General features: G+C 57.7%; 50 protein-coding genes, 1 tRNA gene, 1 rRNA gene and 3 pseudogenes (1 of these 55 running past the window's edge). 32 read left to right on the top strand and 23 right to left on the bottom strand.

The features are described 5' to 3' along the window. From IFT47_RS13025 to IFT47_RS13010, 4 genes and pseudogenes are all read right to left on the bottom strand, one after another. On the bottom strand, positions 1–117 hold the 5' end (the start) of the coding sequence (locus IFT47_RS13025) for a MetQ/NlpA family ABC transporter substrate-binding protein (RefSeq protein WP_192173035.1). It extends 672 nt beyond the left edge of the window; the window shows 117 of its 789 coding nt (coding positions 1–117); it begins with the start codon at positions 115–117; the stop codon falls past the left edge of the window. 217 nt (positions 118–334) lie between these two features. Then, a pseudogene (locus tag IFT47_RS13020) lies at positions 335–1,150 on the bottom strand (sigma 54-interacting transcriptional regulator); the annotation flags it as partial. Between the two features lie 134 nt (positions 1,151–1,284). Next, the gene (locus IFT47_RS13015; protein ID WP_192173037.1) at positions 1,285–1,866 is read right to left on the bottom strand and encodes an alpha/beta hydrolase; all 582 of its coding nucleotides are present in this window, start codon (positions 1,864–1,866) and stop codon (positions 1,285–1,287) included. A 294-nt stretch (positions 1,867–2,160) separates the two neighbouring features. Continuing rightward, on the bottom strand, positions 2,161–3,231 hold the full coding sequence (locus IFT47_RS13010; protein ID WP_192173038.1) for a fatty acid desaturase: 1,071 nt from the start codon (positions 3,229–3,231) through the stop codon (positions 2,161–2,163). 110 nt (positions 3,232–3,341) lie between these two features. On the opposite strand from IFT47_RS13010, the gene IFT47_RS13005 reads away from it, so the two are divergent. Then, positions 3,342–4,349, top strand: a complete 1,008-nt coding sequence (locus tag IFT47_RS13005) for an AraC family transcriptional regulator (RefSeq protein WP_192173039.1) — start codon at positions 3,342–3,344, stop codon at positions 4,347–4,349. A gap of 12 nt (positions 4,350–4,361) precedes the next feature. Here the strand turns inward: IFT47_RS13005 and IFT47_RS13000 are convergent, their stop codons facing one another. Further along, positions 4,362–5,072 carry a Crp/Fnr family transcriptional regulator gene (locus tag IFT47_RS13000; protein WP_192173040.1) on the bottom strand — a complete coding sequence of 237 codons (711 nt, stop codon included), beginning with the start codon at positions 5,070–5,072 and terminating at the stop codon, positions 4,362–4,364. 106 nt (positions 5,073–5,178) lie between these two features. Here IFT47_RS13000 and IFT47_RS12995 point away from each other — a divergent pair, with 106 nt between their 5' ends. Beyond that, positions 5,179–5,715 carry an Mpo1 family 2-hydroxy fatty acid dioxygenase gene (locus tag IFT47_RS12995; protein WP_192173041.1) on the top strand — a complete coding sequence of 179 codons (537 nt, stop codon included), beginning with the start codon at positions 5,179–5,181 and terminating at the stop codon, positions 5,713–5,715. A 284-nt stretch (positions 5,716–5,999) separates the two neighbouring features. Here the strand turns inward: IFT47_RS12995 and IFT47_RS12990 are convergent, their stop codons facing one another. The 6 genes from IFT47_RS12990 to dibA form a co-directional block, all read right to left on the bottom strand. Further along, entirely contained in the window at positions 6,000–6,968 is a 969-nt protein-coding gene (locus tag IFT47_RS12990; protein WP_192173042.1) for a sulfate/molybdate ABC transporter ATP-binding protein, read from the bottom strand. Positions 6,969–6,971: 3 nt separating this feature from the next. Continuing rightward, entirely contained in the window at positions 6,972–7,844 is an 873-nt protein-coding gene (gene cysW / locus IFT47_RS12985) for a sulfate ABC transporter permease subunit CysW (protein ID WP_192173043.1), read from the bottom strand. Between the two features lie 12 nt (positions 7,845–7,856). Beyond that, positions 7,857–8,678, bottom strand: coding sequence for a sulfate ABC transporter permease subunit CysT (gene cysT / locus IFT47_RS12980; RefSeq protein ID WP_192173044.1), 822 nt, complete (start codon positions 8,676–8,678; stop codon positions 7,857–7,859). Positions 8,679–8,746: 68 nt separating this feature from the next. Next, positions 8,747–9,757, bottom strand: coding sequence for a sulfate ABC transporter substrate-binding protein (locus IFT47_RS12975; protein ID WP_192173045.1), 1,011 nt, complete (start codon positions 9,755–9,757; stop codon positions 8,747–8,749). Positions 9,758–9,838: 81 nt separating this feature from the next. Next, positions 9,839–10,021 (bottom strand): sulfur starvation response protein OscA, encoded by a 183-nt coding sequence (gene oscA / locus IFT47_RS12970; RefSeq protein ID WP_065990977.1) that lies wholly within the window; start codon positions 10,019–10,021, stop codon positions 9,839–9,841. Between the two features lie 199 nt (positions 10,022–10,220). Then, positions 10,221–12,143 (bottom strand): phosphodiesterase DibA, encoded by a 1,923-nt coding sequence (gene dibA / locus IFT47_RS12965; protein WP_192173046.1) that lies wholly within the window; start codon positions 12,141–12,143, stop codon positions 10,221–10,223. 177 nt (positions 12,144–12,320) lie between these two features. On the opposite strand from dibA, the gene desA reads away from it, so the two are divergent. Beyond that, positions 12,321–13,505, top strand: a complete 1,185-nt coding sequence (gene desA / locus IFT47_RS12960; RefSeq protein WP_133775675.1) for a delta-9 fatty acid desaturase DesA — start codon at positions 12,321–12,323, stop codon at positions 13,503–13,505. Between the two features lie 139 nt (positions 13,506–13,644). Then, the gene (locus IFT47_RS12955; RefSeq protein ID WP_065990974.1) at positions 13,645–14,622 is read left to right on the top strand and encodes a GGDEF domain-containing protein; all 978 of its coding nucleotides are present in this window, start codon (positions 13,645–13,647) and stop codon (positions 14,620–14,622) included. A 27-nt stretch (positions 14,623–14,649) separates the two neighbouring features. Here the strand turns inward: IFT47_RS12955 and IFT47_RS12950 are convergent. From IFT47_RS12950 to gabD, 3 genes and pseudogenes are all read right to left on the bottom strand, one after another. Further along, a pseudogene (locus IFT47_RS12950) lies at positions 14,650–15,872 on the bottom strand (HDOD domain-containing protein). A 162-nt stretch (positions 15,873–16,034) separates the two neighbouring features. After that, positions 16,035–17,315: a 4-aminobutyrate--2-oxoglutarate transaminase gene (gabT, locus tag IFT47_RS12945; protein WP_192135860.1), complete on the bottom strand. Its 1,281-nt coding sequence runs from the start codon at positions 17,313–17,315 to the stop codon at positions 16,035–16,037. A gap of 193 nt (positions 17,316–17,508) precedes the next feature. Continuing rightward, complete coding sequence (gene gabD / locus IFT47_RS12940) at positions 17,509–18,951, bottom strand: NADP-dependent succinate-semialdehyde dehydrogenase (protein WP_192173047.1); 1,443 nt, start codon at positions 18,949–18,951, stop codon at positions 17,509–17,511. A 365-nt stretch (positions 18,952–19,316) separates the two neighbouring features. Between gabD and IFT47_RS12935 the strand changes: the two genes are divergently transcribed. Further along, positions 19,317–19,393: transfer RNA gene (locus IFT47_RS12935), tRNA-Arg, on the top strand. Positions 19,394–19,498: 105 nt separating this feature from the next. After that, positions 19,499–20,581 (top strand): site-specific integrase, encoded by a 1,083-nt coding sequence (locus IFT47_RS12930; protein WP_244655952.1) that lies wholly within the window; start codon positions 19,499–19,501, stop codon positions 20,579–20,581. Between the two features lie 64 nt (positions 20,582–20,645). Here IFT47_RS12930 and IFT47_RS12925 read toward each other — a convergent pair whose 3' ends face one another. After that, positions 20,646–21,617 carry an SIR2 family protein gene (locus IFT47_RS12925; protein ID WP_192173048.1) on the bottom strand — a complete coding sequence of 324 codons (972 nt, stop codon included), beginning with the start codon at positions 21,615–21,617 and terminating at the stop codon, positions 20,646–20,648. A gap of 195 nt (positions 21,618–21,812) precedes the next feature. Next, a complete protein-coding gene (locus IFT47_RS12920) occupies positions 21,813–22,397 on the bottom strand; it encodes a hypothetical protein (RefSeq protein ID WP_192173049.1) in 585 nt (194 codons plus the stop codon). A gap of 109 nt (positions 22,398–22,506) precedes the next feature. On the opposite strand from IFT47_RS12920, the gene IFT47_RS12915 reads away from it, so the two are divergent. The 3 genes from IFT47_RS12915 to IFT47_RS12905 all read left to right on the top strand — a co-directional run bounded on the left by IFT47_RS12915 (position 22,507) and on the right by IFT47_RS12905 (position 23,910). Continuing rightward, on the top strand, positions 22,507–22,806 hold the full coding sequence (locus IFT47_RS12915) for a helix-turn-helix transcriptional regulator (protein ID WP_192173050.1): 300 nt from the start codon (positions 22,507–22,509) through the stop codon (positions 22,804–22,806). Next, positions 22,803–23,423 (top strand): helix-turn-helix domain-containing protein, encoded by a 621-nt coding sequence (locus IFT47_RS12910; RefSeq protein WP_192173051.1) that lies wholly within the window; start codon positions 22,803–22,805, stop codon positions 23,421–23,423. The genes IFT47_RS12915 and IFT47_RS12910 overlap by 4 nt, the downstream gene beginning before the upstream one ends. A 214-nt stretch (positions 23,424–23,637) precedes the next feature. Beyond that, a complete protein-coding gene (locus IFT47_RS12905) occupies positions 23,638–23,910 on the top strand; it encodes a hypothetical protein (protein ID WP_192173052.1) in 273 nt (90 codons plus the stop codon). A gap of 886 nt (positions 23,911–24,796) precedes the next feature. On the opposite strand, the gene IFT47_RS12900 is transcribed toward IFT47_RS12905, so the two are convergent. Next, on the bottom strand, positions 24,797–25,105 hold the full coding sequence (locus IFT47_RS12900) for a hypothetical protein (RefSeq protein WP_192173053.1): 309 nt from the start codon (positions 25,103–25,105) through the stop codon (positions 24,797–24,799). A 279-nt stretch (positions 25,106–25,384) separates the two neighbouring features. After that, entirely contained in the window at positions 25,385–25,924 is a 540-nt protein-coding gene (locus IFT47_RS12895) for a hypothetical protein (protein WP_192173054.1), read from the bottom strand. 100 nt (positions 25,925–26,024) lie between these two features. Between IFT47_RS12895 and IFT47_RS12890 the strand changes: the two genes are divergently transcribed. The 6 genes from IFT47_RS12890 to IFT47_RS12865 all read left to right on the top strand — a co-directional run bounded on the left by IFT47_RS12890 (position 26,025) and on the right by IFT47_RS12865 (position 33,952). Beyond that, positions 26,025–26,285, top strand: coding sequence for a helix-turn-helix domain-containing protein (locus IFT47_RS12890; protein WP_192173055.1), 261 nt, complete (start codon positions 26,025–26,027; stop codon positions 26,283–26,285). Between the two features lie 220 nt (positions 26,286–26,505). Further along, on the top strand, positions 26,506–28,050 hold the full coding sequence (locus IFT47_RS12885; RefSeq protein WP_192173056.1) for a type I restriction-modification system subunit M: 1,545 nt from the start codon (positions 26,506–26,508) through the stop codon (positions 28,048–28,050). Beyond that, positions 28,047–29,252: a restriction endonuclease subunit S gene (locus IFT47_RS12880; RefSeq protein WP_192173057.1), complete on the top strand. Its 1,206-nt coding sequence runs from the start codon at positions 28,047–28,049 to the stop codon at positions 29,250–29,252. The genes IFT47_RS12885 and IFT47_RS12880 overlap by 4 nt, the downstream gene beginning before the upstream one ends. Beyond that, a complete protein-coding gene (locus IFT47_RS12875) occupies positions 29,252–29,929 on the top strand; it encodes an abortive infection family protein (protein WP_192173058.1) in 678 nt (225 codons plus the stop codon). The genes IFT47_RS12880 and IFT47_RS12875 overlap by 1 nt, the downstream gene beginning before the upstream one ends. Before the next feature lie 148 nt (positions 29,930–30,077). Next, a complete protein-coding gene (locus IFT47_RS12870; RefSeq protein WP_192173059.1) occupies positions 30,078–33,290 on the top strand; it encodes a type I restriction endonuclease subunit R in 3,213 nt (1,070 codons plus the stop codon). A gap of 422 nt (positions 33,291–33,712) precedes the next feature. Then, positions 33,713–33,952 (top strand): type II toxin-antitoxin system RelB/DinJ family antitoxin, encoded by a 240-nt coding sequence (locus IFT47_RS12865; RefSeq protein WP_074890195.1) that lies wholly within the window; start codon positions 33,713–33,715, stop codon positions 33,950–33,952. 57 nt (positions 33,953–34,009) lie between these two features. Here IFT47_RS12865 and IFT47_RS28145 read toward each other — a convergent pair whose 3' ends face one another. Beyond that, the gene (locus IFT47_RS28145) at positions 34,010–34,723 is read right to left on the bottom strand and encodes a methyl-accepting chemotaxis protein (RefSeq protein ID WP_446731160.1); all 714 of its coding nucleotides are present in this window, start codon (positions 34,721–34,723) and stop codon (positions 34,010–34,012) included. Positions 34,724–34,864: 141 nt separating this feature from the next. Continuing rightward, positions 34,865–35,890 (bottom strand): annotated as a pseudogene (locus tag IFT47_RS28140) (methyl-accepting chemotaxis protein); the annotation flags it as partial. Positions 35,891–36,620: 730 nt separating this feature from the next. On the opposite strand from IFT47_RS28140, the gene IFT47_RS12855 reads away from it, so the two are divergent. From IFT47_RS12855 to IFT47_RS12845, 3 genes are all read left to right on the top strand, one after another. After that, positions 36,621–36,845, top strand: coding sequence for a hypothetical protein (locus tag IFT47_RS12855; protein ID WP_244655953.1), 225 nt, complete (start codon positions 36,621–36,623; stop codon positions 36,843–36,845). Positions 36,846–37,109: 264 nt separating this feature from the next. Then, positions 37,110–37,529 carry a DUF2628 domain-containing protein gene (locus IFT47_RS12850; RefSeq protein ID WP_192173061.1) on the top strand — a complete coding sequence of 140 codons (420 nt, stop codon included), beginning with the start codon at positions 37,110–37,112 and terminating at the stop codon, positions 37,527–37,529. Positions 37,530–37,833: 304 nt separating this feature from the next. After that, entirely contained in the window at positions 37,834–38,964 is a 1,131-nt protein-coding gene (locus IFT47_RS12845; RefSeq protein ID WP_192173062.1) for a mechanosensitive ion channel family protein, read from the top strand. Positions 38,965–39,013: 49 nt separating this feature from the next. On the opposite strand, the gene IFT47_RS12840 is transcribed toward IFT47_RS12845, so the two are convergent. Next, entirely contained in the window at positions 39,014–40,501 is a 1,488-nt protein-coding gene (locus tag IFT47_RS12840) for a YdgA family protein (RefSeq protein ID WP_192173063.1), read from the bottom strand. 215 nt (positions 40,502–40,716) lie between these two features. Here IFT47_RS12840 and IFT47_RS12835 point away from each other — a divergent pair, with 215 nt between their 5' ends. The 3 genes from IFT47_RS12835 to IFT47_RS12825 all read left to right on the top strand — a co-directional run bounded on the left by IFT47_RS12835 (position 40,717) and on the right by IFT47_RS12825 (position 42,175). After that, on the top strand, positions 40,717–41,409 hold the full coding sequence (locus IFT47_RS12835) for an HAD-IA family hydrolase (protein WP_192173064.1): 693 nt from the start codon (positions 40,717–40,719) through the stop codon (positions 41,407–41,409). A gap of 143 nt (positions 41,410–41,552) precedes the next feature. Continuing rightward, entirely contained in the window at positions 41,553–41,876 is a 324-nt protein-coding gene (locus IFT47_RS12830) for a type II toxin-antitoxin system RelE/ParE family toxin (protein ID WP_192173065.1), read from the top strand. Beyond that, positions 41,873–42,175: a helix-turn-helix domain-containing transcriptional regulator gene (locus tag IFT47_RS12825; protein WP_065990926.1), complete on the top strand. Its 303-nt coding sequence runs from the start codon at positions 41,873–41,875 to the stop codon at positions 42,173–42,175. Before IFT47_RS12830 ends, IFT47_RS12825 begins: the two co-directional genes overlap by 4 nt. An 8-nt stretch (positions 42,176–42,183) precedes the next feature. On the opposite strand, the gene IFT47_RS12820 is transcribed toward IFT47_RS12825, so the two are convergent. Then, on the bottom strand, positions 42,184–43,149 hold the full coding sequence (locus IFT47_RS12820) for a LysR family transcriptional regulator (RefSeq protein ID WP_192173066.1): 966 nt from the start codon (positions 43,147–43,149) through the stop codon (positions 42,184–42,186). A gap of 304 nt (positions 43,150–43,453) precedes the next feature. On the opposite strand from IFT47_RS12820, the gene IFT47_RS12815 reads away from it, so the two are divergent. From IFT47_RS12815 to IFT47_RS12765, 11 genes are all read left to right on the top strand, one after another. Beyond that, positions 43,454–44,332 carry an amino acid ABC transporter permease gene (locus IFT47_RS12815; protein ID WP_192173067.1) on the top strand — a complete coding sequence of 293 codons (879 nt, stop codon included), beginning with the start codon at positions 43,454–43,456 and terminating at the stop codon, positions 44,330–44,332. A 21-nt stretch (positions 44,333–44,353) separates the two neighbouring features. Beyond that, complete coding sequence (locus IFT47_RS12810; RefSeq protein WP_192173068.1) at positions 44,354–45,118, top strand: amino acid ABC transporter ATP-binding protein; 765 nt, start codon at positions 44,354–44,356, stop codon at positions 45,116–45,118. A 60-nt stretch (positions 45,119–45,178) separates the two neighbouring features. Further along, entirely contained in the window at positions 45,179–45,961 is a 783-nt protein-coding gene (locus IFT47_RS12805; protein WP_192173069.1) for an ABC transporter substrate-binding protein, read from the top strand. 99 nt (positions 45,962–46,060) lie between these two features. Beyond that, positions 46,061–47,245 (top strand): MFS transporter, encoded by a 1,185-nt coding sequence (locus IFT47_RS12800; RefSeq protein ID WP_192173070.1) that lies wholly within the window; start codon positions 46,061–46,063, stop codon positions 47,243–47,245. Positions 47,246–47,417: 172 nt separating this feature from the next. Further along, positions 47,418–48,422, top strand: a complete 1,005-nt coding sequence (locus IFT47_RS12795; protein WP_192173071.1) for an aldo/keto reductase — start codon at positions 47,418–47,420, stop codon at positions 48,420–48,422. Positions 48,423–48,649: 227 nt separating this feature from the next. Continuing rightward, the gene (locus tag IFT47_RS12790) at positions 48,650–49,393 is read left to right on the top strand and encodes a GntR family transcriptional regulator (protein WP_192173072.1); all 744 of its coding nucleotides are present in this window, start codon (positions 48,650–48,652) and stop codon (positions 49,391–49,393) included. 152 nt (positions 49,394–49,545) lie between these two features. Next, entirely contained in the window at positions 49,546–50,301 is a 756-nt protein-coding gene (locus IFT47_RS12785; RefSeq protein ID WP_192173073.1) for an alpha/beta fold hydrolase, read from the top strand. Between the two features lie 741 nt (positions 50,302–51,042). Further along, positions 51,043–51,822 carry a DUF3050 domain-containing protein gene (locus IFT47_RS12780; protein WP_192173074.1) on the top strand — a complete coding sequence of 260 codons (780 nt, stop codon included), beginning with the start codon at positions 51,043–51,045 and terminating at the stop codon, positions 51,820–51,822. A gap of 49 nt (positions 51,823–51,871) precedes the next feature. Then, positions 51,872–52,816: a diiron oxygenase gene (locus tag IFT47_RS12775; protein WP_192173075.1), complete on the top strand. Its 945-nt coding sequence runs from the start codon at positions 51,872–51,874 to the stop codon at positions 52,814–52,816. Further along, the gene (locus IFT47_RS12770; RefSeq protein WP_192173076.1) at positions 52,813–56,271 is read left to right on the top strand and encodes a non-ribosomal peptide synthetase; all 3,459 of its coding nucleotides are present in this window, start codon (positions 52,813–52,815) and stop codon (positions 56,269–56,271) included. Before IFT47_RS12775 ends, IFT47_RS12770 begins: the two co-directional genes overlap by 4 nt. Positions 56,272–56,312: 41 nt before the next feature. Continuing rightward, positions 56,313–56,816, top strand: coding sequence for an SRPBCC family protein (locus IFT47_RS12765; RefSeq protein ID WP_244655954.1), 504 nt, complete (start codon positions 56,313–56,315; stop codon positions 56,814–56,816). 83 nt (positions 56,817–56,899) lie between these two features. Here the strand turns inward: IFT47_RS12765 and rrf are convergent. Next, positions 56,900–57,015: ribosomal RNA gene (gene rrf / locus IFT47_RS12760) — 5S ribosomal RNA — on the bottom strand. Positions 57,016–57,158 lie beyond the last annotated feature (143 nt).

Below are 57,158 nucleotides of genomic sequence, written 5' to 3'. Positions count from 1 at the left end.
GATCTCGGCGTGCGGAACAGCGGTGGCGCCCACGACGAGCTTCTCGGCAGCTTGTGCAGCGCTGATGCCCAGAGAGAGAGCAGCCGCCAGTGCGGTGAACAAAAACGTCTTCTTCATGCGATGTCCTTAATAGAAATCGGGTCGCCTCGTGGGCGACTTTGTTTTCGGTCTGCCGCGGGATCGACCCTTGGCAGGGGAGCGGCTGATGCGGACAGTACCGAGATTTTTTATTCCGAGACAATACTTTTTAGTCGGATGGTTATGCCTTTTCGCTATCAGCGGGCATTTTGCCACCCGGCTACCTGCTCAGTGAGCTCAAGAGCCATTACCGGACCGGCAGATTCAGGTGCTCAGGCAGGATCTCCGCGCCGCTGCTCACCAGCAACGCGAAGTGAATGACATTCTCCAGCTCCCGTGTGTTGCCCGGCCAGTAATGGGCTTCGAGCACTCGTTGCGCGTCTTCGCTGATCAGCGGCATCTCAAAATCGAAGCGCTGGCTGTAAATCCCCAGGAAGTACTCGGCCAACGGCAGGATGTTGCCGGGCTGTTCGCGCAACGCCGGCAGGTCGAGGCGCCCTTCGTTCAGGTAGCGATAAAGCCGCTCGTGGAATTTGCCAGCGGCGACTGACAGGCGCAGATCGATGCTGGTCGCGGCGACCAGTCTGACGTCGACCTGGCTGGGTTGCGTAGCACCGACGCGGGTGACTTCGTGGTTTTCCAGCGCTGCCAGCAACTTGATCTGGATCGCCATCGGCAGGTCGGCGATCTCATCCAGGTACAACGTGCCGCCCGTTGCCGAGCCGAACCAGCCTGCCCGACTGCTGGCGGACCCGCTGTAGGCGCCGGCGGCGTAACCGAACAGCTCGGCGTCGGCGTAGGTCGAGCTGATGGCGCCGCAGTTGACCGACACGAATAACCCGGCCCGGTCGCTACCTCGATGAATATGACGCGCCAGCAATTCCTTTCCCGTGCCGGATTCGCCGCGGATCAACACGGGCAAGTCCAGCGGCGCCAGCAGTTCCATCTCTTCGCGCAATTGCCGCGATCGTGGATCGATGAACACCAAGGCCTTGGCGCGGATGCTCAGCGGGCTTTTTTCAGCATCAGGGAAGGTCAACAGCGGGTTGCTCGATAGGTCGGAAAGGCTCATGGCAGGCTCCCGCCCCGGCCACCCATTGACCGAAGCGTTTTAAAAAAAAGGCCGCAGCGCCTGTCGGTTCACTGCGGCGAAAGTGATCGTGAGAAAAGAGGTCTCAGGCGCAACGACCGTTGCAAACGCGATGGTCATGCGCGGCGGCGGTTGAAATGCTCGATGCGCCCTTGCAGCCGATACAGATAAGCGAAACCCTGTTCCCAGCGCTGATGCCCGGACTTCACGTTGATATGACCCGCGCCGCTGAGAATGCCGATTTCGGCGCCCCAGTTGCGGGCCATTTCCATCGCACGCAATGCGCTGACGGCTGAATCGTTATCGGAGCTGACCACTTGGGTCGGGAACGGCAGCAGGTGCTCGGGAATCGGCGCGAAATTGCGGATCGCCGGCGGGCAATTGGGGCGCTCGACGTCAGCGGGCGCCACCAGCAGGGCCCCGCGCACCTGACGCAAACTCGCCAGTGGCGCCAGCTGCGCCCAATGGGCGACGGTCACGCACCCCAGGCTGTGAGCGATGAGAATCACCGGGGTGCTGGCAGAGGCGATAGCGCGTTGCAGCTCGCCCACCCAATCTTCTCGGCGCGGCTTGAGCCAGTCGGCCTGCTCCACACGCACGCTATTGGGCAGACTGTTCTGCCAATGGGTTTGCCAATGGTCGTCGGCAGATCCTTGCCAGCCTGGCACGATCAGGTAACGGATCGATTCGTTATGCATGGCCTTCGCCTCCTGCATGTTGCGTTCATGGGGGCGAGTATAGGGATCGGACATATATTCGAAAAAGAATAAGAAGCTATTTATTAATAGCTCGAAAATATATGCCGCAGCTTCAGGGAAAGGCGCAAAAAAAAGAGGGCCACCCCCTGCCTTAAAGGGGTGACCCTGAGAATCACGCTGTCTGCCCCCAGCTCGCCGGGGATGAGCAGAGATTAAGGGGCGGTTGTTACAGAAATTTTTATCCGGAGAAATTTCCCACAAGCCGGCGAGACTGGCGCAATGGGCCGCCAGGTATCAACCGCGTGCAGGCTTGAGGACCGCGTCGTTTTCAGTCGTTCGTTCAAAGCGGTTGGCCCGCCCGAAGGTGCCGAAATCATTGAACCGCACCCCCATTTCAGCCATCACTTTGTGCGCAACGGGTGCCGTCATCTGGCGGATATAGAACGGCTCCTTCACCACGAAGTGATGAATGCCATGGGTGCTGCCGAAGTTGAAGCAGAACGCCTGCATCGGCCACATCCACCACGGATTGAGCACTTGGGTCTGCTGCATGACATTGCCCAGTTCGACGTCGCCGTAGTAATGCATGTTGGAACTGACGAAATGCAGACAGAAGGTACGCAGCACGTTCGGACCGACCAGGACCACGACAGCGACGTCGATGACGTGCATGACCGCCAGCGTGTTCGCCGACCAGTCAATCGAGCTGCCCATCAGACCGGCAATGCCATTGGCGGCATGGAAGCCAAGAAACACGTACCACGCACCCCAATTCAGCAGCGCCAGCGGCGCATAAACACGCAGGGTGCGCTTGAGAATGCTGAATTTGTGCGCCCATGTTTTCGCCCGCAGCATGCGGATCAGCGACGACATCACGTTATCGCCGACCATCAGCAACCGCGCTAGGCCCCACGGCTCGCCATTGGTAATGGCGCGCTCTTCCATATCTGCCTCGGTGCCGGAGACCTTGTGATGATTGAGGTGCAAGTGCCGACGAATCCAGGGATTGATCGTGCTCGGCCGCGCCATCCAGACCAATGCAAGCATCAGATTGTGGGGCACCCGCTGCTTGCGGAAATACATGCTGTGGATCAGGTCGTGTTCAAGCTCATGGGTCAGCGACGCAAAGAACGCATTCAGCAGCAGGCACGCCCACCAGGCCAGGTAACCCCCGATATAGAGCGTCGCGCTGCCAATCATGCCGGCGAGTGCGAAGCACAGGATGCCGGCGCCGATGGCATCCTGGTGCCGCAGCAGCGGATAGCGCTCTCGCAGCGCGGCGCCATGGGCGGAAACCACCGCACGAATATGCGCTGATCGTTGTTGTGCATTCAGTCCGGCAGCACTTGCAGAAGTGTCGTGCATGCTTCCATTCTCCGGTTTCAGGATAGAAAAACGTGGCACCACTGTGCCGCTTCAAGCCGGAAGCTGCCTGACCGTGAACGCCAATCTGTAGACCGGAAGCGCCAACTTGTATGTCTGAGCCGAGCATCCTCGCCAGCTGGACCCGCGCCCTGCGCAAGCAACTCGATGCCCTCGGCCTCGACAGCCTCGCACTGAGCCGGGCTGCGGGCCTGGATCCGCAGCTGATGGATGATCCCAACGCGCGATACCCGGTGACGGTCACCACCCGTTTTTGGGAACTGGCCGTGCAGGCCAGCGGCGATCCGGCGCTGGGCTTGCGAGTGTCACGGTTCGTCAGCCCGACGACCTTTCATGCGCTCGGTTATGCGCTGGTTGCCAGCGGGTCGTTGCGTGAGGTGTTCGAGCGCATCGTGCGTTATCACCCGGTGGTGAGCGACGCGCTGGTCATGAGTTTTGAACGCGTGAACGACCGTTACGAATTTCGTTTCCGCGTGCCCGACGGCAGCCCGATGCCGGCCAATGAGGCGATGGACGCCTTCGCCGCAATCTACGTGCGCACCTGCCGCAACCGCCTGGGCCGTCATTACGCGCCGCTGGCCGTTCACCTGATGCGGCCGCAACCGGAAGATCCGCAGCCCTGGCATGCCGTCTTCCGTGCGCCGCTGTTCTTCGGTGCGGCGGAGAATCTGCTGATCTTCTCCTGTGAGGATTTCGACAGCCATCTGGACGACGCCAATCCCGAGCTGGCCGAGCACAACGAGGCCGTGCTCAACCGCACCCTCGAGCAACTCAGCGCGCTGACTTGGGAGCGCAAGGTGCGCGGCGCCATCGAAACTCAATTGCCGGAAGGCGAGCCGTCCGCCGAGCACATCGCCCACACTCTGCACCTGAGCCTGCGCAGTCTTCAGCGCCATTTGGCCGACGAGGGTTGTCGCTACGATCTGCTGCTCAATCAGTGCCGGCAGAATCTGGCGCTGCAACACATGCGCGACCCCGGCTGCTCGCTCAGTGAAGTGGCCTACCTGCTCGGCTTCGCTGACACCAGCAGTTTCAGCCGCGCGTTCAAGCGCTGGACCGGCATGACGCCCAGCCAGTACCGCGAAGGGATGAATCGCTGACCGGTGACGCCATCACGCGCCTGCGCCGGTCAGGCGATGAAGCGCCGTCTCGCGCAGCCATTCGGTGTCCAGCACATGGATCAGGTCGTGATCGCGGCGCACGATTTGCCGTTCGGCGAACTCCCCAAGTACCCGTTCGACCACCTCAGCGCTCAGCCCGAGGCAGCGATTGGAGGCCATGTCGGACAGAGGCACGCTGCGCACCGAACGATCCATCTCGCCGTAGGCTTCGGCCAGCATCAGCAGCCGAAACGCCACGCGTTCCTCGGTGGGCATCAGGGTGATGTCTTCAAGGGCGGGGACGGCGAGCCCGAGCTTGCGCCCCAGCAAATCACGGAAATGCCGCCACAAGGCCGGGTGTTCAGCCAGCAGTTGCTTGAGTGGCGCATGGGGCATGCGCAGGAGAATGACCGCGCCTTGAGCGAAGACATCGTGGGTCGCGGGCAAGTCGTCGAACAACGAGGCTTCGCCGAACCAGAACGGTCGATAGCCTTCTGCCGGGGGCATGTCCGCTTGCTGCGGTTTAAGGGGATTGATGCGTAACGAGCCGGTGAGCAACGCATACAGGCCGGGCGAGGGATCGCCGCGCTGGAAGATCGATTTGCCGGGCGTCACCCGGCGCTGTCGCATGCCGATCAGCAAGCTATCCTGCAACAACGCAGGCAGATCGCGGAACCATCGGTCGTTGATAAACCATGAGCGCCATTGGGTTCCATTCGTCATGTGAATCTCCTTTTGATAGCCGGCGTTTTGTTGCAGGCTGAGCCGTGCAGCGGCCTCAGCCAAAAAAAATCAGCGGCATGATCCATGTATCCAGAGAGGAATAACAATGAAAAACCTCGTCGATCACCTCAGCCAGTACGCGGCCTACCACCGCGACACCCGTAATATCGTTACCCACTTCGTCGGCATTCCCCTGATCGTGATCGCCGTGGCCGTACTGTTGTCACGCCCCGGCTGGACCAGTTGGTCCCTCGGCGGGCTTTGGGTGTCGCCGGCCTTGCTGGTGAGTCTGGCGGCGACGTTTTTCTACCTGCGGCTGGATGCCTTCTTCGGCGTGCTGATGGGCGCTCTGCTCGCGCTGTGCCTGTGGCTCGGCGCAAGCCTGGCGCAAAAGACCACCATGGTCTGGCTCAGCGCCGGCGTCGGGCTGTTCGTGCTCGGTTGGGCGATTCAGTTTGTGGGCCATTATTACGAGGGCCGCAAGCCGGCGTTTGTCGACGACCTCACAGGCCTGATCATCGGCCCGCTGTTTGTCGTTGCCGAAGCGGCTTTTTTGTTGGGAATGAGAAAGAAGTTGCAACACGCCATCGAGGCGCGGGTGGGCAAGACGCACCGGCGGGATTTGAAAAAAGCGACGGTCTAGAACTGTGTTTTGACAACCAATCAGATCGATCGTCGAAGGACATCGCTGATTTCCCTGCGGATGAAGGAATGTGGGAGTGACCGGGGTGGCGCTCCACCTTGCTCACGAAGGCTGGATTCCAGCCGCTGAAAATCTAGCGGATGTAATGGCCTCTTCGCGAGCAAGCTCGCTCCCACAAGATGTGTATTTATCCCCAGACAACGCGGTGGCCGAGCTGTCCATTTGATTAGAGAGCGCTTAAATACTCTTGATCAGAGAGCGCCCTAAATACTCTCCCGCTTCTGCTAGGCCTTCGGCTTGAAGAACAGCGTTTCTCCCCGCGCCAGCCCTGTCAGGCTGTCGTGGTCTTTCACCACTTCGGCTTCGATCAGTTCGGGTTGCCCTTCGACCTTCAGCGTTACCCGCGTCGTGGCGCCCAACGGGCGAATGTCCCGCACTTCCGCCGCGTGGTGCCCTTCCACTTCATGCCGTGACAACGACACTTCGTGGGGGCGGAACAACACGTGGTTGTCTTCGCCCAGATGCAGACGGTTCGAGTCACCCAGAAAGTGATAAACAAAATCGCTGGACGGGTTCTCATAAACATCCCCGGGCGAACCGATCTGCTCGATCACGCCCTTGTTCATCACCACGATGCGGTCCGCGACTTCCATCGCCTCTTCCTGATCGTGGGTCACGAATACCGAGGTCAGGTTGATGTCTTCGTGCAGCCGCGCCAGCCAGCGACGCAGCTCCTTGCGTACCTTGGCGTCCAGCGCGCCGAACGGCTCATCCAGCAGCAACACTTTGGGCTCCACCGCCAGGGCGCGGGCCAGGGCAATCCGCTGACGCTGACCGCCCGACAATTGCTCCGGATAGCGATCCGACAGCCAGTCCAGTTGCACCATATTCAGCAGCTCATGCACTTTGACCGCGATCTGGCTTTCGTTCGGGCGCTGGTTCTTCGGCTTCATGCGCAGGCCGAAGGCGACGTTGTCGAACACCGTCATGTGGCGGAACAGCGCGTAATGCTGGAAGACGAACCCCACGTTGCGATCGCGCACGTCGTGGCCGGAGACATCCTCGCCGTGGAACACGATGCTGCCTTTGTCCGGCGTTTCCAGCCCGGCAATGATGCGCAGCAGCGTGGTCTTGCCACAGCCGGACGGGCCCAACAGCGCCACGAGCTCGCCACTCTGGATATCCAGACTGATGCCGTCGAGGGCCTTGAAGGCGTTGAAATTCTTGCTGACGTTACGGACTTCGATCGACATGAATTATTCCTCCGCCGCGTTTTTGCGCAGACGGCTAATGCGCGCTTCGCTCCACTGCTTGAGCAGCAGGATGAACAGCGCAAGGATCAATAACAGGCTCGCCACGGCAAATGCAGCCACGTGGTTGTACTCGTTGTAGAGAATCTCGACATGCAACGGCAGGGTGTTGGTCACGCCGCGAATGTGGCCCGAGACCACCGACACCGCACCGAACTCACCCATGGCCCGCGCGGTACACAGCACCACGCCGTAGATCAGGCCCCATTTGATGTTGGGGACGGTCACATGCCAGAACATCTGCCAGCCATTGGCACCGAGCAGGCGCGCGGCTTCTTCTTCCTGCGTGCCCTGCTCCTGCATCAGCGGGATGAGCTCGCGGGCCACGAACGGCACGGTCACGAAGATGGTCGCCAGCACGATGCCCGGCAGGGCGAAGACGATCTGGATGTCGTGCTCCTGCAGCCAGGGGCCGAACACGCCACGGGCGCCGAACATCAGCACGTAAATCAGACCGGCGATGACCGGCGAGACCGAGAACGGCAGGTCGATCAGGGTGACCAGAATCGCCTTGCCGCGGAACGAGTATTTACTCACGCACCAGGCCGCCGCGACGCCGAAGACGACGTTGAGCGGCACCGAAATCAGCACCGCGAACACGGTCAGCTTGAGGGCTGACAGCGCATCGGGCTCCAGGATGGCCGCGAAGAATCCGCCGAGGCCGTTGCTCAAACCCTGGCCGATCACCACCACCAACGGCAGTAGCAGGAAGAACGCGAAGACCAGCCAGCCAAGGCCGATCAGAATGCGCCGCGACACCGCGCTGCCACGACGGGCAGCATTGGCGGAGGACGCAGCAATGAGCGATGAACCAGACATACGTGCGCCTCCTCAGTTAGGGGTTTCGATGCGTCGCTGCAACAGATTGATCAGCAGCAGCAGCACGAACGACACCAGCAGCATCATCACGCCAATCGCCGTGGCGCCGGTGTAGTCGTACTGGTCGAGCTTGACCATGATCAGTAGCGGCAGGATCTCGGTCTTCATCGGCATGTTGCCGGCGATGAAAATCACCGAGCCGTATTCACCCACGCCCCGGGCGAAGGCCAGCGCGAAGCCGGTCAGCCAGGCAGGCAACAAGGCCGGGACGAGGATGTGACGGAACACCTGAAGAGGTTTGGCGCCAAGGCAGGCCGCGGCTTCTTCGACTTCCCGGGGGATGTCCGCCAGCACCGGCTGAACCGTGCGCACCACAAAGGGCATGGTGACGAAGGTCAACGCCAGGGTGATACCGAAGGGGGTGTAGGCAATCTTGATGCCCATATCGGCAGCGAACTGGCCGATGAAACCCGTCGGCGTGTACAGCGCGGTCAGCGCGATACCGGCAACGGCGGTGGGCAATGCGAAGGGCAGATCGATCATCGCGTCGATGATCTTGCGACCGGGGAAGGTGTAACGCACCAGCACCCAGGCCAGCAGCGTGCCGATGATGCCGTTGATGATCGCCGCGAAAAACGCTGTGCCGAAACTCAGCTTGAGTGCTGCAAGCACGCGAGGCGCCGTAACAACATTCCAGAACTGAACGGCGCTCAGCTGGGAGGCGTGGATGAACATGACCGCAAGCGGTATCAGCACAATCAGACTGAGGTACACCAATGTGTAGCCCAGCGTCAGCCCGAAGCCGGGTATGACGGGGGATATGCGTCGAGACATAAAAGTCCTTGGTTTACACACGTTACCCGGAACAAGTCCGGGTCCATTTATTCCGTGGGACGCTGCGGTTACTGCGGAATGTAGATCTGATCGAACACACCACCGTCATCGAAGAACTTGGGCTGAGCCGATTTCCAGCCACCGAAGTCTTTGTCGATGGTCAGCAAATTGAGTTTAGGAAACTGCTTTTCGTACTTGGCGGCCACTTCCGTGTCACGAGGACGATAGAAGTTTTTCGCCGCGATTTCCTGACCTTCCTTGCTGTACAAGTGCTTGAGGTATTCGGTGGCGATTTCGGTGGTGCCGTGCTTCTCGGCGTTCTTCTCGACGACGGCCACTGGAGGCTCGGCCAGAATCGACAGCGAAGGGACGACGATGTCGAACTTGTCCGCGCCGCCGTCTTCTTTCAACGCCAGGAACGCTTCGTTTTCCCACGCCAGCAACACGTCACCCTGACCGTTGTTGACGAAAGTGATGGTCGAACCGCGTGCGCCGGTATCCAGCACCGGAACGTGCTTGAACAGTTTGCCGATGTAATCCTTGGCCTTGGTTTCATCCCCGCCATTGGATTTCAGACCGTAACCGTAAGCCGCCAGGAAATTCCAGCGCGCGCCGCCCGAGGTTTTCGGGTTTGGCGTGATCACCGATACTCCGTCCTTGATCAGGTCGCCCCAGTCATGGATGCCTTTCGGGTTGCCCTTGCGCACCAGGAACACGATGGTCGAGGTGTACGGGGTGCTGGCGTCCGGCAACTTGGTCTGCCAGTTCTCAGGAATGGTCTTGCCCAGTTTGGCGATTTCGTCGATGTCGCCGGCCAGGGCCAGGGTGACCACGTCGGCAGGCGAGCCGTCGATCACCGAGCGGCCCTGCTTGCCCGAGCCACCGTGGGACTGGTTGATCTTCACGGTGTCGCCCGGATGGGATTTTTTCCAGAAGTTGATGAATTCGGCGTTGTAGTCCTGATACAGCTCGCGCGTCGGGTCGTACGAGACGTTCAGCAGGGTGAAATCCTTGGCGACAGCAGAACCGGCAAACACCGCACTGGCGAGCGCGGCCAGCGCATAACGACGAATGGACATGAATCAGGCTCCTGGACAAATGTGTGTTGTTGGCTTTTTCTAGTTTTAGGTCATGCGGTGTTCGTTATGCGGGAGCGTGCCTCAGCCCTGCTTGTTGCTCGGGTTTTGCAGACGAAATTTCTCCTTGCGCTCGATCTGGACCACTTGCGCGTTGTGCACCGTGATTTCAACCGCGCCAAAACGCAGGTCACGCAGCGCGCTTTGAATTTCACGCAAAATGCTTGCTTCGTCCTGGCCGTCAACGCTACGTAGAGATGCGCTCATGTTCGTGCTCCTTGAAAGATTTGCCGCAGCGTGGGGGCAAACGCTGCTTGTGGCGTGAGCGCGATATTAGAGAGGCAGAGATATTCTTAAAAATACTATTTAAGAATGCAGATATAACCAAAAGGCATTTGCGCCTGAGGCTGGCCGGGAACGACCTAGAAAGCGGTTCTGAACGTGTGGCGCGCGCCACACGGCTGTGTCAGGCAGAGACAAACACCGGCGCATGCTGCCAGTTGATCTGTTCCGCCGGCATGGGGCGCGCGAACCAATAGCCCTGCCCCAGTTCGCAGTTGTGCTTCAGCAGAAAACCGGCCTGACTGGCCTGCTCAATGCCTTCTGCCAGCACGCGCATGCCCATGGCGCGCGCCAGGGCAATGATGGCGTTGACGATCGCGATGTCGTCATCGTCGTCCGGCAACCCGGCCACAAACCCTTGATCGATTTTCAGTTTCTGCACCGGCATGCGCTTGAGCCGCAGCAGTGACGAGTACCCCGTGCCGAAATCGTCGATGGACAGTTTCAGACCCAGATCCCGCAGACGGTGCATCTGCTCGATGGCCAGATCAGGGTCGTCCATGATCGCGCTTTCGGTCACCTCAAGCTCCAGAAACTCCGGTGCCAGACCAGTTTCGTTCAACACCTTGGCCACTCGCCGATCAAGATCACCGCGTCCGAACAACCGGCTGGACACGTTGACCGCGACGAAGGCGATATTCACACCCTCCGCCAGCCACTCGCCCATCTGCCGGCAGGCTTGGGTCAGCACCCAGTTGTCGATGTCGGCGATCAGCCCGCTTTGCTCGGCGATGGGGATGAATTCACCCGGCGAGACCATGCCGCGCGCGGGGTGCTGCCAGCGCACCAGTGCCTCGACGCCCTCGATGCAGCGGCTGTGGAGGTTATGGATCGGCTGATAAAACACCCGCAGCTCGTTCTCCTCCACGGCCTGTCGCAGCTCGGCCGCCAACTCGACGCGGCGCTGGGCGTGGGCGGTCAGTTCGGCGGTGTACATCGCGTAGCTTTCACGGCCTTGATGCTTGGCCTGTGAAAGCGCGGCGTCGGCATTACGCAGCAACTGCTCGGCGGTCAGCGCATCCTGGGGAAAGATGCTGATGCCGACGCTGGCGGTGAGAAACAGCGATTGCCCGCTGACCAGAAAAGGCTCGCGCAGCCCTTCCAGAATGCTCTGCGCCAGTTCGGCGGATTGCGCGACCTGCTGGGCATTTTCGAGCAGAATCGCGAATTCGTCGCCGCCCAGCCGCGCCAGCGTGACGCCCTTTTCCAGATGGATTTGCAACCGCTCGGCGGCGGCTTTCAGCACTTCGTCCCCGGCGTTGTGGCCGAGGCTTTCGTTGATGTGCTTGAAGTGATCGAGATCGACGAGCAGAAGCGCCAGGGTGCGTTTATTGCGGCGTGCGTGGGTGTGAGCCTGCTCGGCACGGTCGGTGAACAGCAGGCGATTGGGCAGACCGGTCAAAGGATCGTAATGGGCCAGATGCGCCAGCTCTCGCTCGGAATGCTTGATCGAAGAAATATCGGAAAACACGGCGACGAACTGTGTGATTTCGCCTTCCTCGTCCCGGATCGGACGAATGCTCTGCCACTGCGGGTAGATCTCGCCGCTTTTACGCCGGTTCCAGATCTCGCCGCTCCACTGCCCGGCGCTGAGGATGGTCTTGAACATCCGTTCGTAGAACTCGGGGCCATGGCGGCCTGACTTGAACGTGCTCGGCCGCAAACCCACCACTTCGTCCTGCTGATACCCGGTGATCTCGCTGAAGGCACGGTTCACGTGGACGATCACGCCCGTGGCATCAGTGACCAGCACGCCTTCCAGCGTGGTGTCGAATACGGCCGCTGCCAGTCGCAGACGCTGCATGTCCTCATGCCGGCGCGCCAGCTCGGTGACGCCCATGAATCGCAGCAGCCGCGAGCGAGCCAGATAGATCAGCACTGCGCTGACGGCCAGCCAGAGATAACCGCCGGTCTGTTGCGCTCGCGCCAGCACGGTCGCGTCCTCGATCAGCCGCGGCAGTAAGTAGTCACTGATCGCCAGCCACACCATCGACAAAAGCCCGTACAACGTTGCGGTGCGTAGCGCATCCCGGGTAATGCTCGACATAGAAAGAAACAACCTTGCGAAAGTCGGAAATTATAGAACAAGAAACATCTTGCGACGCTTCTCTGAAAGACCGACTGTTTTTATCTGTGAGCTAAGTGATAATGCCCGCTTCTGTCTCAGGGTCTGCTCGGGCGGATCCGTATATTGCACGCGTAACAACCGAGGGCAACTCAGCCTATGTGGAACAACGGTCTGCTCGACCTTTCCGTCTGGCAATTGGTCGCAGTCACCCTGGCGATGACACACGTCACCATCGTCGGCGTCACGGTCTATCTCCATCGCTATTCAGCGCATCGCTCCCTGGAACTCAACGCAGGGCTCAAGCACTTTTTCCGATTCTGGCTGTGGCTCACCACGGCGCAGAACACCCGCGAGTGGACCGCTATCCACCGCAAGCACCACGCCAAATGCGAAACCGTCGATGATCCGCACAGCCCGGTCATCAAGGGTCTGTCGACCGTGCTGCGCAAAGGCGCCGAGCTATACCGCGCCGAAGCGGAGAACCCCGAGACGCTGCGCATCTACGGTAAAAACTGCCCCGAGGACTGGATCGAGCGCAACCTGTATTCGCGCTATCCACTGCTAGGCGTCGCGCTCATGGGCGTGATCGATCTGGCGCTGTTTGGCGTCATCGGCATCACCGTCTGGGCGATCCAGATGATGTGGATTCCTGTATGGGCAGCGGGTGTGGTCAATGGCCTCGGCCACGCGGTCGGCTATCGCAACTTCGAATGCCGGGACGCTGCCACCAATCTGGTGCCCTGGGGCATTTTGATCGGCGGCGAAGAGCTGCATAACAATCACCACACCTACCCCAACTCGGCCAAGCTGTCGGTCAAGCGCTGGGAGTTCGACATGGGCTGGGCGTGGATCAAAGTGTTCAGCTGGCTGCGCCTGGCGAAAGTGCAGCGGGTCGCGCCGATCGCGCACCGTGTGGAAGGCAAAGGCCATCTGGACATGGACACGGCGATGGCCATCCTCAATAACCGTTTCCAGATCATGGCTCAGTACCGCAAGCTGGTCATCGCGCCGTTGGTCGCGCAGGAACTGGCCAAAGCCGATGCCTCCGTGCGTCACCAGTTCCGCCGCGCCAAACGCCTGCTTTCCCGCGAGCCAAGCCTGCTGGAAGACAAGCATCAGGCGCGCATCCAGACCATGCTGGAGCACAGTCAGGCACTGAAAGTGATCTACGAAAAACGCCTGGCGCTGCAGCAGATTTGGGCAAAGACCAGCAGCAATGGTCACGACATGCTGGCGGCCATCAAGGACTGGGTCCACGAAGCGGAAGCCAGCGGTATTCAGTCGCTGCGTGACTTCGCCGATCAGCTCAAAACCTACTCGCTGCGGCCTCATCACGCCTGATGCCGTTGATCGGTGACCATTCGTCCGAGTGGCACCGATCGGAACTTAGTGCCATTACTCCTATCTCATTAACACCTTCGCACTATGCTGTGTGACATGTTGTGGCATGCGCCGCACCTTATTCCGAGATGCAGTGCTCATGGACAACCAGACTCCCCACGTTGAGACCCCCGCCGCAGCAGAAACCCTTCTGGCGCTGATGCATGCCCAGGCGGAAGTGGCGCGTCTCAGCGAGCGCGAGCAGTTGTTCAGTTCCCTGCTGGTCAGCGTGAACGCCGTGTTGTGGGCGTTCGACTGGCAGACGCAACGCATGATCTATGTCAGCCCCGCCTACGAGCGCATTTTCGGCCGTTCCGCCGGTTTGCTGCTCGCCGATTACAGCGAGTGGCGCGACAGTATCTACCCCGACGATCTGGACTACGCCGAGCGCAGCCTGAGCGAAGTGCTTGAGAAGGGCTCCATCGAAGACCGCGAGTACCGCATCATTCGCGCCGACGGCCAGGTCCGTTGGCTGAGTGATAAGTGCTTCGTCAGTCATCAGGCCGAGCACAGCCAGCGCCTGATCGTGGTCGGTATCGCCGAAGACATCACCGAGAAGAAGCACCTCGAAGACGAGCTGCAGCGCCTGGCCACCACCGACGTTCTGACCCAGAGCAGTAACCGCCGGCACTTCTTCGAATGCGCTCAGCGGGAATTCGAGCAGGCCCGTTTGCAGGGCACGCCGATGGCATTCCTGTTGCTGGACGTGGATGATTTCAAACTGGTCAACGACACCTACGGCCATCAGGAAGGCGATCTCGTGCTGCAACGCATTGCCGAATGCGGGCGCAAGACGCTGCGGCGTGGTGATCTGTTCGGACGAATTGGGGGTGAGGAATTTGCCGCCGTGTTCCCGGGCTGTGCGCCGGAAATGGCCCAGCAGATTGCCGAGCGGTTGCAGCGGGAGATTCAGCGCCTGAGCTTTCAGTGCAATGACAAAACCTTCGGCATCACTGCCAGCCAGGGGCTGACCAACCTCGGCGACCAGGACCAGAGCCTCGAAGCGCTTTACGCACGCTCGGACGCTGCGATGTACCAGGCCAAGCGCCAGGGCAAGAATCAGATCGTGCTGGTGTAAGCCTGCTTTTCCGAATCCACATCCCGGCTAAGCCACCGTCTTGCTGCGCACCCCTTCCAGATCTGACCTGCTGACCTTCAAGAGCCGCGCCGATTTGCTTTTCGCCAGTGCCTCCAGCGGGTCTTCAAGTCCGAGTGATCCCATCTGTCCCGCCACATTCATCGCCAGGACCTCGCGAGTGAACACGCCGGTGTTGTATTGGTACACCGCCGCAATCAGCTCACGCAGCTCCAACGGCAAGCGCCAGCGCGTCCGTAATGCCGAGCCAAACGAGGCCGAATACTGCGCCAACGTGCGGCGAATGGTGGCCTCATCCAGCGCGCCGCCAGCGATCAGCCAGTCCTGCAAACAGCGCAACACCGTCAATTCGCCCAGGCCCCTGAGCAAACCGGCGCAGTAACAGCGCTCGTGATTCAGATCCAGCTTGAGCGCCAGCGTCCGCGCACATTCGGCGGTGCGTTGCGAGACATCCCAGATTTCGCTGGCTTGCAGCAGCAACGCTGCATCCGTGAGCACCGCGCCACGCTTGAGAGCGAGACCCTGAACCAGATTGACGCTCTGGGTACCGCCCAATAGGGCGAGCGCCTGCGCCAGCGTCTGCACGGGCTTGCCCTGATGGTGGGACGCGCTGTTGGCCGCGGCGATCAACAGCGCGGTGACGTGGGGATCGTGAGTCAACGCCTGTTCCAGCAACGTCAGATCAACGCCCGACGCCCCGCGACTGCTGGCCACCGCCGCAGCCACGTCAACGAACAGGGGTCCGCCGTCTGCGACTTCCCGGCGCTGTTCCAGAAACGCATCCAGCCCGACGCCCGGCGCCAGACCTGGCACCGCACAGGCAACCTGCGCACCGTCCTGCAACAGCAGCGTTTCCAGCCGTTGGCGCAGGCCTTCCAGGTTCAGGGGTTGGTGAGGTAGGCCGTGGGCGCCAGCTGCACGGCTTCACGCACGCTGACGCTGTCGCTGCGACTGCTCAGCAGAATGAAACGAACCGGCGGCTGACGGCGCAGCTGCCGCAGCCCGCGCAGCAGGCTGAGCCCATCGACGCCCGGCAGCTCGCGGGAGGCGATGACCAGGTCGGGGATGTACCCGCTCATCCGCTCGATGGCCTCCCGGCCGTTGGAACAGATGTCCAGCTGCGCGTCACAACGCACATCCAGGACCAATTCGTTGAGCATCTCGCGGGCCCAAGGGTCCGATTCAGCGATCAACACGCGGGGAACGGCTAGCGCCTCTACAACGGTCATCATGACTCTCCGGCATCAGTCTCTTCACCATAGTCAAAGACTGCGCAGGGAGACAAACCGAAAGAGAATTTCCTGACGTCAAAAACAAAAAAACCTGCCGAAGCAGGTTTTTTCTGACGAAGCGGTCACATTTGATCAAACGTGCCGCAGCTCATCGGCATGAAGTCAGGCGATTTCAGCGAAGCATTCTTCGATGATCTTCAGGCCTTTGTCCAACTGCTCGTCCGGCGAGGTCAGCGGGACCAGCACGCGCAATACGTTGCCATAGGTGCCGCAGGACAGCAGGATGAGCCCCTTGTCACGGGCCTTCGCGATCACTTGTGCGACGGCAGCAGCGTTCGGCTTGTGGGTGTCGCCATTCTCGAAGCACTCGACGGCGATCATGGCGCCCAGCGCGCGGACTTCGCCGATGACCGGGTACTTGGCCTGGATGGCGCGCAGGCCAGTGACCAGACGCTCGCCAACCGCTTTGCAACGATCCAGCAGGTGCTCTTCTTCGAACACTTCCATGACCGCCAGCGCAGCCGCGCATGCGATCGGGCTACCCGCGTACGTGCCGCCTAGACCGCCCGGGGCGATGGCGTCCATGTACTCGGCCTTGCCGCACACGCCGGCCAACGGGAAACCACCGGCGATGGATTTGGCGAAGGTGGTCAGGTCGGCGCTCACGCCCATCTGTTCCATGGCGAAGAAGGTGCCGGTACGGCCAGCGCCAGTCTGCACTTCGTCAGCGATCAGCAGAATGCCGTGCTTGTCGCACAGTTCACGCAGACGCGCCATGAACGCCTTCGGCGCGACATAGAAACCGCCCTCGCCCTGCACCGGCTCGATGATGATCGCGGCGATGTCTTTCGGCTCGGCGTCGTTCTTGAAGATGCGCTCGATGCTGGCGATCGAATCGTCAACGCTGACACCGTGCAGCTCGTTCGGGTAGATGGCGCGGAAGATACCGCCCGGCATCAGGCCCATGCCGGCCGAGTACGGCACGACTTTACCGGTCAGACCCAGGGTCATCATGGTGCGGCCGTGGTAGGCGCCGGTGAAGGCGATGACGCCTGCACGGCCTGTCGCGGCGCGGGCGATCTTGACGGCGTTTTCAACCGCTTCGGAACCGGTGGTGACCAACAGGGTTTTCTTGGCGAAATCGCCCGGGACCTTGGCGTTGACCTTCTCGCACAGCTCTACATAGGGCTCGTACGCCAGCACCTGGAAGCAGGTGTGGGTCAGCTTGGTCAGTTGCTCTTGAACGGCGGCGACGATTTTCGGGTGCAGGTGACCGGTGTTCAGTACCGCGATGCCGCCCGCGAAGTCGATGAACTCATTGCCCTCGACGTCGGTGACGGTGGCGTTCTTCGCGGATTCAGCGAAGATCGGGTGAATTTGACCAACGCCGCGTGGGACAGCAGCTTCGCGGCGTTTCATCAGGGATGCGTTAGTTTTGCTCATCATTTCCTCATTCGCCGCTCATCGGGCGGCGCGGTTCAAGGATCAAGCAGCGGGGTCAACAGCAACAGCATACGATGATCGACTGTCGCGGCCTCCCGGCCACCAATAAGTTGGTGCCACTGAAACCTGCGAAACGGCGCTCTCGCGTCCCGCAGGTTGTAGAACAGTTACTTCACTCTGCCACTCAGCCGGTTCAAATGCTGAGGCAGAGGTATTTGATTTCCAGATAATCTTCGATGCCGTACTTGGAGCCTTCACGGCCAAGACCGGACGCCTTGATGCCACCGAACGGCGCGACTTCGTTGGAGATCAGGCCGGTGTTGATGCCCACCATGCCGTACTCAAGCGCTTCCGCCACGCGGAACACACGGCTCAGGTTCTGCGCGTAAAAGTACGACGCCAGCCCGAACTCGGTATCGTTGGCCATGGCGATCACTTCGGCTTCGTCTTTGAAGCGGAACAGCGGAGCCAGCGGACCGAAGGTTTCTTCCTTGGCGACGGCTGCGTTTTTCGGCACGTTGACGAGGATAGTCGGTTCGAAGAAGTTGCCTTCCAGGCTGTTGCCGCCGCTCAACACTTTCGCGCCTTTGCTCAAGGCATCAGCGATGTGTTCCTTGACCTTGGCCACGGCTTTTTCATCGATCAGGGGACCGGTGGTGGTGCCTTCAGCCAGGCCATCGCCTACTTTCAGCTTGGCGACGGCAACCTGCAGCTTCTCGGCGAACGCGTCGTAGACCGCGTCCTGCACATAAATGCGGTTGGCGCACACGCAGGTCTGGCCGTTGTTGCGGTACTTGGAAATGATCGCGCCTTCAACGGCCTTATCCAGGTCAGCGTCGTCGAACACGATGAACGGCGCGTTGCCACCCAGTTCCAGCGACACCTTCTTGATGTCGTGGGCGCATTCAGCCATCAACTGGCGACCGATCTCGGTCGAGCCGGTGAACGACAGCTTGCGCACGATGGGGTTGCTGGTCAGCTCGCTACCGATATCGCCGGCGCTGCCGGTCACCACGCTGAACACGCCAGCCGGGATGCCCGCGCGCTCGGCCAGTTCAGCCAGTGCCAGTGCGGAATACGGGGTTTGCGAAGCAGGCTTGAGCACCATGGTGCAGCCTGCCGCCAGCGCCGGGCCGGCCTTGCGGGTGATCATGGCGGCGGGGAAGTTCCACGGCGTGATCGCCGCAGTCACGCCGATCGGCTGCTTGAGGACGATCAGGCGTTTGTCCGGTTGATGGCCCGGAATCACGTCGCCGTAGACGCGCTTGGCCTCTTCGGAAAACCACTCGATAAAGGAAGCGGCGTAAGTGATTTCGCCTTTGGCCTCGGCCAGCGGCTTGCCCTGCTCCAGGGTCATCAGGCGACCGAGGTCGTCCTGGTTTTCAATCATCAGCTCGAACCAGCGACGCAGCTTGGCGCCACGCTCTTTGGCGGTCAGCGCACGCCAGGCCGGCAGCGCCTTGTCAGCGGCTTCGATGGCACGACGGGTTTCAGCAGCGCCCATCTTCGGCACGGTGCCGAGAATCTCGTTGGTCGACGGGTTGTTGACCTTGATGGTCTGGCCGCTGTCGGCATCAGCCCAGGCGCCATTGATGTACGCCTGCTGGCGGAACAACTTCGAGTCTTTAAGCTGCATTGCGGCCTCCTGAACAGCACCGCGCGCGGCGGAGCGAATGGTTGTATGCGGGCGCCTCGACCGAGGCCGCCGCCGGATAAGACTGTCGCCGGCCCTGATTGGAGAATAGAAGAAAGACCGGGCGGGGCGTTTGAAATCTCAAACGAATCCTAGGGACAACAGGGTTAAAGGACAATAGTGCGTTCGAAAAAAAGAACGGGTGGGGCTTGGGGTGGGGGTTAATCGGATGAGCGTAACCGGGAGCATGCGTATGCGGTCGTCATGCGCGGGTGCCTAAGCGGTTGGATGTGGTCCCACTAAATTGTGAACGGCGGGTCATCGGCATGGACGCACGAGGGCCAGATGAGTATTATGGCGCCCGCATTGCACCTGTAGCTCAGCTGGATAGAGTACTGCCCTCCGAAGGCAGGGGTCATGGGTTCGAATCCCGTCTGGTGCACCATCTTTTATCCCTTGTATTACAAGGGGTTAGCTCCACTGCCAGAAACCTGTCCTAGTCCTGAAAGTCGTTTTTGCCACAAATTTGCCACACTCAAGTGTGGCGGGAATGGTCGAAATGGCAACAATCAGGAATCGCGGCGAGTATCAGTGGGAAGCGCAAATTCGCCGTAAGGGCTATCCAGCCCAGCGAAAAACCTTCGAAACCAAATCCGATGCCCAAGCCTGGGCACGCATGATCGAAAGCGAAATCGACCGAGGCATATTCGTCTCCCGGGTCGAGGCTGAACGCACCGCCTTTCATCAACTCATTGATCGATACATCTCCGAGATCGCCCCTAAGCACAAAGGCGCGTATTCGGAAATCAAACGCCTTGAAGCGCTCAAGCGCCATCCGCTGGCAACACGCATCGTTGCCACCCTCACCTCTTCAGATTTTGCCCGCTACCGTGATGAGCGCCTGAAGATCCGTAAGGGCAACACGGTCAAGCGCGAGCTGGCTTTGTTTCAGTGCGTGATTGAGGTCGCTCGCCGGGAGTGGGGAATTCACCTTGCCGAGAACCCGGTCAGGATGGTCAGCCGTCCCAGCTACAACGACGAGCGCTCGCGACGGCTCGACCCAATTGAAGAGCAATACATGCTAGGCGCGTTAGAGCTTCGTGAGCGACGTGCTGATGGGACCTACGCCGATGCATCACACAATCGATGGATCCGGCCCATCGTCCAACTGGCGATTGAGACAGCAATGCGCCGTGGTGAGATTTTCGAGCTGCGCTGGAAGCATGTGAACCTGGAACGTAGAACCGCGCACCTGCCTGCGACAAAGAACGGACTGCCCAGAACCGTCCCGCTTTCGCCGAAGGCTATTCAGTTGCTGAAGGATTTACCGCGTTCGCTGTGCGGGCGAGTCTTCCCCACCACGGCTGATGCGCTCAAGAAGGCCTTCGTGCGAGGTTTGGAGCGCGCAAGGCTGAAATACTTGGGGGATTGTGGGGCTGCGCAGGTAATCCCGCAGGAAGACTTCCTGATCAATCTGCGCTTTCACGACCTGCGGCATGAAGCGACCTGTCGGCTTGCGACCAAGCTGCCGAACTTGATTGAGCTTGCCAGCGTGACGGGGCACCGGGAGGTGAACATGCTCAAGCGGTATTACAACATTACTGCGGAGGAGCTGGCGGCTAAGTTAGCATAAGTGCCCCCACAAATTGGCCATGCACCAAAGGGACTTGCCTTCCTTATGGTGCATACGTGCCGTATTACCAATCCGTAAACGTAAGAATATTTCGTCTACGATCCAAGTCGAAGTCATCGGTTCGTAAGATATCTTGCCAAAACCTTTCTCTTTCTCGGAGGGTACCAGCCCCACGCCATTCAATTATCCTCATTGGCGTACTCCGTGCAAAGGCGGCCAAGACATCATTAAGGTGAGTGTCGAAGCCGGAGTAGCCAAAAACTATGATTTCCCGGGCCTCGTGGCAGCACTTCTGCAAGTAATCCCAATATGTAGAAAGAACCTCTGAAGCCCCAATTACTGATCTTTTATGAGTTACGTGTGTCAGGACAATGTGATTAGAAATTATCCTAGATGACATATTCAACTGATCCCGCGTCATCTTATGTGCAACGCCATGCCTATCATCGTAGAACAAGGGGGAACCATGCAGATGCAAGTAGTACCCGAAATCGTTCTGCCACAGACGTTCAAGCCGATGCTCAGCAAAACCAGCGTCGACCATCCCGTCAACGAGGTAGGCACTATACCCACCTGCCATGAGCCCCTCATCCACTAACGCGCCGTAGAGGAGCCGGTCATAATTCAATGTCGCTATGTTTGAGTTGGTTTCACGTAGAAATGCAAATAGCGGCTCAAGAAAATTGTTGGGTAAATCACCGTCATATAGATGTAAGTCTGATGCAACCCTATGAATATACTGTGCAACAGCTTTTGGAAATGACTGGGCATCTGCGGTGAGCCAATGAACATCGTCGTCGCCTATCTTGTTAAGCATGTTGCAGGCTGCGACAACTATATGCAGCGTGTCGAGTTGTTCTTCTCCATTGGGAGGCAGGCCATCATTATCCACACAGCGTCCTACCATTAATTTCTTATCATCTGGAAGATGACGAGGATGGTTCCAAACATCTTCTAGCGCACGCGCTAGCGAGAAGTGGTCCGGATCCAATGCCATACCTAGACCGTTACCGAAAATTAGCGTCTTCCGTGTCATTACGAATCCTACATTTGCCATTATCGAATAATAATCGGGCCCAACCGATACCCATCACCTTCTTTTCGGCTGTACGGGCAAAAAATTAAGGGCTAAAAGCACGGGCGTTGCAGCCAGGTGATTCTAACCATCGGCGTTTCGTGCGCTTGAACTAACCGCGTCAGCCTAAGATTCACGCGATGCTGGCATTAAAGTTCAATCCTGTATGTCAAGGTTGAGGCTAAGCGCAATCCCCTTTGCTGCTGAATCCGTTCGAATGCGAGTAGCCGCTGCCTGATGGCGCTCCTGCTGCCTAAGCTGATAAACCTCATAGAAGCACGCGACAACCTGCTCCTGGGTCAAATCAGGGAGCGTCGCCCGTCGCTTGAGGGTGTTCACTATTTTCCGTGCGCAAAGCTGAGCAGCTTCTCGCTCATATGAACGAAAAACCAAATCGCGGAAAGCCCACATGCTGATCCAGCCGCTTGATAACGCCCATAGCATCAAACGCTGATAGGTCGACCAAGCCATACGTGTGTAACCGCTTAAATAGCGTCGGAGAATCCGGCCGTCCGCGTCTTTGAATCCGTAAATCCCCAGCTCCGTCAGCAGCCGCTCAAGGGCCACCCGCGACATCCCCGACTTGCGCAAAATTGCTGAGAATAGGTACTCAAGCAGGTCCAAGGGGACACGGACAACAAAGTTTCTCCGGCCCGTGTCTTCATGACGTTTCAGTTCATGAAAAACAAGCTGGAAGGCTTCATCCGGGTCGACATCTGCATCGGGAATGTGTGGCTGCATGGAGCCATTCTTTGGCTAAATCGCGTATCTGTCAAAAAGGTGTCCTAGTGAATCCGCAGTCGCATGGCGAAAGCTGGAGGCATTCCATAGCAGCCGAGCGACAGTCACGATGAGCATCGATTACGAAACCATTCAAAAAATTCAAAAGCTAGCAGATGACGTACTGATCGGCGTTGCCGAGGTCGCTGCATTGACAGGCTTCAGCGCTCTGACCGTGCGTCAGCGCAAATTGCCGGGGCTTGAGCCCGTTCCCGGCCTCTCACGCTTGCGATGGCGCCTAGGTGATCTCAGACAGTGGATGCGCACCGGGGCAATCACCTCGGCTCTTCTCCTCAAGCAAGCCTCGACCGAAGGAACACATAAAGTCGGGCGCCCTACCAAGAAGGCTCAGGTGGAGGCGAGAAAATGAGTAAGCTGGAATTATCGGTTGATGCCCCCACCGGGCAGGAACCACAGGATCAATTGAAATCCAACACCTATTGGTTTCACATTTTCCAGGCCATGGTGGATCACGAACTCGCAAAGCTAGGACCGTATGCATTCGCGGTTTACTGCGTGATCAAATCCCACTGCGATCTCAGAACGGGACTGTCGATTCCTTCAATCCCAACCATCGCTCGCAAAGCTGGGATCAGTCCGCGCCAGGCTATGCGCGAGATCAAGACGCTTGAAACCCGAGGCTACATCAGCAGGACGCGATCCCGTAAACATAACGAATATAAGCTCACGGAAAAAATCGCAATTAGCGACTCCCAAGGCAGAACCAGAGGCCAAGCACAGTGGGAGTACCGTCCAGCCCAGATCAAAAGCACGGTTGAGGAGCTGAAACGTATGCTCTTCAACAGGGAGGCAGTCGGCCAAGGTATTCACATCGTGAACCTACAGATCATCGAGAACCAGACCAACATCGGCTTCCAGATTAGCCAAGCTGACTTGGACCATTTGGCCGAGAGCAATCCGGACATCTACACCAAGCTGCTGTCTATCCGGAACTCGATCCGGGAGCGCACGGCGACCAAAACATGAGTTATACACAGGACAGCCAGTCACGTGACAGGGTGGCATGCATGGCCTCAACTCATGTGACTGAGTGGCATGTGTAACGGGATTTCACGTGACACATAGTCACCCATACAATACGAGAAAAAACCATATCAGCCAGTACGCCACTGCTGCTCGTAACTCGACAAAGTCTAGGAGTCCGGCAGGCCACGATAACGATCAGAAGGAATTCTCAAAAATGATCGAGTCATCAAATGCTCATAGACTGGAAATCGCCCAGGACATATTGGGTTGCTTGATAGCGCTCCGTTCCGAGTCGATTTTCTACGAGCGTAAGAAAGCCCAACCGAATGTTGAAATCATCAGCCAGTGGAAAGCAGAGCGGAACACCCTCTTCGACCTGACCCGCAGTTTGAACTGTAACGACCGGGATACCATCGAGAATGTCATCGCGACCTATGGCCCCTCTGCCAGAGCTCTGTTTGATCAGGAAGGTAGTGTGAGCAGCTAGCCCTGCGCACCGGCTACCCAGGGTGCGTATCAGTTAAGGCGTTCCGCTTTACTGACATGCGTTTAGCCGCCCTGAGATGCTGCACTCAATCTGAATCGGGCGACGTGGAGCGTCTTGCAGGTTTTGACTTGGGAATGAGCTCAGCTATCAGCTTGAGCTCTCCCGCATAGACCATGAGGGTTCCGCACCTGGTAAATGGCTTACCACCGTTCATCGCGTCTACAGATTTCCGTCGCAGTGCAAGCGACCACATTTTCTTCAGCCAGCTTTCACTCATAGCGTTTACTCCAGTTGTGGGTAACGTGCCCAGATTTGCCTACCGCATGCCTCCCTCAGCATCACAAGATTTACCTTTCCCTGTGCTGCGAGATGTTTTTCTCTTCTTATCCGAGCGATGCGCGCACAGTCACCAACGGAAAACGCGCGCACTTCAAAATACTGACACCATCACAGCCAACGCCCTGCTTCGTACAATGTCGTGTTGCGGTGTTTTCTAAAAATTACCGCGCTCACTTCGCAAAATATTTTGATGACCAATTTTGTTAGGCCGATGGCATCTGACTCCTGTGTTTATCGAGTCATTGGACGACTCCCTCTGCATCCGCCCCAATGATGCTTTTATTCATCGAGGGCTAAGAAATCCAGTACCAACGTACAGACAATTTTTAGTCGCCAACATCGTCCACCACGGCGGCAACCATTTGAGGATAAAAACTGGGACAGGGTAGGGTTTGTACTCCCGCCATAAATGGCGTACGTACAACCGGCAACGCGGCAGTCGTTTCACTTCTTTGCTTTACCTACCGTACCTGCTCAGGGCAAGCCCCGAGACCCCACTGCGGCCAATGGCCGGAAGGTTTTGGTAGAACGCGCTGCCGTCGATGGCTCACAACTCGGTAGAGATGCCTGACAGCGCAAGAACCTCATGCTCTGCAAGCCCTTGCCTCCGCTGTGCCAATCCGAGGGGCGTAATAAGCGCCTCATGCTCGACGACTTGCTGTTCAAGCAACCGCCCTAAAAGCAGCAGCTCTCCCTGCGCTTCGAGTGCGCGAAGCTGCTCGGGAGAATTAAACGCCCAGCGGTCAAGAATCTGCCAGCCGCAGGCATGATACGAAGTCGATCGGCGGACAGAATCGATGGTCGTAGCCGCCAGGACGCCGGACGCGATTCTCAATGGCGTGTGGTCAACGAGCATGGGCAGATTCCCTTTGTTGTAGGCAATTGATCATTCGTGTGTTCTGCGCAATGGAAGAGGTTCTGAAGCCGCCTTTGCGTCTTAGCTCTCGAATGTGAGCGAGCGAAAAACCGAGAGTGGATAGGACGGCAACATCGTCAGAGGCCAGCGCTTGATTGGCCAAACGCATAGTGGCGTTGGCTTGCTTCAGTTGAGCGATATCTACCTGCCAAACACTACCTGCAGTTACGTCCGTCATCGGGCTACTCCGAATGGGTAAGTGAAGGGTCCATCAACCTGTTAAGTGCTGAAGATTGCATGCAGCCGTGCCTCCGTATTGGTCACGTCCATCGTTCTAAGCGCGAGGCTGAACGTCGGAATAGCCAAATCGCTGGTCCACAGCTCCAATCGATGGTTGCTCTTGCCGACTGGAAGGATGCGCCAGGACCGTATCTCGTCCAAACGGAAGAGATGACCATCCTGACCTACAGGGTAGGCCAGCAACTTTTTAGATTGCAGGTCGACACCAACGTAGGCGTCATTGATCTTCGCGTACACCTCCACTTGAGGATGGAACCCTTCAGCCTGATAGCCGGCGACCATTCTCCTCAGCTTTTCGGCATAGCGTTGGTTGACTCGGGAGAACAGCCATCCGCCCCCGACGAAGTAGAGAACCAAGACCCAGAACAGCCACCGAATCTCTGGGTCTTCGCTACTGGCTAAGCCCAGAAAGAATGGCAGGTTGAAGCCTGAAAACACCACCACCACGAGCAAGAGCCCACCGACCGGCAAACATCCGACGGCCCATGCCACGCGAAACAACTCCCAAACAAGTCTCATGCAGCCTCCTAAACCAAACGTGCACAGATAAAATAACTGAAAATCAGATATCCCAAAAGCAGATATAGCGTGATCAGCCGAACCTTGCCAGGACACGGCTATGACAAAGGCTATCTATCGACGCGAGCACGTGGTCTTTCTGCAGGTGCTGAAGCGCATGCGTGTCGAATCAGGGATGACGCAGGCGCAATGCTCTGCTGCGCTGGGGAGGCCGCAATCGTTCATGAGTGATGTGGAACGCGGAGTGAGACGGTTAGACATGGTTCAGCTTCGTGATTTGTGTCTCGTCCTAAAAACTGATCTGGTAAATTTCACGCTGGCTTATGAACAAGCTCTAATCGAAGGTATGCTTCGTGACTGATCAATGTGCTGCGAAGGGGCTGATTCACAAATTTGCACCCGGACTTGAGTCATCATTAGCGGGGATCACTAACGCTTCCGTAGTGAGCGAGACCAGGCCTGAATAATGATTTGCAGCACCATTTGCCCCATGCTCGCCCTACTTAGTGATGATCTGACGATTCTGTCGTTAAACGATCCCGATTTGATCTTCTATTTTCGCAATTGGATAAAGAACCACAATGGCTAAGCCGAGAGCAGTCAAACCAAGCAAAGAAGAGCCGTTGGAAAAGCAGCTTTGGAAAGCCGCAGACAAGCTGCGCAAGAACATCGATGCCGCCGAGTACAAACATGTGGTGCTCGGCCTGATCTTCCTTAAATACATATCCGATTCGTTCGAAGATATGTATAGCCAACTGAAAGCCGGCGAAGGCGAGTATGCGGGGGCGGACCCAGAAGACAAGGACGAGTACAAGGCTGAGAACGTGTTTTTTGTGCCGCTCGAAGCGCGCTGGTTTTATTTGGTGAGCATGGCCCGGCAGTCTGATATCGGCCGACATGTGGACGCCGCAATGGATGCCATTGAGAAGGAAAACCCATCGCTAAAGGGCGTGCTGCCCAAGGTTTTCGCCCGGCAGAATCTTGATCCTGCAAGCCTCGGCGGGCTGATTGATCTGGTCGGCAATATCGCTCTTGGCGACGCCAAAAGCCGTAGCGCCGACGTGCTAGGGCATGTCTTCGAATACTTTCTCGGTGAGTTCGCCTTGGCCGAAGGCAAGCAGGGCGGCCAGTTTTACACCCCTCGCTCCATCGTCGAGCTGTTAGTAATGATGCTTGAGCCCTACAAGGGCCGCGTGTTCGATCCCTGCTGCGGCTCTGGTGGCATGTTCGTACAATCGGAAAAGTTCGTTGAAGAGCACCAAGGCCGGGTCGACGACATCTCCATTTATGGCCAGGAAAGCAATCAAACCACCTGGCGGCTGGCGCGTATGAACCTGGCCATTCGAGGCATTGACTCCTCTCAGGTGAAGTGGAACAACGAAGGATCCTTCCTTAACGATGCCCATAAAGACCTGAGGGCCGACTTTATCATCGCCAACCCGCCTTTCAATGTGAGCGATTGGAGCGGCGAGCTGATGCGCGGCGATGGCCGTTGGCAGTACGGTACTCCGCCGGTTGGAAACGCTAATTTCGCTTGGCTGCAACACTTCGCACACCATTTGGCACCCAACGGCCGCGCCGGTGTTGTATTAGCCAAGGGCGCGCTTACTAGTAAGAGCAGCGGCGAAGGCGATATACGCGAGGCTCTAGTTGGCGATGGCAACCTAATCGACTGCATTGTCAATCTGCCGGCCAAGCTGTTTCTGAACACCCAAATTCCGGCAGCGCTATGGTTTATGAATCGCGCCCGCAACAACGGTCACCCTCGCAAAGGCGAAATCCTATTTATTGATGCGCGCAACCTCGGTCAACTGATTAACCGCCGTACCAAGGAACTCAGAGCCGAGGATATCCAGCAAATAGCCAGCACATACCACAACTGGCGCACCGGCGACGCGAACTATGCCGACATAAAGGGTTTCTGCGCCTCAGCTCCACTGGAGCGTGTAGCAGAGCTGGACTATGTGCTGACACCGGGGCGCTATGTGGGCTTACCGGAGGAAGAGGATGACTTTAACTTTGCCGAACGTTTTGCCACGTTAAAGGCGGAGTTTGAGGTGCAATTGCTGGAGGAAGCAAGGCTTAATCAGACTATCGCAAAGCACCTTGCGGAGCTAAACAAATGAGTGAATTGCAAACTCCAGAACGTAGATCTTTCCCCTCAACGTGGCAAGCCCTGACGCTAGCTGACATATCTGAAAAAATAACAGACGGATCACATCAGTCCCCCAGACCACAGTCTGTAGGAAAATTTATGTGCTCTGTAAAAGATATGACGTATGACCGATTCGACTTATCTGGAAGCAAATTAATCTCGGTCGATGACTATGAGTTGCTTGTGAGGCAGGGGTGTCAGCCTAAAAAAGGCGATATTTTAATATCCAAGGATGGTGCAAACTGCCTTGATCTAATATTTGTCTATGATCAAGACGAAGAACTGGTACTTCTTTCCTCCATCGCAATTGTCCGGCTTTTGCCAGGATACATTCCTAAGTACGTAAGCTATTTCCTACTATCGCCTGATTGCCAGTATGTAATGCGCAATAATTATGTATCAGGCTCAGCAATTCCACGAGTCGTCCTGAAAGACTTCAGGAAAGTACCGATACTCGTTCCCCCTCCAGCAGAGCAAGCCTCAATAGCGTCAACTCTTAGTAGCTTTGACGATAAAATCAATCTACTACAGCGCCAAAATAAAACCCTCGAAGCAATGAGTGAGGCTCTCTTCCGCCATCGATGTTTGGAGAGCATCAGCGACAGTTGGGAAGAAAGACCTTTAAGCAGTATCGCCAGGTTCCTGAACGGCTTGGCCTGTCAAAAATACCCTCCAGGAAATGACCTAGAAAAGCTACCTGTATTAAAAATAAGGGAGCTTAGTAGCGGCATCTCCGAAAATTCGGATTGGGCAACAGATCAGGTTAAACCCGACTATATTGTCGAAGCGGGCGATGTGATTTTTGCTTGGTCTGCCTCGTTAATGGTCAAAATCTGGGATGGGGAGCGCTGTGTATTGAACCAACACCTGTTCAAGGTGACCTCTGATGAGTTTCCGAAATGGTTCTATCTGCTGTGGTGTAAACACCATCTTGCCGAATTTATCTCCATCTCATCCAGCCATGCGACAACAATGGGCCATATCAAACGCAGCGACCTTGATGCCGCTATTGTATTGATTCCGACCGCTGGGGAGCTAAAAGAGTTGTCAAAGCAAATGGAGCCATTGCTCGACAAGCAGATTGCCAATGCTAAGCAAATTAAGAGCCTGGAAAAGCTTCGCGATACTTTGCTGCCAAAACTCATGAGTGGTGAAGCGAGAGTATCTTTCTGATGGAAAAGCTAAGGGCCACGCTTGACCGTTATAGTCGCTGGCAGACGCTTGAGATTTATATTGAGCGAATGGAGGGGCATCTAGAAACGGATTTCAGTATTTCAGTTGAAAATGCCAAGGCCCTGCTGGAAAGCATTGGCAAGGAAATCTGCGATGCTAAAGGCGTAGTGCTTGGAACTACGCCCAGTATCAATGCGGTGTTAAAGAAAGCATTCGTTGCCCTAGGCTATACCGCGGAAGAGCTGGTGACGCAGATGTCTGGCTCACTGGCCAATATTGGCCAATTGATTGGCAACCTGAGAAATGAGATAAGCCCAACCTCTCACGGCAAATCGCTGGAAGAGTTGAAAGATAGGAATAACAAAGTTGATTTGCTCACCAGAGAGTTTTTGATTGACAGCACACTTGTTGTGGCTGTTTTTCTTATTCGGGCTTTCGAAGAGCGCGAGGGGAGGCTCGCCATCGCCGGTGACAGAGAGAATCATGTAATCTTTGATTATGAGGCTAACGAGACTTTCAATAATTTCTGGGATGATAACTTTGGGGATTTCGCAATGGGCGAGTACGCTTACTCTGCGAGTGAGATTTTATTCAACATGGAACTTGAGGCCTATCAAATGGAGTGCAGGGCGTTCCTGGAGTCCGAGGATGATATTGTTGAGGGGGGGGATAATTAGTTATAAATGCTCGCTATATATAGCCTCCGAATTGGCTTGGCCGCCCTGACCCTGCTAGTCGCGGAGTCGGACTCCAGGCAGAAAGACACCTTGATCTGCCTTACATGAACATGCTGGCGGCACCAGAAAATCCATAGGAAAATCCATTTTGGCCACACTCACCGAATCTGCTATCGAAACCTTCGCCATCAGGCTGTTCGAGCGCCTGGGTTATCAGACCCTTCACGCCCCCGATAGCGCACCGGACAGTGATAACCCCGAGCGGAGCGATTATGCCGAAGTGTTGCTGCGTGGTCGATTGGAACAAGCAACTCGGCGCATCAATGCCAAGCTGCCGGCGGATGTCATCCAGGCCGCGCTGAAAGAGGTGCAGCGCGCGCAGTCCCCCGAGCTGTTGGCGAATAACGAGGCGTTTCACCGCTTGCTGAGCGAAGGGGTACCGGCCAGCCTGCACAAAGATGGTGACGAGCGCGGCGAGCGGGTCTGGTTGATCGACTTTGCTCACCCGGAAAACAATGAGTTCGTAGTCGCCAGCCAGTTCACCGTAATTGAGAACAACCAGACCAAACGGCCGGATTTGGTGCTGTTCGTCAACGGTCTGCCCCTAGTTGTGATTGAGCTGAAAAACGCCGCTGCGGAAAACGCCACTCTGAAAAGTGCTTACCGGCAGATCGAAACCTACAAAGAAATTGTTCCTAGCCTGTTCGCCAGCAATGCCTTCGTAGTGATCTCAGATGGCTTGGAAGCCAAGGCCGGCTCACTCTCGGCTGGGTTGTCACGCTTTATGGCGTGGAAGAGTGCCGACGGCAAGGCAGAGGCCTCGCAACTAGTAAGCCAGTTGGAAACCCTAATCGTCGGTATGCTAAACAAAGCCACGCTGCTTGACTTGTTGCGCCACTTTATCGTGTTCGAAAAGGCCCGAAAGGAGGACCCAAAAACAGGCCAAATCACTATCAGCACAGTGAAGAAGCTGGCGGCTTATCACCAGTACTACGCAGTTAATGCGGCAATAGTCTCCACTCTGCGGGCCGTGGATATGGGCGCAGGCCTGAGTGCTCGGGAGAACCCCGCCAGCTATGGCTTGCCGAGCGTGACCAAACAACCCCGAGGAGATAAGAAGGCGGGGGTGGTGTGGCACACTCAGGGGTCGGGCAAGTCGCTTTCCATGGTGTTCTACACCGGCAAGATTGTATTGCTGCTGGATAACCCGACCATTCTGGTGATCACCGATCGCAACGATCTGGACGATCAGTTATTCGACACCTTTGCCGCCTCCAAGCAGCTGTTGCGCCAGGAGCCGGTGCAGGCCAAGGATCGCGACGAACTCAAAGCACTGCTCAAGGTGGCGTCCGGCGGTGTGGTGTTTTCCACTATCCAGAAGTTTCAACCCGAAGAGGGAAACATCTACGAGGAGCTTTCCGGGCGTCGCAATATCGTGGTGATCGCCGACGAAGCGCATCGCACCCAATACGGCTTCGCGGCTAAGACGGTGGATGAGAAAAGCATCGACGGAACCTTGATCGGCAAGAAGGTCGTCTACGGTTTCGCCAAGTACCTGCGTGATGCCCTACCCAACGCGACCTACCTCGGATTTACCGGTACCCCGATTGAAAAGACCGACGTCAATACGCCCGCCGTGTTCGGCAACTACGTGGACATTTACGATATTGCCCAAGCTGTGGAAGACGGTGCCACGGTGCGAATTTTTTACGAGAGCCGCTTGGCCCGAGTGGCACTAAGCGAAGACGGCAAAAAGCTGATCGCTGAGCTGGACGAAGAACTGGATCAGGACGAACTGAGCGAGACGCAGAAGGCCAAGGCCAAGTGGACGCGGATGGAAGCGCTGATCGGCAGCGAACAACGTATCAGAAATATTGCCGGCGATATCGTTGCCCACTTCGATGCGCGCCAAGAGGTCTTTGCCGGTAAGGCCATGGTGGTAAGCATGTCGCGGCGCATTGCTGCCGAGCTGTACAGTGAGATAGTCAAACTGCGGCCGCACTGGCACTCGGATGACTTAAGCAAAGGCGCGATAAAGGTGGTAATGACCGCCTCGTCCAGCGATGGTCCACTGTTAGCCAAGCATCACACAAGCAAAGAACAACGCAAAATGCTAGCCGAGCGGATGAAGGACGACTCCGACCCGCTGAAGTTAGTGATCGTACGTGATATGTGGCTGACTGGCTTCGACGCGCCCAGCATGCACACTCTATATATCGATAAACCCATGAAGGGACACAACCTGATGCAGGCGATTGCCCGCGTGAATCGCGTGCATCAGGACAAACCGGGTGGTTTGGTGGTGGACTATCTCGGCATTGCCTCCGACCTGAAAGAAGCGCTGTCCTTTTATTCCGATGCTGGCGGCACGGGCGATCCGACGCTAGCGCAGGAGCAGGCGGTGGCGTTGATGTTGGAGAAGATCGAGGTGATCACGTCGATGTACCACGGCTTCGCCTATGAAGATTTCTTCGAGGCCGAAACCGCACAAAAGCTATCGCTGATCCTAGCGGCGGAAGAACACATCCTCGGGTTGGAGGATGGACGCAATCGCTATATCAGAGAAGTCTCTGCGCTGTCGCAGGCCTTTGCGATTGCGGTGCCGCATGAGCAGGCCCTAGATGCCAAAGACGAAGTGGGGTTTTTCCAGGCGGTCAAAGCCCGTCTGGTCAAGTTCGATGGAGGTACTGGTGACGGCCGCAGCGATGAAGACATCGAAACAACAATCCGCCAGGTGATCGACAAAGCACTGGTGTCGGAACAAGTGATCGACGTGTTCGACGCGGCGGGTATCAAAAAACCGGATATTTCTATTCTCTCCGACGAATTTTTGGCTGAGCTGAAGGACCACAAGCATAAGAACGTGGCGCTTGAGGTACTGAAGAAGCTGCTCAACGACGAGCTGAAAGCGCGGGCCCGAAAGAATCTGGTGCAGAGCAAGAGTCTGATGGAAATGCTGGAAAACGCCATCAAGAAGTATCACAACAAAATCCTCACCGCTGCCGAGGTGATGGACGAGTTGATCAAAATCAGCAAGGAAATCGTTGCCTCGGACGACGAAGCCAAAAACATGGGGCTGACGGATTTCGAATACGCCTTCTATAGCGCTGTGGCCAACAATGACAGTGCCCGCGAGTTGATGGCGCAAGAAAAGTTGCGTGAGCTGGCCGTGGTACTGACCTTACGCGTGCGGGAAAACGCCTCAATCGACTGGACCATCAAGGAGAGCGTCAAGGCCAAGCTGAAGGTGATTGTGAAACGTACCCTGCGCCAGTTCGGCTATCCGCCAGATATGCAATTGCTCGCGACGGAAACCGTGTTGAAGCAGGCGGAAATTATTGCGAAAGATTTAGCTCCCTAGTGTTTTAAAGTGAGCTTAATGCCACAAATTTGCCACACTCGCCCCGCTAACAGGGGCGAAAACCGGCTATGCCCAGCTAACACAACCCATTGATTTCCCAGCTAATCCCCGCTAACGTACTGATTCTAAACGTCGATTTTTAGGACTCCGAAGGCAGGGGTCATGGGTTCGAATCCCGTCAGGTGCACCATTATTGATTCCAGTTCGCGCAATGCGTTCTGGAAATCCGCTACAGACGAAGAAGCCCGCCATTGAGCGGGCTTTTTTGTACCTGAGCGTTCGTAAAAGGTGTCCGGCTCAATCCCACGCTAGATTCATCCTCAAAGGTACGCGCTATCCGTCGCACCGCCTTGCCAACGATGGACGATGGACGATGGACGATGCATCTACCGTAACGACACTTGTCTTTACGAGCTCAAACTATGGCTTCCATTAATGTTCGCGTCGACGACGAACTCAAGGCTCGCGCCTACCGAGAGCTGGAGCGTCTAGGCGTTACTCCGTCCGACCTTATGCGCCAAGCCCTGCAGTACGTCGCCGAGCGTGGTCAACTCCCGTTCCGGCCGGTCCTCCTCACTCAAGAAGACGAAGCGTTGATCTCCGTGGCGCGCGAGCGCCTTGCCGCGCCGCAGCGCGTTAAGGTTTCGCTGGATGAGTTATAGGCTGGAGTTTGATGCTCCCCGATCTCCCAGTGACTGGATGATCATCTTCCCAGCCGCTCACACCACAAACTTGCTCACCAACCCCTGCAAATGCACACCCAAACGCGCCAGCTCAACGCTTGACGCTGCTGTCTGTTCACTGGCGGACGCGGTCTGTTCGGAGATGTCCCTCACACTGAGAACACTGCGGTTTATCTCTTCAGCCACTGCGCTTTGCTCTTCAGCGGACGCCGCGATTTGCTGGTTCATCGACTCGATGGTTGAAATTGAGCGACTGATGTTGCCGATCGAAGCCCCTGCATCCCGCGCCAGCTCCACGCTGTTGTCAGTCAGCAGGCGACTGTTTTCCAGGGTGGTCGCAACCTGTGCGGTTCGGCTGTGCAGACCACCAATCAACGTCGCAATTTCTTCGGTCGACGCCTGGGTGCGCTGCGCAAGACTTCTTACTTCATCCGCTACAACCGCAAAACCTCGTCCGGCTTCGCCAGCCCGCGCGGCTTCAATGGCCGCATTGAGTGCCAGCAAGTTGGTTTGCTCGGCGACCGCCTTGATCACGTCAAGCACGCCGCCGATCTTGTTGCTCTCTTGCTTGAGCTCATCCATGGCGATTTTCGAATGACCCACTTCGGTTGCGAGCTTTTCAATCTGGAGCACTGCCTTGGCCACAACTGCGTCGCCATCGCGAGCTTCTTTCGAGGCGCTGACCGCCGCATCTGACGCCTGCTCTGCGTTCCTGGCGACTTCCTGAACAGTAGCGGCCATTTCATTCATGGCTGTGGCGACCTGATCAGTTTCGGTTCGCTGGCTGTTAACGCCCGCGCTGGTCTGCTCGGTCACCGCCGACAACTGTTCGGCAGCGCTCGCAATTTGAGTGACGCTATCACGCAAGCCGCCAATCAACTGCCTCAGGTTGGTGGTCATTTTTTGCATGCTGATTTGCAGCAGGCCCAGTTCGTCTCGCCTCGCCGTTACTTCGCTGTAGGTCAGATCGCCGTTGGCGACCCGATCAGCCAATTGCAGCGCTTCGCGAAGCGGACCCACGATGAGGCGGGTGATGACCCATGCAGCCAGTGCGCTGATGATGAGCGCAATGCTGAGCCATATGATCAACATCTTGTTGGCTTGACCCACGTCCTCAATACGCAGCGAGACCTGGTTCTGTGCCAACTGATCGGCGGAGGCCAGCAGGACTTCGATGTTTTTGGTAATACCTGCCTGGCCCTGATTAATGGCGGCCTGTGCTTCCGAAAACTGGGCAATGGCAGCCTGGTATCTATTCAGTGAAGCCTGAAAGCCTTTGATGGCGTCGGGTTGAAATCCAGCGGCTTGCAGGGATTGGGCGTTGTTTACGGCCGCAGCGATTGAAGCGTTCGCCAGCTGCTGCGCGTCAGGCTTTAGCGTGAAGGTGTACCCACGCACATCAAAGCGCATTTTCTGAAAAAGCGTCAGCGCTTGTCCGATTGCATCTCGCTGTGCGGCCGTGCCCTCGGGCGAATTGGAGAGCGTGTCTAAGCGCAGCAGCACCTCCAATGCCTCATCAGCGGCGCTGCCAGACACGGCTCGGCTCGTTTCGCGCGTATGGGTCGCATTGATGATGTCGTTGTAAAAGCCCTTGTAAACCGTCATCGCGGCGGTCGCGGTTTTAACGTGGGGAATATTGAGCTCGGAGTCGAGTATTTCGCGCAAATACGCCAAATGACTGTCGAGGTTGTCATAGGCTTTTAGCCAGGTGGCAGCGTTGGCGTCGTCAGAATTCTGGCCGTAGACCAGCCGGGCGATGCGCATGTCCCGGGTCAGGGTTGTGAGCTTCGCAATATCAGACACGCGCTCGCTTCGCTCACTGAGTGAGGAGATTCCTGTCCAACCCGTGAGTGCAATAAGGACAGTAAATATGATCACCAAGGTGAAGCCGAGTACGAGCTTTGACCTGACGGTCATATTGATCAAGATATTCTTTAGCATGGCGCCCTCTGAAAGTTATAGGTATTCACATAGGAGAGGGCCACTCCATGCCATTCCTAACCCCATAACATTCGGCCACCCGCAAAGAAACTTTAGTGAAAAAGCATCTTTTTAAGAGACTATCGAACTAATAATTTATTTTCATCGCCGAAACTATTTCAGGGAATAAGTTCAACGTATTCGCCATTTTTTTGTGAGCCCACTGAACGGCTGTGTTGGCCGGAGACTTCGGATCCAGCCGGGCTTTGGCGGATTCGACCGGTGCTCGGCCCAAGCCAGAGGCGGCAGGATTGCGCCTCTCAGGGCTGATGACTCAGGAAACTTTCCCATTCAGTGGATGGGACAAGTTAAGCCAGACCCGAAAGACACTTTCTTTCCAGTAAGTGTGGGTACCGCTCACCACATGGCAACTTTTAACTTAAAGATTTAGTGCCGCGAGTGTTGAACAAATCAGTCCTCACACTGGTCGCCATTAGTTGATACCCTCTTAACTCCCGCGAGGTTTCTAGCGTTCAGACCCATTGTTTGGTCAGCCGTTAGAGCCCGGAACATTTACTCCAGCAAACCGGCGGCCTGAACCAACGCCAACCGGTCTCCACCCAGCAGCGGGTTCCGACTGGAAGTGGCTATCATCAGGCGCACATCATTGCCAGGGTATCGGGTTGCAACGCATGTTCGAGAATGCCGTGGCCCACATGGGGAAGGGATGAGCGAAATGCAGCAGCAAGGCCCTGTCACCGCCGTACCCATCCCAGCGGCGGTGAGCATGTTCCCGGGCGAGCAGCTCCGCCTGTCACGGCGCTGGGCAGAGGCTTGGTTCGACGACCTGCGATTCTTCGCTGAGGCCGAGCACGGCGGGCACTTCGCTGCCATGGAGAACCCAGCAACGCTCACCGAGCATGTGCGTGAGACCTTTCGTCTGCTGCGGTAAAGGCCTCGCGGGCTTCGGCGAGGGCCACGCCTGGCCGGCGTCTGGACGCTTTTGTAATCTGTAAAAAAAATGAGAAAAAATTCCCCACCTGTAGGAATATTCCTACTCATGAGGCTGCAGCGACGCGCGATGGAGCCTTCGCCACGCTCGTGAGCGTTTCGCCGCTCTTCAAGAACTTCGAGGAGTCAGCCACGCATAACAACAAGCAACATCCAGGATATCCGGGAAGAAAAACACCACTCAAGGACCATAAGGAGATCTCAAATGAGCACGACAGATCAGGTACAAAGCCGTGAAGGCTACAGCGAGAAATGGCAGCAACGTTTCGCATTTTTTGACGAGCATGGCGCGCCGAATTCACCAACGTTCAAGCCCGCATGGCTGAAGCTGCCTCTCCGGCAGAGGATCAAGATCAACGCGAACATCATTGCGTTTTTTTTCGGCCCGATTTACCTGTTCGTTCTGGGGTTGTGGAAAAAAAACCTGACGATGATCGGCATTTTGCTGGCCGTCAGTGTCGTGTCGGAAATCTTCTATTCGGCCACCGACTTTGCCTACGCCAAACAGTTGGATCTTGCTGTAGGTATCGCCATAAACGCCTTTTATGCGAGGACCACAAACTACGCCTATTACCTCAAGGAAATTAAAGGCGAACAAGGCTGGAATCCGTTCAAAGGCTGCTGAGGCTGAGACAGACCAAAGAGCGTCGTAACTTTCATTGCTCAGCGTGCGTGAAAGACGAGCCTTCGCCATGGTGTTGCGAGCAAGCAATGCCATGGCCGCTACAGCATGAGCCAGACATTCAGGCGTCGCCCGACATTAGCCTGAACTGGTCAGCGCATTCGACATGTAGTAAACGTGTCGGATGCTCTGGCTCGCTGATTCCAGCCCGTCACGATTTCAGCGGCGGCGGGTGGATCAGGGAACATTGAGCAACGAGGGAGCTCACACCTCTTGCCTTTGAACCGTCCTGTTGGTGACCCCCTCTATGGAACACGTACTCCCGGAAGCCTGGCTGAACGCGCTGCCGTTGCCCTGGCTCAATACCCTCGTGGCCGCCGCCGTCGCCATTGGCATCGCGCTGTTGGGGCGCTGGATTGCGCTGATATTGCTCCGTCGCGTCGCCAAGTCCTTCGTCTTCGCTCAACAGCTCATTCATCGTGCCGAGCCGCCGACGTTGTGGCTGATTCCACTGCTGGCCCTGCAAACCGTCTGGACCTCTGCCCCCGATGATCTGATGTTCATCAACGGCGTTCGGCACCTGAACGGCATGCTGGTGGTGGCCGGATTTACCTGGCTGGCGTTGAGTTGCGTGAAGGCCATTGGCGAAGCGGTCGCGATCCGCAACCCGCTGGACATCGAAGACAACCTGCAAGCCCGCCGCATCCAGACGCAAGTGCGGGTGCTGGTGCGCTGCCTGAATGTGTTGGTGCTGCTGTTCGGTACCGGACTGATTCTGATGAGCTTCCCGCCGGTGCGGCAGATTGGTACGAGCCTGCTGGCATCGGCAGGGCTCGCGGGTCTTGCCGCCGGTTTCGCCGCCAAGCCGGTGCTCGGCAACTTGATCGCGGGCCTGCAGATCGCAATCTCTCAGCCGATTCGCCTGGATGACGTGGTGATCGTTGAGGGCGAGTGGGGACGCATCGAAGAGATCAGCGGCACCTACGTGGTGCTGAAGATCTGGGATGAGCGGCGGATGGTGATTCCGTTGCAGTACTTCATCGAAAAGCCCTTCCAGAACTGGACGCGCAGCACGTCGAGCCTGATTGGCTCGGTGTTTCTGTGGGTGGATTACGCGTTGCCGCTGGAGGAGTTGCGCGAGGAAGCGGAGCGTATCTGCAAGGAAATTCCGCACCTCTGGGATGGCCGCGTCTGCGTGTTGCAGGTCACGGACACCACCGACAAAGCGATGCAACTGCGGGTGTTGTTGAGCTCGGCGGATTCATCGCGCAGTTGGGATGCGCGATGCCACATGCGCGAGCGCTTGATCAGTTTCGTTGCCCGGCAATATCCGCAATGCCTGCCGCAACTACGTGCGGAGATGTCTTCGCGCACCGTACAGCCAGAGCGCGAAGGCCACGAAGCGCCGACAGAAATTGCTCGTCAGCCGCCAGTCTGAAGACAGATAAGACCCAATTGCCCGGCCACTAGTGGTGGCCGGAACAGACTCACTGGCCGCCGCTGAACATTACGAACTTGCCCATCATCATGGCGGCAAACTGCTGCGCCGGCATCTTCACGCCATTGAAGTCCACCACATCGTTGGCGTAATGCAGGCTGGACACGATGTTGTCGCCCTCGACCTTGCCCACCTGGAACATGACCGCCATGCCGCCCACCGACTCTGCTGCTGCCTGCGCCTGTTGCGCGACGGCGGCGGGATCGGTCAGGCCGGCAGACTTGGCGCGCAGTGCGGCGAGGTCCTTGATCATCGCCTTGGAGAGCACCAGTTTGGCGTCCAGCTGGGTCAGCAACTGCTTGAGCAATTCCGCGCCCGGCTGATCAAGCGCCGAAGGGTTGCCCAAGTCCATCGACAGGTTGAACTGGCTCTCGCCGCTGGCTGTTTTCAGCGAAAGCTTTTCCAGCTCGATGTGTGGCTTGGCACTCAGCAGCTTACTGACTTCGGCCTGCACCAGCGCCTGATCAGCCGGGCTCAAATGTGGCGTGTAGGTTTCACCCACCGCCGCGGCGGCCTGGGCTTGAGGCTGCACTTTCTCCTGATAGATCTTCATCAGCGCCTGGGTTGAGGCGATGTCGAAATTGCCGAACTTCCAGAGCATCTGCATGGCGCCGATGTCGTTGCCATTGAAGCTGATATTGCCGATGTCGTAGCTCACCTGAGCATTCAGGTTGCCTTCCACTTCCTGCAACAGACTGGTGTTGACGAAGTCCTTGAGCTGAATGGCCGGCTGGCCCGCCGCCTGGAACGTGGCCGAGGCGATTTTCGCGTCGGTGTGGCCCAGGTAGAAACCCGATTTGCCCTTGGTGCCACCGGTGTTGAAAGTGAAATCCTTGAGCGTCAGGTGCACCGGACCTTCTTCAGAAGTAGCGGTGACGTCGACGCTGCCCAGCACACCGTTGGCTTCAAGCTTCTGGCCATCACCCGAGCCGGAGGCATTCAGGGTGAAACCGGAAAACTTGAACGCGCCGGTCTGGTCGGTGAATTCAAAGGGGAGCAACTCCACACGCCCCAACGCGGCGCGGTCGTAGCCCATGCTGAAGTGGCCGGTCAGCGGTGGCTGGCCGTTAGTCATGGCAAACCATTTTTCGGAGAAGGCGTTCTTCTCGATCTGCACGTTGCTGGCGGCCATCACCGGCACCAGCTGCAGTGACTTCACGCGGCTCCACGGCAATGGCCCGTGCTCGATGTTGTCGACAAACAGCAGCTCGACCGGCTTGCCCTCATTGAATTGGGGGTCCTGGATGTTCAGCTTGTAGTGCGCGGTGCTGGTGAAGAAGTGGCGGTCCAGAGAAAGGAGCTCAACACTCGCCTTGCCTTCATGCCCGACGAAGGCGGCTTGAAGCTGCTGATTGCCTTGCTGGATGGCGTCGTTGAGCGCGCCTTCCAGCCGTTTTCCGGTGTACCAGGCGCCAGCGGTGACGAGGACGCCCGCAACCACAATGACGCCTACGGCGATGTTGACTGATTTTTTCATGTGTCGACTCGAAGATGTCCGTTCTTGAAGAGAGGTCTTGCCTTCCTTGACCCCGGAGGGTTTCGGCGCCACGCAGAGCGGCCGTGCAGCACCTTGCGCTGCCGAGAGCCCGGCGAGATTAGCACTTGGCGAGAACGTTTTGCAGCCGTTGCGCCTAGCCACGACGTTCGCCGAAGCGTTAGGCTGGACGCCAATTTGCTAACGGGATCGATGAGATGAGCGAAGTGCAAAAGCCCAAGGGTCCGGTCAAGGCGGTGATCTTCGACATGGACGGCCTGCTGCTGGACACCGAAGGCATCTACACCGAAGTGACCGACACCATCGCCAAGTGGCACGGCAAGACGTTCGACTGGGCCGTGAAGCAGCACTCCATTGGCCGCGGCTCCCAGGATTTCGCCGAATACGTGATCCGCGCGCTCGAGCTGCCGATGTCTCCCGAGGAGTTCCTGACCGTTCGCCAACCGATGCTGGACGAGCGTTTTCCGCACGCCAAGCCGATGCGTGGCGCCGAGGCACTGGTGCGTCACCTTGCCGAGCACAACATCCCCATCGCGGTGGGCACCAGTTCTTCCCTTCACTACTTCCACGCGAAGACGAGCAATCATCGCGCCTGGTTTGAGCTGTTTAAAGACGTGGTGACGGCGGATCACGCCGAGGTCACGGCGGCCAAGCCTGCGCCGGACATCTTCCTGGCTGCCGCGCGCCACCTTGGCGTGGACCCGAAGGATTGTGTGGTGTTCGAAGACTCGCCTTTCGGCGTCACCGCTGCCAAGACCGCAGGGATGTACGCCGTGGCCGTGCCGGACTCGCACATGCCGATCGAGCAATACGCGCACGCCGACCTGATTTTGGGTTCGCTGACGGAGTTTCCGCTGGAAGATTGGGGTTTACCGGGCTTTAGCAGCTGATTAACTGCGCATGCGGAGGCGCGGTTGGCCTAGATTCCTGGAGGGGAAAAATCTAGGCCATGCGTTCGCGCTGAAAATTCCTACCGGGCACATCCGTTCAGACGGGCATATTGATCGATTGCTTCAACGCTATCGTTCGCGCCATGAATCAGGTCAGACATTACCTCAGCGCAAACGGCGACGATCTTTATCAGCAATGGCTTGATGAGCTCAAAGACCGATCCGCGAAAGCCAGAATCACCACGCGCATCAACCGGGTCGCTGCAGGTGCATTGGGCGACTGCAAGCCTATTGGAAGTGGCGTGTGGGAATTGCGGGTCGATCACGGACCGGGTTATAGGGTTTACTACGCCCAGGCAGGTAAGCAGCTAATCTTGCTGCTTCTGGGAGGCGATAAGCGCCACCAGCGATCTGACATTGTTAAAGCCATTGATTGCTGGCACGACTTTCAGCGGAGAAGGCCATGACGAGCTCACGTGATCACGACGAAACAGTCATTGCGATGATTCGGGACGACCCCGCATTCGCAGCGGAGTATTTGCGAATTGCATTTGAAGAATTGGACGAAGAAGGCGGCGATGCCGGCTTTCTTGCAGCGTTAAGACATGTTGTTGAGGCTCGAGGCGGAATAGCATTCATAGCAGAGAAAGCCGGCATACCTCATGAAAGCCTTCGTCGAGCGCTATCCCCCAAAGGCAATCCCACGTTGAAAACCATGCGCCAAGTGGTACACGCCACCGGGCTCACGTTCGCGGCAATCGCGTGACATTTACCCTACAGCCCCACCCTCAAATCCACCCCCAACGCCCGCGCGAACGCCTTGACCAGCGGGCTTCTTGGGGCGTTGTGTCTCAGGATCAGGTTGACAGGCGTGCGCAGGAAGATCAGGTCGGGGCGCAAGGCGCGGAGTAGGCCGTCGCGGATCAGATTGCGCGTGTAGTGCTCGGGGAGAAAGCCGATGAAGCGGCCGGTCAGGATCATCATGGCCACCGCTTCTACCTGAGAGGCTGATGCGCACTGGCTGTCCGAATTAACGAAGCTCGCCTTGTCGCGATGGATCGCATAGCGATGATTCACGATGTCGAACGCGCGCAGGCTGTCGATGCCCAGGGCGCTGTCATCCGCCTCGAACAGCGGATGCCCCACTGCGCAATACGCGTGGGAGGTCTCTTCGTACAGCTCGAAATAATCAAACTCTTCGCGCCGCTGATACACCGGCACGATGCCAAGACTCACCCGCCCTTCGACCATTGCGCGCTCGACTTCATCCAGTTGGGACGCTTGCAGGCGCAGTCTGACTTTGGGCGCTTCATCGTGCATTACTCTAAGCGCGGCAATTAGCGGCGAACTTTTATCGGTCAGAGTGTTATCAATTACGCCGACACTCAAATCGCCAATCAACTCATTCTGCGCTGAACTAATCCGGTCACGAAAACTGTCCACCGAGGCGAACAGTTCGATAGCCGCCTGATAGACAAGCTTGCCCTCTTCAGTGAGATGAAACCCTTCCCGGCCGCGTGTACAGAGGCGCATGCCAATACGGATTTCAAGGTCTGAAATCTGCTTGCTGATGGCTGCAAGGCCCACGTTCAGCTCGTTCTGGGCGGCGCTGAAGCCACCCGCCTCCACCACGGCCTGAAACACCCGCAACAGCTTGAAGTCCATTCCGCTGAGAGTAAGAGGGGGGCGTATTCCCGGCTTAGGCGGCACGTTTCCAGAATTGGAAAGTGGAGTTTCCATAATGCTTATTGACCTCGCCTATTGGATTCAACAGGCTCTGACTCACAACAAATACGTGCCCGGTTGATAATAATGAACACAGAAAAACCTGATTGGCAACCGCATACGGGGTACTCCGCTTCATAAGCCGAAAGCGGATCCAACATTAATTAACCTGACACTTTGATCAGGACTTTCAATACCTAACTGCCCCCTATCCAGGACGATTCCATGTTGCAACGCCGGAACTGCGTCGTGGCAGGGAGGCTGAGTGGGGTTGCCCAGATCAGGCAGGCGCGGTCTGCATACAGCTTCGGAGAGACACATGAATCAGAATCAGGCGGAGCAGCTGCAAGCCGAGCGCAGGAAAACCGAAAATGCGTTCGACATCACCCAGTACGAACACGTCCCGCGCCGCTATTACGGGCGCATTTTCTTCGCGGCCCTGATCATCATTGCCCTCGCCGGCCTGGCCCGCGCGTTTGCCAACGGGCAGATCGAGTGGAGTTACATCGGCCAGTTCCTGACCTCCGAAGCCATTCTGTGGGGACTGCTGAACACGATCGTCATGTCGATTCTGGCGATGGTGCTCGGGGTGGTGATCGGCGTGGTCACGGCCATCATGCGCATGTCGGCAAATCCGATTTTGCGTTACGTCGCGATCACCTACACCTGGCTGTTTCGCGGCACGCCGTTGATTCTGCAGTTGCTGCTATGGTTCAACCTGGCGCTTATCTTCCCGGTCATCGGCATTCCCGGCGTGTTCGAGATCGACACGGTCAGCCTGATGACACCCTTCGTTGCCGCACTGCTGGGCCTGAGCATCAATCAGGGCGCGTATACCGCAGAGGTCGTGCGCGCAGGCTTGCTCTCCGTGGACACCGGTCAGTACGAAGCCGCAAAGTCGATCGGCATGCCGCGCCTGCAGGCTCTGCGCCGGGTGATTCTGCCCCAGGCCATGCGCGTAATCATCCCGCCGGTCGGCAACGAATTCATCGGCATGGTGAAGATGACCAGCCTGGCCAGCGTCATCCAGTATTCCGAATTGCTGCACAACGCGCAGAACATCTACTACGCCAACGCCCGGGTCATGGAGCTGCTGATCGTCGCGGGGATCTGGTACCTGGCGGTGGTGACTGTCCTGTCATTCGGCCAAAGCCGGCTGGAGCTGCGCTTTGCCCGCGGCGCCGGCAAGCGTTCGTAAATCAGGCCCAGGAGAATCAGCATGAGAAGCATCGTCAAAGCCGTCGGCCTGAACAAATACTACGACCAGTTCCACGCCCTCAAAGACGTCAGCATTGAAGTCGAGCAAGGCGAAGTTTTGTGCATTATCGGGCCCTCGGGCTCGGGCAAGAGCACGCTGCTGCGGTGCGTTAATCAGCTCGAAAAAATCGACAAGGGCGGTTTGTGGGTTGACGGTGAACTGGTGGGCTACCGCATCGTCGGCAACAAACTGCACGAGCTGACGGACGCTCAGATTGCCCGTCAGCGTTTGAGCACCGGCATGGTGTTTCAGCGCTTCAATCTCTTCCCGCACATGACCGCTTTGCAGAACGTGATCGAAGGCCCGATCCAGGTGCTCAAGCGCTCGCCCAAAGAGGCCACTGAAGAAGCCACCGAGTTGCTGGCACGCGTCGGGCTGGCGGACAAGCGTCATTCCTATCCCGTCGAGCTCTCCGGCGGTCAGCAACAGCGTGTCGCGATCGCTCGCGCACTGGCGATGCGGCCGAAGCTGATGCTGTTCGACGAACCCACTTCCGCCCTCGATCCGGAGTTGGTGGGCGAAGTGTTGTCGGTCATGCGGGACCTGGCGCACAGCGGCATGACCATGATCGTCGTGACACACGAACTGGGCTTTGCCCGCGAAGTTTCCAACCGGATGGTGTTCATGGACGGCGGCCAGATTGTGGAGGCCGGCACCCCGGAAGACATACTAATAAGCCCACAAAACCCAAGAACCCAAAGCTTCATTTCTGCCGTTCGCACTTAAACCAGAACAAACGAGAACGACCATGAAAAAGATCCTCATCCCAGTTTGCTCGCCGGCCTGATGGCGTCCGCGTCAGTGTTCGCCGCGCTGCCCGCCAGCCTCAAGGACAAGGGCGAAATCACCGCCGCCATCGTGCCGAACTACCCGCCGATGGATTTCAAAGACACCAGCACCAATATGCTGACCGGCCTGGATGTGGATCTCGGCAACGCCCTGGCCGAGCGCCTTGGCGTCAAGATCAAATGGCAGGAAACCGCCTTCGAGCAGATGGTCAGCGGCCTGGTCACCAAGCGCTTCGATATCATTCTGTCGGGCATGACTGACACGGCCGAGCGGCAGAAGTCGGTAACGTTCATTGACTACTTCGCCAGCGGCCCGCAGCTGTACACGCTGACCAAAAACGCTGATCTGAACGAGCCGGCCGATTTGTGCGGCAAGAAAGTCGGCACCAGCCGCCGTACCAGCTGGCCTGCGGAAATCGCAGCGTGGAGCAAGGAAAACTGCGAAGCGAAAGGCAAGCCGGCGATCATCGTCAGTGGCTCCGAAGGCTCCGCCGATGCCCGCGCGCAACTGCGTCAGGGCCGGCTTGACGCCGCGATGCAGGGCAGCGAAACCATTCCGTACCTGATGTCCCAGGAGAAGGACACGTACAAGCCGCTCGGTCTGGCGATCTCGAAACAGTTCACCGGCCTGGGCGTCAGCAAGTCCAACCCTGAACTGGCGGCGGCCATCGCCGAAGCGATGCAGGCCATGGTCGACGACGGCACCTACGGCAAGATCCTCAAAAAGTGGGAGCTGGAACAGGGCGCGGTGACCAAGGTCGGGATGAATCAAGGTCAGTAGTAAACGGTCGGACAGCGGACGCCGCCCATGTGGGAGCGCCTTACCGGTGCTCCCGCAAAGGATTTGTACCGAGGCTTGAACAAGGACGGAAAAACACCAGTGGCCACTTACTCCCTCGTCATCCGCCGGTTGATGATCTGCTCGCTGACCATCGTCATGAGCCGGGCGATGACCAGCCCGTTGCTGTCATTGTTCCTCAGCACAAGACTGGGACTCAACCAGCAAGACGTCGGGCTGCTGATGGGCATCGCGGTGTTCATCGCTACGCTGCTGGGGCTGTACGGTGGTTACATCATCGACCGGCTGGAAAAGCGCAAATTGCTGATCCTGGCGATGCTGTCCAGTGCCGTGGGCTTCTCGCTGCTGACCTTCGCCCACAACGTCTACCTGACGACACTCACGCTGGTGATCACTGAGACGGCGTCGGCGCTGTTTCTCATCGGCTCCAAAGCAATCATCAGCGAAAACCTGCCCATCGGGCAGCGGGCGAAGGTGTTCTCGCTGCGCTACACCCTCACCAACATCGGCTACGCCACAGGCCCGATGCTCGGCGTGGTCATTGCCGGGCACCTGCCGCTGGCGCCGTTTTTCATCGCCAGCGCCATCGCGTTCTGCAGCCTTTTTCTGATGCTTGGCATCCCGCGCACAGTCGCTGATACCGAACACCCACCGCGCAGCTTTCTCGACACCCTGATCACGCTGAAAAACGACCGCACACTGATTCTGTTCACGGGCGGCAGCTTGCTCAGCACCATCGTGCATGGCCGGTATACGTTGTACCTGTCGCAGTTTCTGCTGGTCACGCATACGGCGGAACAGGCGTTGAAAATCCTGTCAGCCGTGTTGGCGTGCAACGCGGTAACAGTCATCCTGATGCAGTACCAGATCGGCCGTTTTCTGAAGCGCGAGCAACTGCGGTACTGGATCTGCCTCGGCACAGCTTTATTTGCGATCGGACTCATCGGCTTCAGTTTTGCCGAAACGACCCTGGCCTGGTGCGCTGCGATGTTCGTCTTCACGTTAGGCGAGATGATCATCTACCCCGCCGAATACCTGTTCGTCGACACCATTGCGCCCGATCACCTTCGCGGCAGCTACCTGGGTGCGCAGAATCTGGCGGCCTTCGGCGGAGCATTGAGCCCGGTGATCTGCGGCTACCTATTGATCAATAGCCCGGCTCCGACCATGTTTTATGTCCTGGCGTGCCTGACGGCCATGGGCGGCACATTGTGCTTCCTGGCCGGACGACACGCGAAGCTCGCTCACGCAGACATCGCGCTCTGAGCCCGCGCTCGCCACACGCAGTTCCGTCAATTTGTCACTTTTCAAAACCCGCCCAAACAGGTGAGTATGTCCGGCCTTGAGCTGTCGGTCTGATCGGTCTTTACGAGACGCCTTGCAAGCCTGTCCCAGACTGTCCTGATTTCCACTTCCCCGACGAAAAGGATATCGAGCAATGAAATACCGCACCCTTGGCCAATCCGGCCTCCAGGTTTCAACGCTGACACTGGGCTCCATGATGTTCGGCGTGCAGACGGGCACCGAAGAATCCCTGCGCATCATCGACAAGGCCTGGGATGAAGGCGTCAATTTCATCGACACGGCCAACGTCTACAACGCCGGCCGGTCTGAGGAAATCGTTGGCGAGGCCATCGCCAAACGGCGCAGCGAGTGGGTACTCGCCACCAAAGTCGGCAGCAGTTCGGGCAATACCGCCCCTAACTCCAGTGGACTTAATCGCAAGCACATCTTCAATGAAATTGAATCCAGCCTGCGCCGTCTCGACACCGATTACATCGACATTCATTACCTGCACAAGGAAGACCACAACACGCCACTCGAGGTGACCGTGTCTGCCATCGGCGATCTGATCCGCGAGGGCAAGATCCGTTACTGGGGCGTGTCGAACTTCCGCGGCTGGCGCATCGCTGAGGTGGTCAGCGTCGCTCAGCGCCTGGGCGTCGACAAACCGGTGATCAGCCAACCGCTGTACAACATCGTCAACCGTCAGGCCGAGCTGGAACAGATCACTGCGGCGAAGTTCTACGGCTTGGGTGTTGTGCCCTACAGCCCGCTGGCCCGCGGCGTGTTGAGTGGCAAGTACGCCCCCGACGTAACGCCGGACAGCAGCACCCGCGCCGGCCGTCAGGACAAGCGCATTCTGGAAACCGAGTGGCGCAGCGAGTCGTTGCACATCGCCCAGAAACTGCAGGCGTATACCCAGGCCAAAGGCGTGGGTCTGGTGGAGTTCGCGATCGCCTGGGTGCTGAACAATCAGGCCGTGACCTCTGCCATCGTCGGGCCCCGCACCGAGGACCAATGGGACAGTTACACCAAAGCGCTCAGCGTGAACATCACTGCCGAGGACGAAGCGTTCATCGACTCCCTCGTGACACCCGGGCATGCGTCCACGCCGGGTTTCAATGATGTGCAGCATTTCGTGACGGGCCGTTATATCTGACACAGATTGACTGTGAAGCCAGCCTCGGTTGCCGCGAAGGACTTGCGTCATCGAGGCCGGGCATCCCGTTCTCAATCCCCGATTGATGGCAATACCTGTACGCTCAATCCCTTGTAGAATGCCGCGCCGAGACCGCCTGCTAAACTTGTATCAAAGTTTGACAAGGGCAGCAGCGGTCTCTAGTGTTTCATTGGATCCAATAACTGGTCAGCCGAAGAAGATCAAGCATGCGCAGGACTGAGAAAGAGCAATTTCTGCGGGAAACCCTGGGTGATGAGCAGCCGCCTGCGCATCTGGCGCGTGCAATCATCGAAGAAAAACTGCGCAGCGCCATTCTTGAAGGACGCCTCCCGGCAGGCATCGCCCTGCGCCAGCAAGAGCTGGCTACGCTTTTCGGTGTCAGCCGCATGCCCGTCCGCGAGGCGCTGCGTCAGCTGGAAGCTCAATCGTTGCTGCGCGTCGAAACCCACAAAGGTGCGGTCGTTGCCCCGTTGATCAACGAGGATGCCACGGATGCCTATGCGTTGCGCATCCTGTTGGAGTCCGAGGCCTTGCGCCAGTCGATCCCGCTCCTGACCGGCGAAGACATCAGCACTGCGCGTGGGTACATCGAACAGCTTGAGGTCGAAACCGACTACAGCATCATGGGCACGCTCAACCGCCAGTTCCACATGGCGCTGTATTCCAGGGCGCACAACACGCGTCTGCTCAAACTGGTCGAGGACGGCTTGAACGAGGAAGAGCGTTTCCTGCGCTTCAATCTCAAGCAAATGAACCTGGGCAAGGTGTCCCAGCACGACCACTACGAATTGCTGGAAATGGCCGGTGCCGGTGACGTGGACGCCACGATCGAGGCGCTGACTCATCACTTGAATCGGGGTGTTGAGGCCATCAACGCCTACTTGAGCGCCCGTAAGGCGGAAGAAGCAAAACCTGCAGCGGCCTCACGAAAACGTGCCGTCACCCAGTAACATTTACCGCTGTATTCAATCTTGACCTTGCTTGCTACCGGCTAATCGGCCGAGAAGCACAAGGGATCAACGAACGCCGTTCATGACGGCGTATGCGCCGAAGGACCCGGCTCCACGGTTATGACGCCTTTATCAAGGCTCGGGGAAGCTGAGTGCAAGCCGAAAAGAACAAATGGCTGATGGTCGTCAATTCCGGACAACCCGTCAGAACACGCCTGATTTGCTGTCCTCACGTAGGAGGCGATCCTGAGCATTTTCGTGACTGGTCCGAAGGACTTGCCGATCACATCGAGCTGGTAACGCTGCGCCTGCCCGGTCACGGCAGTCGGCTCAAGGAAACGCCCTACGATCAGTGGGCGCCCTTGTTGCAAGACACCTTCTTCGCCTTGCAGCCCTATCTGAGCGAACCCCACGCGTTTTACGGCCATAGCTTCGGCGGTCGGGTCGCTTATGAAATGGCCAGGCTGGCGCAGAATCATTACCCGAATCTGACACGCCATCTGTTCGTGTCCGGCTGCCGCAGCCCTGACAGCCGACAACCCTGGCCGTATCTGCACACGCTGCCGCAAGACGACTTCATTCAAGCGCTTATCAAGTTGGGCGTGCTCCCGAACACGTTCGCGCAGGATAAGAAACGCCTCAAGCTGCTGGAGCCTGTCGTGCGCAGCGACGTAAAGCTGTCGGAGATCTGGTCGCACTGCGCCGATGAGGGCCTAAACATCCCGTTGACCGGTCTGTACGGCAGCGATGATCCGGTCGCTACAGCCGCCAGCATGATGAAATGGCGGGAGTTCACGCGTCGCGAGTTCGAGTTGATCGAAGTCCGCGGCACTCATGACTTTCTCAGCTCGCAACGCGACCGCCTGCTGCACATCATCAATACGCACCTCGGCTTGCTGGGCGGCTGAAGAAACATCGCCGCCCTCTCCTTCTGCATCGACTCCTCACGCCCTCCTTCTGATCTCTCCTACGACTAAAAGCCGGCCGTCCCACACTCGGCCGTCGCTAATGCACCTATCGTAAAACTTGGCCGTCGTTGACGCGGTGCACCGCCGTGTTCAGGCACACTCGAACGACGAATCGGTCTGCAGCCGGTTCAGGGAAAGCAGTTCTCATGGAGCGGCAAAAGGAGCATTGCCCTGGGCGGAGACATTGAAGTGAAACCCCGAATGTCGCCCAAACCAAAAAATCTCAAAAAACTGTATTAGCCCGATAAAGCGCAACGCTGAACGAGGTATTCGTTCATTAATTTCAATTCTGGCCTTAATGAGCCGGAAGGGTTGCGTTCGCCCTAATAAAACTTAATTAAGAAGTTTTATCGGCTACGCTCGGGCACGATTTATATAGGCCGTTAATTATATTAAAAAGTATTTGCGAAACCATTTGAAACTGTTCTAACGTTTTCTGGCCGGCAACGCTTATGGGCCATTCGTCCACAAACGCTGGTCAGCGAGGGCATAGACCGCGTGAGCATGCCTTATTAAATCCTGCACGATTGTTGACCATTAACGAAGTAACGTTCGCAGCCTCTTGTTGCCCGATAGTTACGGGAGTCCATTTCGGCCGCTCTTCTACGGGCACTTAAGACGACCGTTAATTGCGGCAATTAAAAGAGTGTGTGACGCACTCAATCTCATCAAGGACGTAAAATGGATCTGTTAAAACAGCAACTTATCGCAAAGAAATCAGTACTCGGCGCGCACCCTGTTTTTTCCGAAATTGATTCGCTGCACGCCCTGCAGCGGTTCATGGAGGTGCATGTTTTCGCGGTCTGGGACTTTATGTCACTGACCAAACGGCTGCAGCAGGAACTGGCCTGCACCCGACTCCCCTGGTTGCCGCCGCGAGACCCGAAGGCAGCACGGCTCATCAACGAAATCGTGTTGGGTGAGGAGTCGGATGATCGCCCGGGACGCCACGATCATTACAGCCACTTCGAGCTCTACCTGGATGCCATGCGCGAGATCGGCGCAAGCACCGCGCGCATTGAGCATTTCGTCGAACTGTTGCGCGAAGGCATTCACTACAAAACCGCGCTCGATAGCGTCGGCGCAGGCCGAGCGGCCACACACTTCGTCCGGGACACCCTCGACATCGCGCTGAATGCGCCGGCGCATTGCGTGGCTGCCGCGTTCCTGCACGGTCGCGAAAGCGTTATCCCACAGATGTTCCAGCGGATTCTTGACGACTGGGGCATCACTGCCGACAAGGCACCGACCTTTCGCTACTACCTGGAACGCCACATTGAGGTGGACTCCGAAGACCACGGCCCGGCTGCGGAATCGTTGCTGACCAGACTAGTCGCGGGCAATGAACAGCACCAGCACGAGGTCTATGCCGCCGCCGTCGCCGCAGTCGACAGCCGCATCGCGCTGTGGGACGCCGTGCAACTGACCCTGCGTGAAACGGCGCGGGAAGTCAGCGCATGAGCCCTTCCCTCCTCCGCCACCGACTCGATACCCACACAAGGACGCCATCATGAAAGCCGAAGACTACTTGTCATTCGTTGATGCCTGGGAAGGCCGTGCGACGATTCGGACACGCCCGCGCCGCATCGTCGAAAACGATGAAAAACTGATCTACCCGCTCAGCCGCCAGCCACTGGTGCTAAGCGAGACGTTCACTCGCGAATGCGCTCATCTGCGCGATCTGGCGCTGGTACAGAGCCTGTACAAGTTCATCAGCGACGTCGTGATTTTCGAGACCGAGATCGTCGACAAGACCGCGCGAAGCATCGCCAAAGACAACTTCGCCATTCGCTTTCCCTTCGCTTGCCGCTACGACGCCATGACCGTGGTCGTCGACGAGGATTACCACGCGCTGGTGGCAATGGACTTCATGCAGCAAACCATCGCATTGACCGGCATCCAGCCGATCCCTTTGCCGGAGGAAATCGAACTCAGCAGAGCCATCCCCGCTGCACTGGCATTGGCGCCAGGCCACTTGCGCAGCGCGGTCGAGCTTATCTGCGTAGCGATTGCCGAGAACACCGTGACCAACGACGTAGCCGCGTTCGCCAAGGACGACACGGTGAAGCAGTCCGTCAAAGGCCTCATGGCCGACCACCTTCTTGATGAAGGACGGCACTCCGGCTTCTGGTCGCGGCTGGTCAGGATCTACTGGCACGCAGCGCCCCAACAGGACAAGGAAGTGATCGCGCAGATCCTCCCCGTGTTCATTGCTCAGTATTTGACCAATGACATCCAGAAGTCTTTTGACTTCGTTCTGATCGACAGCCTGCCGGTCATCGAGCCGATCAAGCAGGCGCTGAAGCAAGAAACACGGGCGATGTGCTTCCCGATCAATCGCCACCATCCGCTGGTGGGCAACATCATGCGCTTCTTCACCTCAAGCTCGATGCTCGACTCCCTCTGCGTCCAGCACGCCCTTGCCGACTATCTGCCGGCCGGAGGCTTGCAATGAAGCGCCTGGAAATTGTGCTCATCGGTTACAGCCGGGCGATGAGTGAGCTAAGTGCAGAACTGGACGCCCATGGGCATTCGATACACCTCCTGCGCGATGCGGCCGCGCTGGAGCTGACGCTGACAGCGCTTAAGGACGCGTCGATCATCATTGAGGACGGCACGCTGGAACTGCCCCATGCAGAATGGGGCGCGTTCAAGGCAGCCGTGCATCTTGGTCTCCGGGTAGGACTTACACCGGGGAGCGAGCGGGCACTGCCTGAACTGGAAATAGTATGCTGGCTCGGGACAGCTACGGCGCAGCGCTTGATCGCACGCCATGCCGTGGCTGCCACGCTTTCCGGCAACGGCCGCGGGTTGCGGGACGCGGCGGTCGCAACGCTGGTGGACAACGTAGCGCTGCTGATCAGCCGGTTCTCGCGTGATACGGAGTACTTCGCGCGTGCCGAACGCATCGATCCGCCGCACGGGGAGCGCCAGGAAAGCCTGCTACGACTGGACCGACTGGCCTTCGAGCACTGCTTCAACTTCACTGCGGCGCCAGAGTTGCTGCGTGTTGCCGAGGAGACGCTGGTCGCACGTCTGGATCGGAGCTTTAGCGAATTCGCAGGGCGCACTGCGCTGAGTATCGACGGCGAGCGCATCAGCTACGACCAACTCCGCGCACACGGCGTCGCGATCCAGGCGCAGATTCAGGCCATGCTGCCGCGCGCTTCAGTTGAACCGGTGGTGATTGGCATTTGTATGCCGAAATCTGCGGCGCTGTTCGCCGGGATACTTGCCATTCTGGGCAATGGAGCGGTGTATCTGCCGCTGGATCCCAGCCAGCCTCTCCAGCGTCAGCAGTACATCCTCGAAAACGCGCATGCCTGTTTACTGTTGCACGATGGGACTCACCCGCTGGCGGGGGTTGCTGTGCCGGGGCTGGATATCAGCCACATCGAGATCGTGCCGACGGCGCAGTCGCTGATGCGCTATCGCCCGGAGACCGACGCGCCGTGCATGGCTCTCTACACCTCGGGCACGACCGGACACCCAAAAGGCGTGATGCTCAGCCAGCGCAACCTGAGCCACTTCACGGCCTGGTACGCCCACTATGTCGAGCTGTCCGAACACAGCCGGGTGCTGCAGTTCTCGACGCTGAGCTTCGATTCGTCGGTCATCGACATATTCCCCACCCTGCTCAGCGGCGCTGAACTGATCGTGGCGAACGACGATCAGCGTCGTGATCCGCTGCAACTGTTCGAGCTGCTGGATCAGAATCTCAGCCACGCGTTTCTGCCTCCAGCGTTGTTGAGCATCCTGCCGATTGACCGACCGCTGAAGCTCAAGCACTTGTGCACCGGCGGTGATGTCTGCGAGCCCTACGTGATTGAGCGCCTGGCAGCGCAATGTCACTTCCACAACCTGTACGGCCCGACCGAGGCCACGGTGTTGATCACCGCCGGCCGGTTCCAACCCGGCGGCAGCAACCGCAACCTGGGTCGCCCGATCGCCAACAGCCAAGTTCTGATTCTCGACGAGGATATGCAGCCCGTCGCGGACCAGACACCCGGCGAGCTCTACATCGTGGGTCCAGGCGTGTGCCTCGGTTACATCAACAATCCTGGACTTACCGATGAGCGCTACGTGAATGTCGCGCTGGGTGATGGCCAAAGCGTGCGCGCCTATCGCACAGGGGACATCGGCAAATGGACGAGCGCTGGCATCGAGTTGTCCGGGCGACGTGACAACCAGGTAAAGATCCGCGGATTCAGGGTAGAGCCTGAGGAGATCGAGCACTGCCTGCGCGACAGCCAGCTGTACCGACAAGTCGCGGTGGTGATTGACGACCAGCGACGCATCCTGGCTTTTCTCGCGCAACCGCACGGCGTGGAGCCGGACGCCGCCCGGCATTTGCTCAAGGACCATGTCGCAGGGTTGTTGCCCGACTATATGCGGCCGACCGCCTTCACGGAGTTGGCGAGCATGCCGTTTGCCAGCAACGGCAAGGTCGATCGCAAGGCGCTGTTGCAGCTGCCAGTGAACCTGCTGGAGCAAGCCCCACGCCGTTTGCCCGACACCGAAAACGAGAGGCTTCTTCTTACGTTGTGGGCCGATCTGCTTGAGCTTCCGCCTGACGAAATATCAACTGACGAGAGCTTCTTCAATCTGGGTGGTCATTCGATCCTGCTGTCGCAGATGCTGCTGAGGATTCGCGAACGGTTCGGCCGCAGCATTCCGATCAACCGCTTCATCGAGGCGCCAACGCTGACCAATCTGGCGTCACTGCTCGACAGCGACGGCACCACCTCATGGACCGTCAGCCCGCAAGCCTTCCGGGATGCTTCGGCGCCCTTCGAGCTGCCGGTACTGCCTGTGGAGCGCATGGGCGACGTACACAAAGTCATCGTCACCGGCGCCAATGGTTTTCTCGGTGTTCACATCGTCGAAGCGCTGTTGGCGTGGGGCGCAACCGAGGTTGCCTGCCTGGTACGTGAAAGCGCAGGGATGACGGTCCAAGACCGCTTTATGCAGGCACTGCGCGAAAACCGTCTCGAGCATCTGGATCTGGCGCGAGTACGGGTTTATGCCGCCGACGTCACGCAGCCGCAGCTCGGGTTGAGCAACGAGGTATACGAACGGCTTGATCGCGAGTTTGGCGCGCTGGTGCACAACGCGGCCAACGTCAACCACGTTCAGGACTACGAGACGCTGGCCAAGGGTAACGTCGAGCCGATTTTCGAATGCCTGAAGCTGTGTGAAGGGCGCAGCAAGAAGGTGCTCAACTTCGTATCTACGCTCTCTGCTTCAAGCGCCGTCGGGACTGACGGTCGCGTCCTCGAAGCGCCTGCTGCCGAGACTCCGCCAATCTACATCAAGAACGGCTACAACCTCTCCAAGTGGGTCGCCGAGCGGATCCTGCAGCAAGCCCGTGAGCGAGGCGCGTGGGTGAACATCTACCGGCCCGGCAATATCGCCTTCAACAGCACCACCGGTGTCTGCCAGCCGCACAAGAATCGCCTGATGCTGATGCTCAAGGGGTCGATGCAACTGGGCCAGGTCCCGGATTTCTCCATGACCTTCGACTTGATGCCTGTCGACTTCCTCGCCCGATTCATTGGCTTTCACGCCAGTCGTTACCAGCCGGCACACGCAGTCTTCAACCTCCACAACCCGGAGCCGTTGAGCTGGAGCAATTACGTCAGCGCGTTCCGTGAAGCGGGCAGTGATTTCGAGATGGTCAGCGTCAGTGAGTGGCAAACCCAATTGAACCGCGTGGACAGCGGCAACGCTTTATTCGGCGTGCTCGGCTTTTACCTCGATGGGTTTGAGGAAGACATCGGAGACATATCAATGATCGCCTACAAGAACGCCCATGCGGGTGTTCAACGGATGGGCGAAAGCTACCCCTCGAAAACCCCGGCACTGCTGCGCAAAGGCTGCGAGTACCTGAAAGAGATTGCCTTCATCTGATACACCCCAACGCAACTCCCCCTTAAGTTATGGAGAACAACATGAACGCTATTCAGCCGCTCAACACCCTTGGCTCCCTTTCGCCCGATACGCTGATTACCAATCCTGGAGGAGAACCTGTGGTTTCTGCAATCTCGATCAACGCACCTGCGCGTGAGGTCTGGAAGATCGTAGGCGATTTCGGTGGTTTCACCCATTTCATACCGCAACTGGAAAGCATCGAAGTGGTTGGCGAAGGTCCTGGGTCGATACGTTACAAGAAATTCAAGGAGGGTGGTCTGCGGGTTGTCGAGCAACTCAACTCTCGTGACGACGACGAGATGTTTATGACATGGACGACCATCTACAACAATCTAGGTGTTAGCAGGCTCTGGGCCGCGATGACGGTCGCCCCCAAAGGCCGTGCAAGCTGCGTCGCTACTTGGACCATCGTTGCCGAGCCTACAGATGCCAACCCGATAAGCGCTGAGGGATTCAGAAAGTTTTTACAGGACTTTGCTGATGGTGCGATGAAGAATGTGCCCGGAGCTGTGATGCGCTCATAGCCTAGGCCTGCTGCGTTTCAGTGCCGGCGGTTTAAACGACAAAACCCCAGTCTGCGTAAGCAGACTGGGGTTTCGGAATTCAATCTTGACGATGACCTACTCTCACATGGGGAAACCCCACACTACCATCGGCGATGCACCGTTTCACTGCTGAGTTCGGGATGGGATCAGGTGGTTCCAGCACTCTATGGTCGTCAAGAAATTCTGTAGCCGATCCGTTACTGATGTAACGTTCCAGCGAAAATGTATGACCTTCACTTAAAACAAAACCCCATCTGCTTTCGCAAATGGGGTTCTGGAATTTAATCTTGACGATGACCTACTCTCACATGGGGAAACCCC

Source organism: Pseudomonas sp. CFBP 13711 (assembly GCF_014842265.1).
Classification (GTDB): Bacteria; Pseudomonadota; Gammaproteobacteria; order Pseudomonadales; family Pseudomonadaceae; genus Aquipseudomonas.
This window is presented reverse-complemented; position numbering and strand designations above follow the sequence as displayed.

What these genes read in the sequence shown, in the direction of transcription:
- IFT47_RS12855 (WP_244655953.1), top strand. Translation starts at nt 36,621, where the DNA reads ATGAGCGAAATGCAGCAGCAAGGCCCTGTCACCGCCGTACCCATCCCA.
- IFT47_RS12895 (WP_192173054.1), bottom strand. Translation starts at nt 25,924, where the DNA reads ATGAGACTTGTTTGGGAGTTGTTTCGCGTGGCATGGGCCGTCGGATGT.
- IFT47_RS13010 (WP_192173038.1), bottom strand. Translation starts at nt 3,231, where the DNA reads ATGCACGACACTTCTGCAAGTGCTGCCGGACTGAATGCACAACAACGA.
- IFT47_RS13000 (WP_192173040.1), bottom strand. Translation starts at nt 5,072, where the DNA reads ATGACGAATGGAACCCAATGGCGCTCATGGTTTATCAACGACCGATGG.
- cysT (WP_192173044.1), bottom strand. Translation starts at nt 8,678, where the DNA reads ATGTCTCGACGCATATCCCCCGTCATACCCGGCTTCGGGCTGACGCTG.
- IFT47_RS13015 (WP_192173037.1), bottom strand. Translation starts at nt 1,866, where the DNA reads ATGCATAACGAATCGATCCGTTACCTGATCGTGCCAGGCTGGCAAGGA.
- IFT47_RS12885 (WP_192173056.1), top strand. Translation starts at nt 26,506, where the DNA reads ATGGCTAAGCCGAGAGCAGTCAAACCAAGCAAAGAAGAGCCGTTGGAA.
- IFT47_RS12955 (WP_065990974.1), top strand. Translation starts at nt 13,645, where the DNA reads ATGGACAACCAGACTCCCCACGTTGAGACCCCCGCCGCAGCAGAAACC.
- IFT47_RS12915 (WP_192173050.1), top strand. Translation starts at nt 22,507, where the DNA reads ATGAGCATCGATTACGAAACCATTCAAAAAATTCAAAAGCTAGCAGAT.
- IFT47_RS12925 (WP_192173048.1), bottom strand. Translation starts at nt 21,617, where the DNA reads ATGACACGGAAGACGCTAATTTTCGGTAACGGTCTAGGTATGGCATTG.
- IFT47_RS12765 (WP_244655954.1), top strand. Translation starts at nt 56,313, where the DNA reads ATGAACGCTATTCAGCCGCTCAACACCCTTGGCTCCCTTTCGCCCGAT.
- IFT47_RS12775 (WP_192173075.1), top strand. Translation starts at nt 51,872, where the DNA reads ATGAAAGCCGAAGACTACTTGTCATTCGTTGATGCCTGGGAAGGCCGT.
- IFT47_RS12930 (WP_244655952.1), top strand. Translation starts at nt 19,499, where the DNA reads ATGGTCGAAATGGCAACAATCAGGAATCGCGGCGAGTATCAGTGGGAA.
- IFT47_RS12795 (WP_192173071.1), top strand. Translation starts at nt 47,418, where the DNA reads ATGAAATACCGCACCCTTGGCCAATCCGGCCTCCAGGTTTCAACGCTG.
- IFT47_RS12990 (WP_192173042.1), bottom strand. Translation starts at nt 6,968, where the DNA reads ATGTCGATCGAAGTCCGTAACGTCAGCAAGAATTTCAACGCCTTCAAG.
- IFT47_RS12840 (WP_192173063.1), bottom strand. Translation starts at nt 40,501, where the DNA reads ATGAAAAAATCAGTCAACATCGCCGTAGGCGTCATTGTGGTTGCGGGC.
- IFT47_RS12880 (WP_192173057.1), top strand. Translation starts at nt 28,047, where the DNA reads ATGAGTGAATTGCAAACTCCAGAACGTAGATCTTTCCCCTCAACGTGG.
- IFT47_RS12815 (WP_192173067.1), top strand. Translation starts at nt 43,454, where the DNA reads ATGAATCAGAATCAGGCGGAGCAGCTGCAAGCCGAGCGCAGGAAAACC.
- IFT47_RS12810 (WP_192173068.1), top strand. Translation starts at nt 44,354, where the DNA reads ATGAGAAGCATCGTCAAAGCCGTCGGCCTGAACAAATACTACGACCAG.
- cysW (WP_192173043.1), bottom strand. Translation starts at nt 7,844, where the DNA reads ATGTCTGGTTCATCGCTCATTGCTGCGTCCTCCGCCAATGCTGCCCGT.
- IFT47_RS12825 (WP_065990926.1), top strand. Translation starts at nt 41,873, where the DNA reads ATGACGAGCTCACGTGATCACGACGAAACAGTCATTGCGATGATTCGG.
- IFT47_RS13005 (WP_192173039.1), top strand. Translation starts at nt 3,342, where the DNA reads ATGTCTGAGCCGAGCATCCTCGCCAGCTGGACCCGCGCCCTGCGCAAG.
- dibA (WP_192173046.1), bottom strand. Translation starts at nt 12,143, where the DNA reads ATGTCGAGCATTACCCGGGATGCGCTACGCACCGCAACGTTGTACGGG.
- IFT47_RS12835 (WP_192173064.1), top strand. Translation starts at nt 40,717, where the DNA reads ATGAGCGAAGTGCAAAAGCCCAAGGGTCCGGTCAAGGCGGTGATCTTC.
- IFT47_RS12865 (WP_074890195.1), top strand. Translation starts at nt 33,713, where the DNA reads ATGGCTTCCATTAATGTTCGCGTCGACGACGAACTCAAGGCTCGCGCC.
- oscA (WP_065990977.1), bottom strand. Translation starts at nt 10,021, where the DNA reads ATGAGCGCATCTCTACGTAGCGTTGACGGCCAGGACGAAGCAAGCATT.
- IFT47_RS12830 (WP_192173065.1), top strand. Translation starts at nt 41,553, where the DNA reads ATGAATCAGGTCAGACATTACCTCAGCGCAAACGGCGACGATCTTTAT.
- IFT47_RS12900 (WP_192173053.1), bottom strand. Translation starts at nt 25,105, where the DNA reads ATGCTCGTTGACCACACGCCATTGAGAATCGCGTCCGGCGTCCTGGCG.
- IFT47_RS12875 (WP_192173058.1), top strand. Translation starts at nt 29,252, where the DNA reads ATGGAAAAGCTAAGGGCCACGCTTGACCGTTATAGTCGCTGGCAGACG.
- IFT47_RS12890 (WP_192173055.1), top strand. Translation starts at nt 26,025, where the DNA reads ATGACAAAGGCTATCTATCGACGCGAGCACGTGGTCTTTCTGCAGGTG.
- IFT47_RS12850 (WP_192173061.1), top strand. Translation starts at nt 37,110, where the DNA reads ATGAGCACGACAGATCAGGTACAAAGCCGTGAAGGCTACAGCGAGAAA.
- IFT47_RS12770 (WP_192173076.1), top strand. Translation starts at nt 52,813, where the DNA reads ATGAAGCGCCTGGAAATTGTGCTCATCGGTTACAGCCGGGCGATGAGT.
- gabD (WP_192173047.1), bottom strand. Translation starts at nt 18,951, where the DNA reads ATGCAGCTTAAAGACTCGAAGTTGTTCCGCCAGCAGGCGTACATCAAT.
- gabT (WP_192135860.1), bottom strand. Translation starts at nt 17,315, where the DNA reads ATGAGCAAAACTAACGCATCCCTGATGAAACGCCGCGAAGCTGCTGTC.
- IFT47_RS12790 (WP_192173072.1), top strand. Translation starts at nt 48,650, where the DNA reads ATGCGCAGGACTGAGAAAGAGCAATTTCTGCGGGAAACCCTGGGTGAT.
- IFT47_RS28145 (WP_446731160.1), bottom strand. Translation starts at nt 34,723, where the DNA reads ATGAATGAAATGGCCGCTACTGTTCAGGAAGTCGCCAGGAACGCAGAG.
- IFT47_RS12910 (WP_192173051.1), top strand. Translation starts at nt 22,803, where the DNA reads ATGAGTAAGCTGGAATTATCGGTTGATGCCCCCACCGGGCAGGAACCA.
- IFT47_RS12845 (WP_192173062.1), top strand. Translation starts at nt 37,834, where the DNA reads ATGGAACACGTACTCCCGGAAGCCTGGCTGAACGCGCTGCCGTTGCCC.
- IFT47_RS12905 (WP_192173052.1), top strand. Translation starts at nt 23,638, where the DNA reads ATGATCGAGTCATCAAATGCTCATAGACTGGAAATCGCCCAGGACATA.
- IFT47_RS12805 (WP_192173069.1), top strand. Translation starts at nt 45,179, where the DNA reads ATGGCGTCCGCGTCAGTGTTCGCCGCGCTGCCCGCCAGCCTCAAGGAC.
- IFT47_RS12995 (WP_192173041.1), top strand. Translation starts at nt 5,179, where the DNA reads ATGAAAAACCTCGTCGATCACCTCAGCCAGTACGCGGCCTACCACCGC.
- desA (WP_133775675.1), top strand. Translation starts at nt 12,321, where the DNA reads ATGTGGAACAACGGTCTGCTCGACCTTTCCGTCTGGCAATTGGTCGCA.
- IFT47_RS12780 (WP_192173074.1), top strand. Translation starts at nt 51,043, where the DNA reads ATGGATCTGTTAAAACAGCAACTTATCGCAAAGAAATCAGTACTCGGC.
- IFT47_RS12975 (WP_192173045.1), bottom strand. Translation starts at nt 9,757, where the DNA reads ATGTCCATTCGTCGTTATGCGCTGGCCGCGCTCGCCAGTGCGGTGTTT.
- IFT47_RS12820 (WP_192173066.1), bottom strand. Translation starts at nt 43,149, where the DNA reads ATGGAAACTCCACTTTCCAATTCTGGAAACGTGCCGCCTAAGCCGGGA.
- IFT47_RS12920 (WP_192173049.1), bottom strand. Translation starts at nt 22,397, where the DNA reads ATGCAGCCACACATTCCCGATGCAGATGTCGACCCGGATGAAGCCTTC.